Source organism: Pseudomonas sp. CFBP 13727, from assembly GCF_014841915.1.
GTDB classification, from domain to species: domain Bacteria; phylum Pseudomonadota; class Gammaproteobacteria; order Pseudomonadales; family Pseudomonadaceae; genus Aquipseudomonas; species Aquipseudomonas baltica.
Genome location: NZ_JACYUT010000001.1, coordinates 1 through 57,671 on the forward strand (window position 1 = coordinate 1; position 57,671 = coordinate 57,671).

The 57,671-nt window shown below is 62.3% G+C and carries 50 protein-coding genes and 1 pseudogene (1 of these 51 running past the window's edge); 27 read left to right on the forward strand and 24 right to left on the reverse strand.

Going from position 1 to position 57,671, the window contains the following annotated elements; genetic code table 11:
• The first annotated feature begins 409 nt into the window (after positions 1-409).
• Positions 410-694 carry a hypothetical protein gene (locus IFT76_RS00005; protein WP_192055960.1) on the forward strand — a complete coding sequence of 95 codons (285 nt, stop codon included), beginning with the start codon at positions 410-412 and terminating at the stop codon, positions 692-694.
• Between the two features lie 12 nt (positions 695-706).
• Here IFT76_RS00005 and IFT76_RS00010 read toward each other — a convergent pair whose 3' ends face one another.
• Positions 707-2,242: a sensor domain-containing diguanylate cyclase gene (locus IFT76_RS00010; RefSeq protein ID WP_192057034.1), complete on the reverse strand. Its 1,536-nt coding sequence runs from the start codon at positions 2,240-2,242 to the stop codon at positions 707-709.
• Positions 2,243-2,447: 205 nt separating this feature from the next.
• On the opposite strand from IFT76_RS00010, the gene IFT76_RS00015 reads away from it, so the two are divergent.
• Positions 2,448-3,407 (forward strand): 2-hydroxyacid dehydrogenase, encoded by a 960-nt coding sequence (locus IFT76_RS00015; RefSeq protein ID WP_192057035.1) that lies wholly within the window; start codon positions 2,448-2,450, stop codon positions 3,405-3,407.
• A 108-nt stretch (positions 3,408-3,515) separates the two neighbouring features.
• On the opposite strand, the gene IFT76_RS00020 is transcribed toward IFT76_RS00015, so the two are convergent.
• Positions 3,516-3,776 carry an ogr/Delta-like zinc finger family protein gene (locus IFT76_RS00020; RefSeq protein ID WP_122477941.1) on the reverse strand — a complete coding sequence of 87 codons (261 nt, stop codon included), beginning with the start codon at positions 3,774-3,776 and terminating at the stop codon, positions 3,516-3,518.
• A gap of 302 nt (positions 3,777-4,078) precedes the next feature.
• On the opposite strand from IFT76_RS00020, the gene IFT76_RS00025 reads away from it, so the two are divergent.
• Positions 4,079-4,459: a helix-turn-helix domain-containing protein gene (locus IFT76_RS00025; protein ID WP_192057036.1), complete on the forward strand. Its 381-nt coding sequence runs from the start codon at positions 4,079-4,081 to the stop codon at positions 4,457-4,459.
• Positions 4,460-4,464: 5 nt separating this feature from the next.
• Here IFT76_RS00025 and IFT76_RS00030 read toward each other — a convergent pair whose 3' ends face one another.
• The 8 genes from IFT76_RS00030 to IFT76_RS00065 all read right to left on the reverse strand — a co-directional run bounded on the left by IFT76_RS00030 (position 4,465) and on the right by IFT76_RS00065 (position 13,780).
• Positions 4,465-4,815, reverse strand: a complete 351-nt coding sequence (locus tag IFT76_RS00030) for a putative holin (protein ID WP_122477944.1) — start codon at positions 4,813-4,815, stop codon at positions 4,465-4,467.
• A 195-nt stretch (positions 4,816-5,010) separates the two neighbouring features.
• Positions 5,011-6,462, reverse strand: a complete 1,452-nt coding sequence (locus tag IFT76_RS00035) for a SulP family inorganic anion transporter (protein WP_122477946.1) — start codon at positions 6,460-6,462, stop codon at positions 5,011-5,013.
• 117 nt (positions 6,463-6,579) lie between these two features.
• A complete protein-coding gene (locus IFT76_RS00040; protein WP_185793292.1) occupies positions 6,580-7,416 on the reverse strand; it encodes an aldo/keto reductase in 837 nt (278 codons plus the stop codon).
• 77 nt (positions 7,417-7,493) lie between these two features.
• A complete protein-coding gene (locus IFT76_RS00045; protein WP_192057037.1) occupies positions 7,494-8,750 on the reverse strand; it encodes a dihydrolipoamide acetyltransferase family protein in 1,257 nt (418 codons plus the stop codon).
• On the reverse strand, positions 8,751-9,800 hold the full coding sequence (locus IFT76_RS00050) for an alpha-ketoacid dehydrogenase subunit beta (RefSeq protein WP_122478262.1): 1,050 nt from the start codon (positions 9,798-9,800) through the stop codon (positions 8,751-8,753).
• Positions 9,801-9,810: 10 nt separating this feature from the next.
• Positions 9,811-11,043, reverse strand: coding sequence for a 3-methyl-2-oxobutanoate dehydrogenase (2-methylpropanoyl-transferring) subunit alpha (locus IFT76_RS00055; RefSeq protein ID WP_122477952.1), 1,233 nt, complete (start codon positions 11,041-11,043; stop codon positions 9,811-9,813).
• 284 nt (positions 11,044-11,327) lie between these two features.
• Positions 11,328-12,521: an NAD(P)-dependent oxidoreductase gene (locus IFT76_RS00060; protein WP_244647867.1), complete on the reverse strand. Its 1,194-nt coding sequence runs from the start codon at positions 12,519-12,521 to the stop codon at positions 11,328-11,330.
• A 176-nt stretch (positions 12,522-12,697) separates the two neighbouring features.
• Positions 12,698-13,780, reverse strand: a complete 1,083-nt coding sequence (locus IFT76_RS00065; RefSeq protein ID WP_192057038.1) for a glycosyltransferase — start codon at positions 13,778-13,780, stop codon at positions 12,698-12,700.
• An 802-nt stretch (positions 13,781-14,582) separates the two neighbouring features.
• Between IFT76_RS00065 and IFT76_RS00070 the strand changes: the two genes are divergently transcribed.
• From IFT76_RS00070 to IFT76_RS00105, 8 genes are all read left to right on the forward strand, one after another.
• Positions 14,583-16,130, forward strand: coding sequence for an MBOAT family O-acyltransferase (locus tag IFT76_RS00070; protein ID WP_192057039.1), 1,548 nt, complete (start codon positions 14,583-14,585; stop codon positions 16,128-16,130).
• Positions 16,131-16,168: 38 nt separating this feature from the next.
• A complete protein-coding gene (locus tag IFT76_RS00075) occupies positions 16,169-18,091 on the forward strand; it encodes an HAD-IIIC family phosphatase (RefSeq protein ID WP_192057040.1) in 1,923 nt (640 codons plus the stop codon).
• Positions 18,084-18,335 (forward strand): acyl carrier protein, encoded by a 252-nt coding sequence (locus tag IFT76_RS00080; RefSeq protein WP_122477958.1) that lies wholly within the window; start codon positions 18,084-18,086, stop codon positions 18,333-18,335. Before IFT76_RS00075 ends, IFT76_RS00080 begins: the two co-directional genes overlap by 8 nt.
• 3 nt (positions 18,336-18,338) lie before the next feature.
• Positions 18,339-19,352, forward strand: coding sequence for a hypothetical protein (locus tag IFT76_RS00085; protein WP_192057041.1), 1,014 nt, complete (start codon positions 18,339-18,341; stop codon positions 19,350-19,352).
• 132 nt (positions 19,353-19,484) lie between these two features.
• Positions 19,485-21,863, forward strand: coding sequence for an ATP-binding protein (locus IFT76_RS00090; RefSeq protein ID WP_192057042.1), 2,379 nt, complete (start codon positions 19,485-19,487; stop codon positions 21,861-21,863).
• Positions 21,864-21,952: 89 nt separating this feature from the next.
• Positions 21,953-22,357 carry an antitoxin Xre-like helix-turn-helix domain-containing protein gene (locus IFT76_RS00095; RefSeq protein ID WP_122715433.1) on the forward strand — a complete coding sequence of 135 codons (405 nt, stop codon included), beginning with the start codon at positions 21,953-21,955 and terminating at the stop codon, positions 22,355-22,357.
• Positions 22,351-23,043: an RES family NAD+ phosphorylase gene (locus IFT76_RS00100; protein ID WP_192057043.1), complete on the forward strand. Its 693-nt coding sequence runs from the start codon at positions 22,351-22,353 to the stop codon at positions 23,041-23,043. The genes IFT76_RS00095 and IFT76_RS00100 overlap by 7 nt, the downstream gene beginning before the upstream one ends.
• 98 nt (positions 23,044-23,141) lie before the next feature.
• Positions 23,142-24,011 carry an EthD domain-containing protein gene (locus tag IFT76_RS00105; RefSeq protein WP_192057044.1) on the forward strand — a complete coding sequence of 290 codons (870 nt, stop codon included), beginning with the start codon at positions 23,142-23,144 and terminating at the stop codon, positions 24,009-24,011.
• Positions 24,012-24,079: 68 nt separating this feature from the next.
• Here IFT76_RS00105 and ycaC read toward each other — a convergent pair whose 3' ends face one another.
• Both ycaC and IFT76_RS00115 read right to left on the reverse strand, forming a co-directional pair.
• Positions 24,080-24,706 (reverse strand): isochorismate family cysteine hydrolase YcaC, encoded by a 627-nt coding sequence (gene ycaC / locus IFT76_RS00110; protein ID WP_192057045.1) that lies wholly within the window; start codon positions 24,704-24,706, stop codon positions 24,080-24,082.
• A 114-nt stretch (positions 24,707-24,820) separates the two neighbouring features.
• Positions 24,821-27,229, reverse strand: coding sequence for a DUF3772 domain-containing protein (locus IFT76_RS00115; protein ID WP_192057046.1), 2,409 nt, complete (start codon positions 27,227-27,229; stop codon positions 24,821-24,823).
• Positions 27,230-27,466: 237 nt separating this feature from the next.
• Here IFT76_RS00115 and pstS point away from each other — a divergent pair, with 237 nt between their 5' ends.
• The 6 genes from pstS to IFT76_RS00145 all read left to right on the forward strand — a co-directional run bounded on the left by pstS (position 27,467) and on the right by IFT76_RS00145 (position 32,664).
• Entirely contained in the window at positions 27,467-28,498 is a 1,032-nt protein-coding gene (gene pstS / locus IFT76_RS00120; protein ID WP_122477972.1) for a phosphate ABC transporter substrate-binding protein PstS, read from the forward strand.
• A 76-nt stretch (positions 28,499-28,574) separates the two neighbouring features.
• Positions 28,575-29,540 carry a phosphate ABC transporter permease subunit PstC gene (gene pstC / locus IFT76_RS00125; protein WP_122477973.1) on the forward strand — a complete coding sequence of 322 codons (966 nt, stop codon included), beginning with the start codon at positions 28,575-28,577 and terminating at the stop codon, positions 29,538-29,540.
• On the forward strand, positions 29,540-30,433 hold the full coding sequence (gene pstA / locus IFT76_RS00130) for a phosphate ABC transporter permease PstA (protein WP_122477974.1): 894 nt from the start codon (positions 29,540-29,542) through the stop codon (positions 30,431-30,433). The genes pstC and pstA overlap by 1 nt, the downstream gene beginning before the upstream one ends.
• Before the next feature lie 76 nt (positions 30,434-30,509).
• Positions 30,510-31,271, forward strand: coding sequence for a phosphate ABC transporter ATP-binding protein PstB (gene pstB / locus IFT76_RS00135; protein ID WP_010210300.1), 762 nt, complete (start codon positions 30,510-30,512; stop codon positions 31,269-31,271).
• A gap of 44 nt (positions 31,272-31,315) precedes the next feature.
• Positions 31,316-32,017: a hypothetical protein gene (locus IFT76_RS00140; RefSeq protein WP_185793303.1), complete on the forward strand. Its 702-nt coding sequence runs from the start codon at positions 31,316-31,318 to the stop codon at positions 32,015-32,017.
• Between the two features lie 92 nt (positions 32,018-32,109).
• Positions 32,110-32,664 (forward strand): hypothetical protein, encoded by a 555-nt coding sequence (locus IFT76_RS00145; RefSeq protein WP_244647846.1) that lies wholly within the window; start codon positions 32,110-32,112, stop codon positions 32,662-32,664.
• Positions 32,665-32,689: 25 nt separating this feature from the next.
• Here IFT76_RS00145 and IFT76_RS00150 read toward each other — a convergent pair whose 3' ends face one another.
• Entirely contained in the window at positions 32,690-34,633 is a 1,944-nt protein-coding gene (locus IFT76_RS00150; RefSeq protein ID WP_192057047.1) for a sigma 54-interacting transcriptional regulator, read from the reverse strand.
• A gap of 229 nt (positions 34,634-34,862) precedes the next feature.
• Between IFT76_RS00150 and IFT76_RS00155 the strand changes: the two genes are divergently transcribed.
• From IFT76_RS00155 to IFT76_RS00170, 4 genes are all read left to right on the forward strand, one after another.
• Positions 34,863-35,744, forward strand: coding sequence for a DUF1932 domain-containing protein (locus IFT76_RS00155; RefSeq protein WP_192057048.1), 882 nt, complete (start codon positions 34,863-34,865; stop codon positions 35,742-35,744).
• 10 nt (positions 35,745-35,754) lie between these two features.
• Positions 35,755-36,459, forward strand: a complete 705-nt coding sequence (locus IFT76_RS00160; protein ID WP_192057049.1) for an RraA family protein — start codon at positions 35,755-35,757, stop codon at positions 36,457-36,459.
• Positions 36,460-36,543: 84 nt separating this feature from the next.
• On the forward strand, positions 36,544-37,905 hold the full coding sequence (locus IFT76_RS00165; RefSeq protein WP_192057050.1) for a CitMHS family transporter: 1,362 nt from the start codon (positions 36,544-36,546) through the stop codon (positions 37,903-37,905).
• A gap of 214 nt (positions 37,906-38,119) precedes the next feature.
• Entirely contained in the window at positions 38,120-38,512 is a 393-nt protein-coding gene (locus IFT76_RS00170; protein WP_192057051.1) for a VOC family protein, read from the forward strand.
• A gap of 199 nt (positions 38,513-38,711) precedes the next feature.
• On the opposite strand, the gene IFT76_RS00175 is transcribed toward IFT76_RS00170, so the two are convergent.
• The gene (locus tag IFT76_RS00175; RefSeq protein ID WP_192057052.1) at positions 38,712-39,608 is read right to left on the reverse strand and encodes a carbohydrate kinase family protein; all 897 of its coding nucleotides are present in this window, start codon (positions 39,606-39,608) and stop codon (positions 38,712-38,714) included.
• A gap of 23 nt (positions 39,609-39,631) precedes the next feature.
• Positions 39,632-40,528: pseudogene (locus IFT76_RS00180) on the reverse strand (AraC family transcriptional regulator).
• 287 nt (positions 40,529-40,815) lie between these two features.
• Here IFT76_RS00180 and IFT76_RS00185 point away from each other — a divergent pair.
• Both IFT76_RS00185 and IFT76_RS00190 read left to right on the forward strand, forming a co-directional pair.
• Positions 40,816-42,126, forward strand: a complete 1,311-nt coding sequence (locus IFT76_RS00185) for an ABC transporter substrate-binding protein (protein WP_192057053.1) — start codon at positions 40,816-40,818, stop codon at positions 42,124-42,126.
• A 34-nt stretch (positions 42,127-42,160) separates the two neighbouring features.
• Positions 42,161-42,934, forward strand: a complete 774-nt coding sequence (locus tag IFT76_RS00190; RefSeq protein ID WP_192057054.1) for an L-iditol 2-dehydrogenase — start codon at positions 42,161-42,163, stop codon at positions 42,932-42,934.
• A gap of 31 nt (positions 42,935-42,965) precedes the next feature.
• Here the strand turns inward: IFT76_RS00190 and IFT76_RS00195 are convergent, their stop codons facing one another.
• From IFT76_RS00195 to IFT76_RS00205, 3 genes are all read right to left on the reverse strand, one after another.
• On the reverse strand, positions 42,966-45,092 hold the full coding sequence (locus IFT76_RS00195; protein ID WP_192057055.1) for a TonB-dependent siderophore receptor: 2,127 nt from the start codon (positions 45,090-45,092) through the stop codon (positions 42,966-42,968).
• Positions 45,093-45,188: 96 nt separating this feature from the next.
• A complete protein-coding gene (locus IFT76_RS00200; RefSeq protein ID WP_192057056.1) occupies positions 45,189-45,503 on the reverse strand; it encodes a DUF7693 family protein in 315 nt (104 codons plus the stop codon).
• A gap of 421 nt (positions 45,504-45,924) precedes the next feature.
• Positions 45,925-46,887: a DNA replication terminus site-binding protein gene (locus IFT76_RS00205; protein WP_192057057.1), complete on the reverse strand. Its 963-nt coding sequence runs from the start codon at positions 46,885-46,887 to the stop codon at positions 45,925-45,927.
• A gap of 112 nt (positions 46,888-46,999) precedes the next feature.
• Here IFT76_RS00205 and IFT76_RS00210 point away from each other — a divergent pair, with 112 nt between their 5' ends.
• The gene (locus IFT76_RS00210) at positions 47,000-47,146 is read left to right on the forward strand and encodes a DUF2256 domain-containing protein (protein ID WP_192057058.1); all 147 of its coding nucleotides are present in this window, start codon (positions 47,000-47,002) and stop codon (positions 47,144-47,146) included.
• 20 nt (positions 47,147-47,166) lie between these two features.
• Here IFT76_RS00210 and IFT76_RS00215 read toward each other — a convergent pair whose 3' ends face one another.
• Positions 47,167-48,186, reverse strand: coding sequence for a substrate-binding domain-containing protein (locus IFT76_RS00215; RefSeq protein WP_192057059.1), 1,020 nt, complete (start codon positions 48,184-48,186; stop codon positions 47,167-47,169).
• 205 nt (positions 48,187-48,391) lie between these two features.
• Between IFT76_RS00215 and IFT76_RS00220 the strand changes: the two genes are divergently transcribed.
• From IFT76_RS00220 to IFT76_RS00230, 3 genes are read left to right on the forward strand one after another with little or no spacing between them, the layout of a single operon-like run.
• Complete coding sequence (locus IFT76_RS00220) at positions 48,392-49,567, forward strand: Gfo/Idh/MocA family protein (protein WP_244647847.1); 1,176 nt, start codon at positions 48,392-48,394, stop codon at positions 49,565-49,567.
• Positions 49,564-50,640, forward strand: a complete 1,077-nt coding sequence (locus IFT76_RS00225; RefSeq protein ID WP_122478004.1) for a sugar phosphate isomerase/epimerase family protein — start codon at positions 49,564-49,566, stop codon at positions 50,638-50,640. The genes IFT76_RS00220 and IFT76_RS00225 overlap by 4 nt, the downstream gene beginning before the upstream one ends.
• 52 nt (positions 50,641-50,692) lie before the next feature.
• Positions 50,693-51,904 (forward strand): nucleoside permease, encoded by a 1,212-nt coding sequence (locus tag IFT76_RS00230; protein ID WP_122478005.1) that lies wholly within the window; start codon positions 50,693-50,695, stop codon positions 51,902-51,904.
• A gap of 34 nt (positions 51,905-51,938) precedes the next feature.
• Here IFT76_RS00230 and IFT76_RS00235 read toward each other — a convergent pair whose 3' ends face one another.
• The 5 genes in view from IFT76_RS00235 to IFT76_RS00255 are tightly spaced (at most 5 nt apart) and all read right to left on the reverse strand, a layout consistent with a single transcriptional unit that may run on beyond the window.
• On the reverse strand, positions 51,939-53,552 hold the full coding sequence (locus IFT76_RS00235; RefSeq protein ID WP_192057060.1) for an ABC transporter ATP-binding protein: 1,614 nt from the start codon (positions 53,550-53,552) through the stop codon (positions 51,939-51,941).
• Positions 53,545-54,366: an ABC transporter permease gene (locus IFT76_RS00240; RefSeq protein WP_192057061.1), complete on the reverse strand. Its 822-nt coding sequence runs from the start codon at positions 54,364-54,366 to the stop codon at positions 53,545-53,547. The genes IFT76_RS00235 and IFT76_RS00240 overlap by 8 nt, the downstream gene beginning before the upstream one ends.
• Positions 54,367-54,369: 3 nt before the next feature.
• Positions 54,370-55,365 (reverse strand): ABC transporter permease, encoded by a 996-nt coding sequence (locus IFT76_RS00245; RefSeq protein ID WP_192057062.1) that lies wholly within the window; start codon positions 55,363-55,365, stop codon positions 54,370-54,372.
• A 5-nt stretch (positions 55,366-55,370) separates the two neighbouring features.
• Positions 55,371-56,918 (reverse strand): ABC transporter substrate-binding protein, encoded by a 1,548-nt coding sequence (locus IFT76_RS00250; RefSeq protein WP_192057063.1) that lies wholly within the window; start codon positions 56,916-56,918, stop codon positions 55,371-55,373.
• On the reverse strand, positions 56,911-57,671 hold the 3' portion of the coding sequence (locus IFT76_RS00255) for a homocysteine S-methyltransferase family protein (protein WP_192057064.1). 166 nt of this gene lie beyond the right edge of the window; 761 of the gene's 927 nt are visible here — the last part of the coding sequence; its start codon lies off the right edge, out of view; its stop codon occupies positions 56,911-56,913. Before IFT76_RS00255 ends, IFT76_RS00250 begins: the two co-directional genes overlap by 8 nt.

Genomic DNA, 57,671 nt, shown 5'->3' on the forward strand with positions numbered 1-57,671 from the left:
CAGAGGTTGTCCATGGTTGCCAAGGATGTGTTTCCCGTAGGAGCGGTCAGCGGCCGCGAAAAGGCGCCGCCGATGGGCTGATGCACCTCGGCCCCCGGTTCGCGGCCACCGATCGCTCCCACAGGAGGCCTGTCGTGGCCGGTGTGACAGCGTGCCGCAGTGCCACCGCGCACCGCTCTGGGCCGTGCGATTGCGCAGACGAGCGGGCTTGGTTGTCATACATCTGCGCCTCCGTGCGGTTTACAGCGCCCAAGCAGCTGCCTAAAATTCACCCCAAGCGTCGGGGCCTGACCGGTCGACAGCACGCTACCCATAAAAAAAGCCCGTCCAAGACGGGCTTTTTGCGTTTCCAGCGCGCCTTTTTCCAGGCTGCCGCTCACACATCGCCACCCACCGAGGCCTTTTTTCCATGTTGCGCCTGTTTCTGCTGTTGCTGTCCTATTGCTACAAACGCGTCACCACCAGCCTGGCCTCCATGCGCGATCAGCGCATCGAAAACGCCTACTCGACCTATGAAGAAGCCGAGGAGGGTGGCCGTTGGTCGTGGTTGACGCTGCTGACCATCGCCGTGCTGAGCTTCTATATCCTCGGCAGCCTGGGCTTCTACGCCAAGGTGCATATCTGGGACGCGCTGTCCGAAGATCAGAAAAGCATGGTCATCGAGTCCATGGCCGCCAACCAGCAGATGCTCTGAAGCGGCCTTGCGCTAGACCACCAGCGGCTGCAGCGGATAGACCCGGTTGCGGCCCGAGCTCTTGGCCCGGTAAAGCGCCTGATCCGCCGCTTCCACCAGGCTCTGCGCGCGTACGTCCGGGTCGCTGTTGCGCCACACGTGAACACCGGCGCTGATGGTTACGATTCCCAGGTCGCTGCCCGCATGGGCAATCGCCAGCGCGCGCACCGCCAGCAGCACCTTTTCGGCGACCTGCCAGGCACCGGCCTCGTCACTCTCGGGCAGCAGCACCAGAATTTCCTCGCCGCCGTAGCGCACCACCAGGTCCCCCGAACGGCCCACACAGCTCAGCACCGCCTGGCCCACGGCCTTGATGCACTCATCCCCTGCGGGATGTCCATACAGGTCGTTGAAGCGCTTGAAATGGTCGATGTCGAGCATGATCACGCCCAGTGGGCGGGCGTTGCGTCGCGCCCGACCGATCTCGTCGGGCAGCGCCGCGTCCAGCTGGCGGCGGTTGGCCAGGCCAGTCAAGCCGTCCTGCATCGCCAGCTTCTGCAGCGCGGCGTGGGCATTGCGCAGTTCCGCCTCGGTGCGCAGGCCATGGCGAATCTGCCGGATCAGTGTCATCGCGCATAGACCCAGGGCTATCCCGACCACCAGCACGAAGACTGCCGAACGCAGCAGGTTCTCGTACCAGTTGGCCAGCAGTGACGACTTGGATTCGGCGGTTTCCAGCACCAGCGGGTAATTGCGCAGCGCCTGGTAGCTGTACATCCGCTCGACATCGTCCACCAGCGAGCGCTGCATCAGCGTGCCATGGCTGGATTGCGGCAACATCTCGCTGAAGATCCTGCCCTTGGCCATGCTGCTGCCGATCACGTTCTCATCGAACGGGCGGCGCAGCAAAATGGTGCCGTCGTTGAGCAGCAGGGCGATGACCCCGCGCTCGTCCAGGTCGAAGCCGGCGTAGAACTGGTTGAAATATTCCACTTTCAAGGTAGCCAGCACCACGCCGGCAAACTTGCCGTCGGCACTGCTCAGGCGCCTGGAGACAGGAATCACCAAGGCGTTGGTGGAACGACTGCGAATGACCGGCCCGACATGCACCCCGGGGTCGGGATTGTCCTGGTGAAAGCGGAAGTATTCTCGGTCGGCGTTGTTGATGCCTGGCGGATCTGCGAGATTGGAGCTGGCCACCCAGCGCCCTTGGCTGTCATAGATGAACAGCCCCTGCAACTGCTCCATCGAGCGCGTCCAGCCCTGCATCAGGTTGCGCAGACGCTGCACTTCGGCAGGCGCCGTGCCGTCGACCTGGATGCGCTCGATCAGGCCCAGCAGTACCGTGTCCGATTGCTTGATGGTGTCTTCGGCATGCTGGGCCAGCGAGCGGGCCAGGTTGGACGTGGTGATCTCGCTGACATGCATGGCCTGCGCGCGCGCGGTGAGGGTCTGCCATACATCCAGCACGATCAGCGAGACGACTACCAGCGCCACGAAGAGGATAGCCATGCGCTGGGCCGAACTGTCGGACTTCAGGGCGGGTCGATACTGTGCGTCGTCTGGCATCAGGGGCTTCTTGATCGGCAGGTAGGTGCAGTCTAGTGGGTTACGCTCAGCATACAACCGCTGTCTGCGATGCAGGCCTGTGTGGTTGTAATCACCTTGGAGCAGGTTGTACGATGACCTTGGTCGTCCATCATACGGGCTGCGTGGCGTCGTTGCGCCACGCCTGGCTTCCATAACAATTTCAACGATGCAAACAGGAGGTTTCATGACACAGCCATCGACCCGCGACGTTCCCGTCTTGATCATTGGCGCGCTGCTGCCCAGCCTGCAGGAGGCCGTGGAAACCCACTTCGACGCGACCCGCTTTTGGGAACTGCCCGATCAGGACGCCTGGCTGGCGCAGCACGGCGAGCGAATCAAGGCGATCGTCACCTCGGGTGCCCTGGGCGCCAGCAGCGAAGTGATCGCCCGCCTGCCCAAGCTCGAGGCCATCTTCAGCTTCGGTGTCGGCTACGATTCGATCGCCGTCGATGCCGCCCGTGACCGCGGCATCGTGGTCACCAACACCCCGGCGGTGCTGGATGATTGCGTTGCCGATACGGCCATGGCCCTGACCCTGGATGTGATGCGCCGCTACAGCGAGGCCGACCGCTTCGTGCGCGCGGGCAAGTGGACCCAAGGCAAGTTTCCGCTCGCCAGCAAGATCGGCGGCAAGAAGATCGGCATCGTCGGCCTGGGCAACATCGGCGAGTCCATCGCCAGGCGCGCTGCGGCGTTCGACATGCAGGTGCTCTACCACAATCGCAAACTTAAGGCCGGTGTCGCCTACCAGTACTACGCCGACCTGGATGCGATGATCACCGACTGTGACGTGCTGGTGCTGGCGGTGCCCGGTGGCAAGTCCACCGAAGGCCTGATCGATGCCAAGCGCATCGGCCTGTTGGGCAGCAAGGGATTCCTGGTCAATATCGCCCGCGGCAGCGTGGTCGACCAACCGGCGCTGATCGAGGCGCTGCGCGAGGGTCGGATTGCTGGCGCCGGCCTGGATGTCTATGAAGACGAGCCCAATGTGCCCCAGGCGCTCATCGACCTGCACAACGTCGTCCTGCTGCCACACCTGGCCAGCGGCACTCACGAGACACGCCAGGCCATGGGCGACCTGGTGTGGAGCAATATTCAGGGTTATTTTCACGACGAGCGCAAAGTGCTGACGCCGGTAGGCTGATACACATCCGAAAGCTGCCCGCGCAACGCGGGCATGCCGATGGTTGCTTGTTTGCTAGTTTGCACCGGCGCCGGCCGCCCTGATCGGGTGCCCGGCGCAGGCAGACGGTCAGGCGGCGCCAGCCGTCTCGGCCGGTTTGCTCGCCGCGCGACGCAGGGCGATGGGCGCGCTGGGCAAATGAATATCAGGGTTCGCCACCCCGCTGGGCGACAACTCATGGGTCATCTCGAACTCCGCCCGCACCGACCAGCCACAGATCTCGTTCGTACACTGCAGGTACGCCACGCGCAGGAACACATGGGTGCCCTCGCTGGTGCGGATGCGCATTCTGTTCTTGCAGTGAGGGCAAACCATCTTGTAAGTGCTCATTCTTCAAACCTTATGACCCACGCCGTGCTCGTACCACTGAGACACCGGGATCAACTACAAAATTTTAAGTAAGTCTTCCTTGAGTGAACTGCTGGCGCTACCTGCGTCTTGCCTTTGCACAACGGGCGGCTAAATACAGTGAGTCTGAGTAGCCACGCCATGTAGGAAATTTCGTTATGATGTATGTAAGTTGTAGGGCTGCATCTTGGATATCCTTGATTTATGAACTAGGGTTAATATTAATATGCAATTCGAATAAATTAATATACTCAAATTGAGTGGGTCAAGCGGAAGTTCCCAACGTGTGTACCTCTGAAACAACCGAAGTGCTGAATCGGCTCAAGCATCTGTTGGCGGCTTCCAACGACGCAGCGCTGGCCAAGGCCCTGAGCATCAGCCCGCAAACCCTGGCCAGCTGGCGCGCTCGCTGCAGCATTCCGTACGCGTTGTGCATGGACCTGGCGCGCACCGACGGCATTTCCCTCGACTGGTTGCTGTTGGGCCGCGGTGCCATGCTTCTCGAACCACAGACGCTGCTCGCCGACGATGCGGTGGTTGCGGTGCTGGCCACCCTGCAAGGGCTGTGTGCCCAGGACCTGGAGCATGTTCACCAGGTTGCGCTCGAGCGCAAACGGCTGCGTGAGCTGGAACGGGAAGTTGCCAGCCTGCGGCGCTCGAACTGACGGGCTCAGGAACCTCTGAAACGCCGCAGAATGTCCTCGATGTCCAGCCCCCGAACCCAGTCTCGCAACTTCACGCTCAGCGGAATCACCAGCAGTGCGCAGCCGAAAGCGGCAATGCCCCCGGTAAGTTGCGGTACCTGATCGTGCACCATTGGCGCGAACAGCAGACCGACGCCGGCAGATAGCAGTAAGTTGGTCAATTTGCGCGTGCAGCTCGCGCCTTGTTGTCGGCTGATCACCAGGCAGGCGCCCAGTGCCGCGCCCAGCAGGTTATCGAAGGCTGGCCAGGAAGCTGACGCACCCAGTGCCAGGCCCGATGCCGCGGCGGCGCCAGCGACCAGAGTGTCCTGGTTCATGACGCGTCCCCCGGGGCCGGTGACCCGTCGCAATGGCACGATCCGTATTGTTCAAGCACTTGGCACCTCGCCTCGGGTCTGGAGCCGCAACCAGCGGCACTGGACCCATCCTCGCCCGGCGACTCTCAAGGCTCAAGGATCGAGCCTTGTAGGAAAGCCGGACAGAGGTACCTTGCTTGAGCGGTGCAGATGAACTCAGCCGATGGTCACGGCGGCGTGAGCCTTTTCCAGCAGGCGCTGGTTGCGCGAGGACAGCTGGCGCAGCTGGAGCTGCTTGCCGAACTTGCTGTAGCGGGCGGCGAGATTCTCCATGGTGGCGATGGCCGAATGATCCACCAGGTGCAGATGACGACAGTCGATGTAGACCTGGTCCGGGTCGTTCTGCGGATCGAACAGTGCCTGGAAATGCGTGGTCGAGGCGAAGAACAATGTGCCGTGCGGGGTGTAGACGCGTGCCTCGTCGCTGTCGTGGACATCGCTGCGCATGTCGCGCGAGTGCTGCCAGGCGAAGGCCAGCGCCGCGATCAGGATGCCGCACAGCACGGCAGTGGCCAGGTCTGTGAACACGGTGATGATGGTCACCGCAATGATCACCACGGCATCGTTGGCGGGCACCTTGCCCAGCACCCTCACCGAACCCCAGGCAAAGGTCTGCTGCGCGACCACGAACATCACCCCGGCCAGGGCGGCCAGCGGGATGCGCTCGATCAGCGGTGACAGGAACAGAATGAACAGCAGGATCATCACCCCGCTGACGATCCCGGACAGCCGCCCGCGGCCCCCGGAACTCAGGTTGATCACGGTCTGCCCGATCATCGCGCACCCTCCCATGCCGCCGAACAGGCCCGAAGTGATGTTGGCCACGCCCAGCGCCACGCATTCGCGGTTGGGCTGGCCACGGGTCTCGGTGATCTCGTCGGTGAGGTTGAAGGTCAGCAAGGTTTCCAGCAATCCGACCATGGCCATCAGCAGGGCATAGGGGGCAATGATTTTCAGCGTCGCCAGGTCCAGCGGGACGCTGGGCCACTCGAAGCTGGGCAGGCCGCCGGCGATGGTCGCCATGTCGGCCAGGGTGCGCGTGGGCAGGTGCAGCCATTGCACCAGCAGACTGACGCCGATGATCGCCACCAGCGCGCCGGGTACGGCCTTGGTCAGCCGCGGCAGCAGGTAGACCACGGCCATGGTCAGCACCACCAGCCCGGTCATGATGCCCAGCTCACCGAACGGCAGCCATTGGCCGTCGTGGGTCTTGAAGTGTTCGAGCTGCGACATCGCAATGACGATCGCCAGCCCGTTGACGAAGCCCAGCATGACCGGGTGAGGCACCATGCGCACCAGCTTGCCGAGCCGCAACACGCCGAAAATCGCCATGATCAGGCCGCTGAGCACGACGGTGGCCAACAGGTACTGCACGCCGTGCTGTACCACCAGCGCCACGATGACCACGGCCATCGACCCGGCAGCGCCGGAAATCATCGCCGGTCGGCCGCCCAGCAACGCGGTGAGAGTACAAATGATGAAGGCGCCATATAAACCCATCAATGGGTTGACCTGGGCCACCAGGGCAAAGGCGATGCACTCAGGCACCAGCGCGAAAGAGGACGTCAGGCCAGCCAGTACGTTACGGCGTATATCGGTCAAGGACATGCAATACCTATCAGCACAAACACCCCGCGGCTTGGCAGCCGTGGGGTGTGTCTAGCGTTGTTTTGGGAGACGATCAGTTTAACAGGTGTTGCGGGGTGTGTCTGTCGAGCGCCCGAGTCACGCGCCCATGTCGAAGGTGTCGGGGTTGGGGCCAAGCCGCCCGGTCTGCGGGATGTGGGCGATAGCCTGCATGTCCTGCTCGTCGAGCACGAAATCGAACACGTCGAGGTTCTGCGCGATGCGCTCCGGGTTGCTCGAGCGCGGAATGACCACGTGCTGGTTCTGGACATGCCAGCGCAGGATCACCTGGGCGGCGCTCTTGCCATGCTTCTCGGCGATCTGCGACAGAACCGGCTGGGAGAGCAGGGCGCCGCCCTGGCCCAGTGGGCTCCACGACTCGGTCACGATGTTCAGGCCCTTGCAGAATTCGACCAACTCGATCTGGGCGAAATCGGGGTGCAGTTCGATCTGGTTGACCGACGGCGTCACCCCGGTATCGGCAATGATGTGCTGCAGGTGCTCTGGATGAAAGTTGGACACGCCGATAGAGCGCACGCGGCCTTCTTCCTGGAGCCGTACGAAAGCTTTCCAGGTGTCGCGGTAGGCGGCCTTCTTGGGCAGCGCCCAGTGGATGAGGTACAGGTCGAGCTGCTCCAGGCCCAGCTTGGCCATGCTCGCGTCGAACGCGCGCAGGGTGCTGTCGTAGCCCTGGTCGGTGTTCCACAGCTTGGTGGTGATGAAGATTTCGTCGCGTGCCAGTCCGCTTTCGGCCACGGCGCGGCCGACGCCGGCCTCGTTGCCGTAGATCATGGCGGTATCGATGTGGCGGTAGCCGGCCTTGAGGGCGGCCACGCTCGACGCGTAGGCCTGATCGTCATCGAGTTGCCAGACGCCCAGACCCAGTTGTGGAATCTGCACGCCGTCGTTGAGGGTGATCAGTGGTGCATGTGGCATGGGAGGTTGCTCCTGATAGCGGTGAGTCGATGGGGATGTCGACCCGCCGCTACCCGGCATAGTTCACGCCAGCAGCGCTAGACGAAGAGCATCGCCGGCTGCTCCAGCAGGCGTTTGACCGCCTGGATGAAGCGCGCCGCGTCCATGCCGTCGACCACGCGGTGATCGAAGGAGCTGGAGAGGTTCATCATCTGTCGGATCGCGATCTGGCCATTGACGACCATGGGCCGTTCCACCACGCGGTTGACGCCGACGATGGCCACTTCAGGCCGGTTGATCACGGGTGTCGACGCGATGCCGCCCAGGGCGCCCAGGCTGGTCAGGGTGATGGTCGAGCCGGACAGCTCGTTGCGCGCCGCCTTGCCACTGCGCGCGGCATGGGCCAGGCGGTTGATTTCCCCTGCCGTGAACCACAGGTCGGCAGCTTCGGCATGGCGCAGTACCGGCACCATCAAACCGTTGTCGCTTTGCGTGGCGATGCCCATGTGCACGGCACCGTGGCGAGTGATGACCTGCTGTTGATCGTCGTAGTGCGCATTGATCTGCGGGAACTCGCGCAACGCCACGACCAATGCCCGGATCAACAGCGGCAGCAGGGTCAGCTTGCCGCGGCTCTCACCGAACTGCGCGTTGAGGTCGGCGCGCAGCGACAGCAGCGCAGTAACGTCGATCTCCTCGACATAGCTGAAATGCGCCACCTGCCGCGTGGCTTCCTGCATACGCTGGGCGATCTTGCGCCGCAGGCCGATGACGGGGATGCGTTCCTCGTCGATTCGCGGCGTGCCGGTTGTCGCCTGTTGCGCGGTGCGGCTGCCACTCAGGAATGCGTCCAGGTCTGCATGCCGAATGCGCCCGGCAGGGCCGGTGCCGCGCAGCCCGGCCAGGTCGATGCCTTCGTCGCGCGCGCGCTGACGCACGGCCGGCGAGGCCAGAGGCCGCGAGGTCGCTTCGGCGGTGGGCTTGTTGCAAGCGGCCCTGGCCATCGGTACGGGGTTCGTCGGCGCGCTGCCCGGTACAGCCGCAACCGCCACTTCGACGTCGTCGCTTGCGTCCACGGCTACCGGGGTCTGGGCCTCGTGATGATTGCCGGTGCCCTGAACCTCGATGCGGATCAACTCGGCCCCTACCGCCATGACTTCACCCGGCACGCCCCCCAGGGCGACCACGGTGCCGGCCACCGAGCTGGGAATTTCCACGGTCGCCTTGTCGGTCATCACATCGGCCAATACCTGGTCTTCACTGACGGTGTCGCCGACCTTGACGAACCATTCCACCAGCTCGACCTGGGCGATGCCTTCGCCGATGTCCGGCATACGGATTACATGCGTGCCCATTCAGACCTCCATCACACGTTGCAAGGCAGCGCCGACACGCGCAGGGCCTGGGAAATAGGCCCATTCCTGGGCGTGCGGGTACGGCGTGTCCCAGCCGGTGACGCGTTCGATGGGCGCCTCCAGGTGGTGGAAGCAATGTTCCTGCACCAGCGCCACCAGCTCGGCGCCGAAGCCGCAGGTGCGGGTGGCCTCGTGGACCACCACGCAGCGTCCGGTTTTCTGCACCGAAGCGACGATGGTGTCCAGGTCCAGCGGCCACAGGCTGCGCAGGTCGATCACCTCGGCGTCGATCCCGGTCTCCTCGGCGGCGGTGACCGCCACGTAGACGGTGGTGCCGTAGGTCAGCACAGTGACTTCGCTGCCCGGCCGCACGATGGCGGCGCTGTCCAGTGGCACGCTGTAGTAGCCCTCGGGTACCGCGCTGGCGGCGTGCTTGGACCACGGCGTCACGGGCCGGTCGTGATGACCGTCGAAGGGGCCGTTGTAGAGTCGCTTGGGCTCCAGGAAAATCACCGGGTCGTCGTTCTCGATCGCGGCGATCAGCAGCCCTTTGGCGTCGTAGGGGTTGGAGGGCATGACGGTGCGCAGACCGCAGACCTGGGTGAAGATCGCTTCCGGGCTCTGGCTGTGCGTCTGGCCGCCGTAGATGCCGCCGCCGCAGGGCATGCGTACGGTCATCGGCGCGCTGAACTGCCCGGCCGAGCGAAAGCGCAGGCGCGCGGCCTCCGATGCCAGTTGGTCGTAGGCGGGGTAGACGTAGTCGGCGAACTGGATCTCGGCCACCGGGCGCAGGCCATAGGCACCCATGCCGACCGCGATGCCGACGATGCCGCTCTCGGAAATCGGCGTGTCGAACACTCGCGAGCGCCCGTACTTGGCTTGCAGCCCTTCGGTGCAGCGGAACACCCCGCCGAAGTAGCCGATGTCCTGGCCGAAGGCGACCACGTTGGGGTCGCGCTCGAGCATGACGTCCATGGCCGAACGGATGGCCTGGACCATGCTCATGATGGCCGTGCTGTTTGCTTTCTCGACCGGTGTTTCTGTAGGCATATTCATGATGTCAGGCTCCCATCTGCTGACGTTGCCGACGCAGATGCTCGGGCATGTCCTTGTACACGTCTTCGAAAATGGTCGCGGCGCTTGCGACCCGACCACTGACCAGCGTGCCGAATTGTTCGGCCGCCTTCAGCGCTGCAATGACCTGTGCCTCGATCTCGCTTTCCAGGGCGGCGTGGCGCTCTTCGCTCCAGACACCGGTAACGATCAAATGCTGCTTGAGGCGGGCGATCGGATCACCCAGCGGAAAGTGCTGGCCATCGTCGGCAGGGCGGTATTTGGAAGGGTCGTCGGAAGTGGAGTGGGGGCCGGAGCGGTAGGTGACCCATTCGATCAAGGTCGGCCCGTGGTTGCGCCGAGCGCGTTCTGCGGCCCAGCGCGAGGCGGCGAACACCGCGAGGAAATCGTTGCCGTCCACCCGCAGCGAGGCTATGCCACAGCCCACGCCGCGCCCGGCGAAGGTCGTGGCTTCACCGCCAGCGATACCCTGGAACGACGAGATCGCCCACTGGTTGTTGACCACGTTGAGGATGACCGGCGCGCGGTAGACGTGGGCGAACGTCAAGGCGGTATGGAAGTCGGCCTCGGCGGTGGAGCCGTCGCCGATCCACGCCGATGCGATGCGCGTGTCGCCCTGGATGGCCGAGGCCATGGCCCAACCCACCGCCTGGACGAACTGGGTGGCCAGGTTGCCGGATATGCTGAAGAAGCCTTCGTTTTTGTACGAGTACATGACCGGCAACTGGCGACCCTTGAGCGGGTCTTTCTCGTTGGAGAACAGCTGGCAGATCATGTCCACCAGCGGCAGCTTGCGCGCCATCAGGATGCTCTGCTGGCGGTAGGTGGGAAAGCACATGTCGTCGGCGCGCAGTGCCAGCGCATGGGCGCTGCCAATGGCTTCTTCGCCCAGGCTCTGTATATAGAAAGACATTTTCTTCTGGCGCTGGGCGGTCACCATCCGCGTGTCGTAGATGCGCGTGGTGAGCATGGCGCGCAGGCCGTCGTGCAGCACCTGTTCGGGAATGTCTTCGGCCCACGGCCCCTGCGCCTGGCCGTCCTCGTCGAGCACCCGCACCAGGCTTGCGGCCAGGTCGGCGGTGGCTTGCGGGTCGACATCGACGGCGGGCTTGCGCACAGCGCCTGCGGCGCTCAGCTGCAGATAGGAGAAGTCGGTCTTGCAGCCGGGACGGCCGCTGGGTTCAGGCACATGCAGCCTGAGGGGAAGATAGTCGTTCACGTCGTCACTACCCTTGATCTTGTTGTTGTGGGTGCAGCGTTGGGGTTGAGTCTAGTCGGCGTTTGCCGACCGCTCGCAATGCAGACCCCTTGAAACCAATGCTACGGCGCGGCGCAGGCAAAATCATGCCGAAAACGGTAAACGGCGTCAGCGCAATTGCATGAATCATGCGCTTTTGATCCGCTTTCGCAATGATTCATGCCGAGTCAGCAGTGGTGTTTCGGCAGGCCCGGAAACGCAAAAACCCGCCGAGGCGGGTTCTTGTGGTTGCAGCGGGGCGCGTGTCAGCCCAGGACGGCTTCGGCGCCTGTGAACAGCGGCTGTGCAGCGGAGCGCCCAGTCACCAGGGACAGGTCCTCAACCAGGATGCGAGTGCCCCGGCGTTGTTGCAGCACGATGTCCAGCGCGCGGCTGGGCTGCAGCTCGACGTCGTCGAAGGTGATCATCTGGCCCGGCTCGACGGCGCGCTTCATGACCGCGTGGCTCATCAGGCCGATCGGTACGTGGTCCTCGTGACGGTCGATGATCACGCTCTCGCCGCGCAGCTGGAAACCGCCGATGCCGCGGCTGATCAGCTCGCCTGCCGGCATGGCATGCTTGGCGATGGCAGCGACGCCAACGGTGGGGTTGGTCGAGTTGTTCAGCAGAATGCCGCCGCCGTTGAGTACGCGGCGCAGTGTCTTGCCGACCTCCAGCGAACACAGGTGGAAAGGGCGCAGCAGGGCGTAGTAGGGGCCCGCACCCAGCTTGAGGTACTGCAGCGCCTGGCTTTGCACGCGGTCATGGCGACCGACCAGGAACACACCGCCGGCAGCGTAGCCGCTGGGAATCACGTAGTCGACGATCGACTGGCCCAGGCTGTCGGCAAGGGCGCCCAGTATGGCCGAGCTCTCGTCGAGGTTGGTCGAAGGCAGGCCTTCCATGCCCTGACGGGTAATGGTCGCGCCGAAACCGTTGGCCACCAGCGCCTGTTCGATCTGCACCTTGGTGCCATCGGTGAACGAGGTGGTCTGCTCGATGCTGATGCCCTGGCGGGACGACCAGTAGGCCATGTCCTCGTGGCTGGGGTTGTGGTTCAGGTAACCCTTCATGTTGCCGTACACCAGCGGTTCGAAGCCCATCATGATGGCCTCTTCACGCAGGGCTGCCAGCGAGCCGGGCTGATCGCCCTCGGCTTCGGTGATGAAACCCTTGCCGGCCAGGTACGAACCGGTGGTCACCTGCAGCTCGGCGTTGACGGTGATGACCCGCAGGCCGGCACTGAAAGCGCGCTCGATCACCACGGTGCCGTGGCACACATCGCCGCTGCATTCGATGATCAGGTCACTGTGGTCGATCAAGTCGTCGAGCGAGTTGGTGAGTACGCCGTCCAACGGAAAATTCGCCAGCTCACGCACCGGGCGACGGGTCAGGACCCGCGTCACCTGTACGTCCTTGTAATGTTTGGCCAGAAGCAGAACCAGCGCGCGTGCAATCATGCCGGTACCGCTAACACCGATTCTGGTAACAGTCGTTTTGTCCATGGGGCGCACTCTCGAAAAGTTGAACAGCAGGAAACAGCTAGGCACAGCAGGCCGTCCGCGATCCTTGGTCAGGGACGGCGCCTGGGGTGTGCAGGTCCATCAGGGCAAAGCAAAATCCGGGTAAAACGTCATCAGCGCAGCGGGAACGTCGAACTCATGCCCAGCTTCGAGTTCTCGCCGTCGTGAATGGCTCGCTGCAGCAGCGCCAGGCGATCCTGGGCATTGCGGCGACGAGCGAAGTAAGTCAGCAGCGAATTGAAGATCTTGCGGTTCAGGCGGTACATCAACGGTGATGCCAGCCACACGTGCTTGTCGAACCAGGCCTGGTTGCGCGCCGAGTAGTAGGCGCGAAAATCCGAGTTGCCCAGCAGGAACGATTCATAGATGTTGCGAGTGTTGGCCTTGTTGTTCCAGGAATCCTCCAGCTCGTCGATGACCGCATCGGTGAGCAGATAGAGGTGCCCGCCGTTGGCAGTGATACGCCGGGTGTATTCGGTGTCGTCCACGTACAGGACCAACTCGCGGCGCGGCACGCCGATGCTTTCGTACAGGCTGCGATGGCCGAGCATGCCGCCATAAGGCGCGAAGGGCAGGCTGAGCATGGCCGCCGGTTTGCTGCGACGCTTGCCCCAGGGGCGACGGCGCCACAGTTTGTAAGGGATCTGCGCAACGTGGAAACCGAAGTAGCTCGAAGGCCGCTGCGTGGCGAAACGCAGTGGTACGCCCTGGGCGATGTCCTCCTGCTGGCCGGGGCGGAAGCCCAGCACGGCGACCTGGCTGCTGCCGTGCACGCCTTCCAGGCGTTTGAGCTCTGCGTGCAGCAGCTCGACCGCGGCCGGCGTTGGCGTGTTGTCGTCGTCCATCATCCAGATGTACTCGGCGCCATTGGCCAGCGCGGCTTCGATGCCCACTGCGTAACCATTGGCCGAGCCGCTGTTTTCCGCCAGCTGTATGACCCGCACGCGTCCCGGCCAGCGCTCGGCGAGCTGGTCCACCGGGGCGGTTGCAGCGTTGCTGACGATCAGTACTTCGTCGATGTCTGCAAAGCTCAAGGCATCGCCGACCAATTGCTCGAGGTAACCCAGGCGATCGCCGTAGGTCACGGTAACGATGGTCGTCCCCTCTTTGGGGCTCTTTTGCTCACCCGAGAACACTTCCAGGTAGGAGTAGCCATCAATGAGGATTGTCGAGTGTTGTTGCCGAGTATCGACCATGTGGATGCCTTCGCTTGAAAAGAGGAGGGGGTTTGCACCGCCCGTTGGTTAATGCTTTTTTCCGCGTGCTGCAGCGGAGCGCATTGAAACGAGTTTCAAGCGAGGCGAAAACTCTGCATGTTCTGTACTTGTGCTCGACATTTCTGTGCCCCATTCCATTTCGAGTTCAACTCTGTCAATCCGGATCCGTCAATCTGAATCCGTCAATCAGAAGTTAAAGCTACCGCCGGTCCATGCAACGCAGTGGGCGTGGTGTTTCATTTATTTGAATGGCGCTTTCACCGGAACCGGCTAGACGCTCTTCTTGCCTTCGGAAAGTCTCTGGAACGAGGTTTCATGGGCGTTGAAGCGAATTTAAGGTGGTGCTGGCATGTAAGTCAATGCAGCGAATCATGATTTTTGACAAAAATTTTACATTTGCCTTGTTTTTCGCGTAGGTCATTGATTTATATAGCAGTCAATGTTCTGTCGTGGCCATCTGTCAAGAATCCGTGCGCCAAATCAGGCGCGTCAAAAAACTAATTGGCTGTATTTCAACGGCTTTAACAGGGCGGCTTGCGATAAGAACTATCTTCTTGTTGGAAGACTTGCGCAGCGCATAAGTTTGCGACATTCTTCTTTCCGTTCGTCAGGGGCAGTGAACTTTCTTCGTGCCCCGTTAAAGTACCGTTTTCCTACTGCCCCGTTTCATGAATCTGCCACCAGCCGGACATGTGCGCGGGGCGTCTGGCCGTGTGCGCATCTGGACGACCGTTTGTTCCGAAAGACTTTTCAATGTCGCGCCACGTGTGGGGTATTACCGATGTTGTTCAACTCGATGGTCTTCATCGCCGGGTTTCTGCCGGTGGTCTTGCTGGGGTTCTTTCTGCTTGCCGGAACGGGACGCCAGCGCCTGGCTGCCATATGGCTGACCTTGGCGTCGCTGGTGTTCTACGGCTGGTGGAACCCCGCCAACGTCCCTTTGCTGCTGGGCAGCATCGCCTTCAACTATGTACTGGCCGGGCAACTACTGCGTACGCGTTCCAAAGCACTGTTGATCATGGGTGTCAGCGCCAACCTGGCGTTGTTGCTGTATTTCAAATACACCGGTTTTCTGTTCGGCAACATCAATCAAGCGTTTGGTCTGGGCTGGACACTGCAGAACATCACTCTGCCGCTGGCCATCTCCTTCTTCACCTTCCAGCAGATTGCCTACCTGGTCGACACCCATGACGGCGAAGTGGTTGAACATGACTTCGTCAACTACTGCCTGTTCATCACGTTCTTTCCGCATCTGATTGCCGGCCCTATCACTCACCACCGGGAAATGCTCGAGCAGTTTCGCCGTGGCGACAACTTCCGTCCGCAGCTGGTCAACCTGTCCATTGGCGCCAGTATCTTTCTGATGGGCCTGTTCAAGAAAGTCATCATGGCCGACCCCATGGGCGAGAAGGCCGCTCCGGTATTCGCCATGGCGGCAGACGGAACCGTACCCGCCCTGCACGAGGCCTGGATTGGAGCGTTGAGCTACACCCTGCAGATCTACTTCGACTTTTCCGGTTACACCGACATGGCCATCGGCCTGGGGCTGCTGTTCGGCATCAGCCTGCCGGCCAACTTCAACAGCCCGTTCAAGGCACGCAATGTCATCGACTACTGGTCGCGCTGGCACATGACCCTGACCCGCTTTCTTACCAGCTACATCTACAACCCGATCGTGCTGCGCATCGCCCGTCGACGCATGGCGGCAGGATTGCCGATGCCCAAGCGCGGCAAGATGAGCCTGGGTACGTTCTGCATGGTGGTGGCCTATCCGACCGTGCTGACCATGTTCATTTCCGGCGTGTGGCACGGCGCGGGCTGGCAGTTCATGGCGTTTGGCCTGGTGCACGGCTTCTACCTGGTGGTGGCGCACGGCTGGCGCGCCTGGAAGGCTCGCCGGGGCTGGGCCGTGGACAGTGATCGCTGGATGCACCGGATACCGGCCGTGCTGCTGACCTTCACCTGCGTGGTGGTGGCCATGGTGTTCTTCCGCGCGCCGACCCTGACCAGTGCCCTGGCAGTACTGGGCGGTATGCTCGGCTTGAGCGAGCTGCCGGCACAACTGGCGGCCAACCACCTGCGCAGCCTGATCATGATCGCCGCCTTGCTGGCGTTCGTCTGGACGCTGCCGAACATCCAGCAATGGATGGGCCATTTGCGCACCGCCCTCAACGCCAAGCCGGAGCTTCACTGGTTGCAGCGCCGAGTGCCGGCCAGTGCCTGGCAACCCAGCGCCACCGTTGGCGTGGGCATCGGCGTGCTGGGCTTCTTCGCGCTGGCCACGGCGTTCTCGGTTGCCCCCAGCGAATTCCTTTACTTCCAGTTCTGATCAATCGCCCCGTTCTGATCAATCACAAGGTGCCGACCATGGAACAGTTAGCCTGGCTTGCCCAACACCCCGACCTGGGTGCGGCGATTTCCCACGCCAAGTCGCTGAGCGATCCTCTGGCGCGTCTGTATGAAACGGCGAGGCTGGCCGCCTACCGTCGCGATTTCACCCAGACGCTGCGCCTGGATCGCCTTGCGCAGCAGGGCATCGAGCTGCTCGTTGGTGAAGGTGAACAAAGCGTACCGGGCTTCACCGCGTTGCGCATGGCCGTGCTGGCGTCGCATACCGTGGACCATTTGCTGCCGGGTATCCGCGTCGCCGCGCTGCAGCGTCAGGTCGGCGTGTCGGTGTACCTGGCGCCCTATGGCCAGTATCGCCAGGCGTTGCTCGGTGATGATCCCGCGCTGAAGGCTTTTGCCCCGCAGGTCATTCTGCTCGCCCTCGACGCCATGGATTCGCCACCCAGTTGCGCCCTGCATGCCAGTGCCGAAGAGGCCGAAAACGCCGTGCAGGCGCGGGTTGAAGAACTGCGCCTGCTCTGGCGCCAGGCCCGTGCTCGCTACGCTGCACAGGTCATCCAGCAAACCCTGGTGCCCGCGACCCCGGCGCTGTTTGGGCACTTCGACGCGCTGGTGCCAGGCTCGCCGCGCGCCTTGCTCGAACGGCTGAACAACGAGATCCGTCGTGCCGCCCGCGAAGACGGCGTGTTGCTCATGGACCTGGCCTGGAGTGCCGCCGGTGGCCAGTACGGCGACGGCCTGGCCAACCCGGTCCGCTGGCATCAGGCCAAGCAACTGGTAAGTCCGATCTGGGCACCCTTGTATGGCGACCAACTGGCGCGCATCGCTGCCGCGGTGGTGGGTCGCTCGCGCAAGTGCCTGGTGCTGGACCTGGACAACACCCTGTGGGGCGGCGTGGTGGGTGACGACGGGGTCGACGGCCTGTACCTGGGGCAGGGCAGTGCCACCGGTGAAGCCTTCCTCGCTTTCCAGCAGTACGCGGCGCAGCTGGCGCGCCGCGGTGTGATCCTGGCGGTGTGCAGCAAGAACGACATGCAGGTAGCCGAGGCGGCGTTCGATCATCCGGAAATGGCGTTGAAGCGCAGCGACATCGCCGCCTTCGTGGCCAACTGGGAAGACAAGGCGAGCAACCTGCGGCGCATCGCCGAGCAATTGAACATCGGCTTGGACAGCCTGGTGTTCGTCGACGACAACCCTGCCGAACGCGACATCGTGCGCCGCGAATTGCCCCAGGTGGCAGTGCCAGAGCTGCCCGATGACGTCGCCGACTACCCGGCACGGGTGGCTGCCGCGGGTTACTTCGAGGCCATTGCCTTCACTGCCGACGACAGCGCCCGTGTCCAGACCTACCGGGCCAACGGCGAACGCCAGGCGGCGCTGGGTCAGGCCACTGACATGGCCGGTTACCTCAAGGGCCTGGAAATGGTCATGCAGGCGCGGCCCATAGGCACTGCGGAACTGGCGCGGGCGACGCAGCTGATCAACAAGACCAACCAGTTCAACCTCAGCACGCGGCGCTACAGCGAGGTGCAGGTGCAACAGTTGGCAGACACTCCCGGCGCGGTCGCCTTGAGCCTGCGCCTGACCGACAAGTTCGGCGACAACGGCCTGATCAGCGTGGTGCTGGCGCGCCCCGACACCACTTGTGCCGACGACGAGCTGTTCATCGACACCTGGCTGATGAGCTGCCGTGTGCTGGGCCGCCAGGCCGAACAGGCGGCCCTGCAGGTACTTGCCCAATACGCCGCTACCGCCGGCTACAGCGCGTTGATCGGCGAATACCGCCCCAGCGAGCGCAATGCGATGGTCGCCGAACATTATCCGCAGCTGGGCTTCGTCCATGCGCCGAACCCCGATGCCAGTTCGCCGGCCACGCTGTGGCGTTACCCACTGAACGCGTCTTCCACGTTCAACCATCACATCGAGATCCGCCATGACTGAAACCACTACCGTGTTGCACGAACTGACCGACCTGTTCCGTGACCTGTTCGACGACGAAGGCCTGGTGCTGAGCAGCGACACCACGGCCGATCAGGTCGAGGGCTGGGACAGCCAGATGCACGTGATGCTGATCGTCGCCGCCGAGCAGCGCTTCGGCATCAAGTTCCGCACCGCGGAACTGGAGTCGTTGCGCAACGTCGGCCAATTCACTCAGTTGATCGAAAGCAAACTTTCCGGGAGTTGACCGATGCAAACGACCGCACAGCCACACGCATCGCCGCCTGCGGGCGCCGCGATGGGCCCTGCCTACCTGATCTGGATGGGTGTCGGGCTGTTCGGCAGTCTGGCGCTTTTCGCCGGCTTGATTCTGGGGCTGCGCGCCACCGGCAACCTGCCGCCGCCGGCGTTTTCCAACAGCCTGTGTGCGGACGAAAAGCTCTCGTTCATGCGTGAGCACCCGGCGCAGGCGCCGAACCTGCTGGTGGTGGGTTCGTCGGTCGCGTGGCGGCACTTCGACGGCCAGACGGTCGCCGACAAGGCCCCTGGGGTGCGGCCTCTCAATGGTGCGTTCTGCGGACTGCGCGCCAACCAGGCGGTGTACGTCGCCAACTGGCTGCTGGACCGCGAAACCACCGTCGAGCAAGTGCTGATGATCGTCGACCCACTGGACTTCGCGGGTTGCAGCACGGTTGCCGCGGCCGTGTTCGACCGCCGCGACGCCGATGCCTATGTGTACGGACAGGGCTCGGCCTGGCTGCCCTACATGCGCTACTTCACCCCCGGCTCGCTGCTGCGCAACGCACGCACGGTCAAGGCCCAGCGCGCCGGGCAGGTCGAGTTCGACCCGTTGGTGTTCAACCGTTACGGCGACGGCCCGCTGGACACCCGCAATTCTCGCGCGCTGCTGTACGGCCAGCCCGACGCGCTCGACCCGACCTGCTTCGCCGCGCTCGACAGCCTGGCCCAGCGTCTCAAGCGCGAAGGGCGGCCTTTGACCGTGGTGGCGACTCCGCTGCATCCGCAGTGGAAGGCCGAAAACGATGGCGACGGTCGCCTGCTGGCCGCGTTCGACAGTGCCCTGCGCCAGACTCTGGATCGCAGTGGCGCGCAGTTGTGGAACGCCGATACCGAATACCAGGTCAGCGAAACCGCCTTCGTCGATGCCATTCACTTGCGCTGGAGCGCGGCTCAGGCGCTGTCCGTCGACCTTGCGGCGCGCCTGGCGCCGGTTGCCGAGGTGGCGGTGGTGCAACGCCAATAGCCGTCGCCACGGGCTGTTGGGAGGGGAGCTTCGGCGCTGAAAATAACCGTTCACATTCCCCCGAAACGTTAAAAACCTGTCATGTCTCGGCCCTGCTAGTCTGCCCGTACGCACCCCACGGACAGCTGCACCATGAAGGCTTGGGCCGTTCCCCTGATCGCGCTGTGCTACAGCGCTTCGCTCGACGCTCGAACGCTGGCGTTGACCGAGGCCGAGCGCGGCTGGATTCGTGACCACCCGGTGGTGGAGTATGCGGTGGATCCCTACTGGCCCATCGAGTACGTGGAAAATGGCCAGCATCAGGGGCTGACCCGTGACTACATCGATCATATCCAGCGCACCACCGGCCTGCGTCTGGTCCGCGTGCCCAGTCCCGACTGGCAGTCAACGCAGCAGAGCCTGGCCAGCGGCCGACTGATGCTGGCTTCGGCAGTGTCCGAGCGTTTGCTCGACGCACAGCCACGCAGCCAGTTGTTGTTGAGCCAGCCGTATTTCTTTGGCGCGACGGTGGCGATCACCCGCGCCGGCAAGCCCATGCTGTTCACTGCCGGCCGCCTGGCAGGGCAGACCGTGGCGGTGAAAGGCGGTGGTGGCTATGAACACTACCTTCGCCAGCACCATCCCGACGTTCGCCTGCTGTTGCTCGGTGATGCCGAACAGGCCCTGGCCGCGGTGGCCGAACAACGCGCGGACGTGGCAATCGGTCTGGACGCCGTGCTGCAACCGGTGTTGCGCCGCAAGTATGCCGGTCGCCTGCACCTGGCCGGCGTGGTGGCCGACATGCCGGTGGTGCTGGCCATGGGCGTGACACCCAGCGAGCCGCTGTTGCGCGCCATCGTCGACAAGGCGCTGGACAGCCTCACCTCCAAGGCCACCGATGATATCTATGACCGTTGGTTGGCGCAGACCGATTTCGGCGCACCCACCTGGCAGACCCTGGCGCAGTATTACTGGCTGGAAATCGTCGTCGGACTCGGGCTGTTGCTGCTGCTCGCCACCCTGGCCCGCCGCGCTCGCGTGGCGCAACGCCGCGCGCAACGCAGCGAACGGCGCATGGCGCGCTTTTTGGCCATGCTCGGCCACGAGATTCGCACGCCGATGAATGCGGTGCTGTCGGCCATCGAACTGTTGTCCCGCAGCCATCTGGGTGCCCGTGAACAGCAGTGGGTTGGCCTGGCCAACGATTCGGCCGTGAATCTGCTGGAGCTGCTCGACGACATTCTGGAGATCACGCGCCTGGACGCCGGCGCGGTACGTCTGCACCTGCAGCCCACCGACCTGGCCGCGTTGGGCCGCAGCGTCGCCGAGCTGTACCGCCTGGAAGCCGAGCGTAAAGGCCTGCGCCTGGATTACCGCGCGCTGGGGTTCGATCACACGCTGCTCGGAGTCGATCGCCTGCGCGTGCGGCAGATTCTCACCAACCTGCTCTCCAATGCGGTCAAGTTCACCCACCATGGCCAGGTCAGCCTGGCCCTCGAATGCCGCCCCACGGCCACGGCCACGGCCAAGGGCGCAGGCGGATGGCTCGAGATCCGCGTCAGCGACAGTGGTGTCGGCATCGCGCCGGATCGCCACAACGCTGTCTTCGAAGCATTCACCCAGGCCAATGGCAGCACGACCGAGCGCTACGGGGGCAGCGGCTTGGGTCTGGCCATCTGCCGCGAGCTGATCCAGCTCATGGGTGGCAGCATCGCCCTGCACAGCGAAGTGGGCTGCGGCACCGTAATCAGCTGCCGGTTGCCGGTGACGCTGCAAGCGCTGTCGCCGACACTGGCAACGGCGCTGCCTGCCGCTGCGGTGGACACGTTGGTGGCGCTGCGCAAGACGGTACTGGTGGTCGAAGACCATGTGCTTAATCAACGTGTCATCGCCCAGCAACTGGAATTGCTGGGCTATCGCTGCGAAGTGGTCGGGAGTGGTACGCAGGCCCTGGGCACCCTCAGTGCGCATGACGATTTGGGTCTGGTATTGCTTGATTGCCAGCTGCCGGACCTCGATGGCTACGCCCTGGCCCGCAAGATCCGGCAGATACCCGGCGGCTACGGGCACGTTCCCATCGTCGCCATTTCCGCCGCCAGTGATCCCGAGCACGTGCAGCGCTGCTATGCCAGCGGCATGAACGATGTGTTGCTCAAACCTTTGCAGCTGTCGGAGCTGGCACGGGTCTGCGGCCAGTTCCTGAGGGTCGCCGAGCGATCGGTGGCGCCGCTTGCGCCGGCACTCGATGCAGCGACCCGGCGAACGATTGAGCAGCTTCTGGTTACGACCTGTCGAGACGATTTGCGCGAGCTGACCCAGGCCTTGCACGAGCAGCGCCTGCAGGCGGCCATCGGCCTGGCCCATCGCATGGAGGGGGCCGCGCGCATGGCGGGCGCGCTGATGCTGGCCGATGCCGCAGAGCACCTGCAGCAGCGCCTGGAAGCGTGGCCGCTGCCGCGCGAAGCCTGGCAGCACGGGGTGGATGAGGTCTACCGGGCACTGGATGACATCGACAAGCTGCCATCGCCATGAGCTTATATCCGGACATGGAGTGCGAAGATTGATTCTGCAGACCTATAAGTGCTAATGTTTGATCTGTAGATCATAAAAAGGGCCTGACCATGACTGCCTCGCTGCAAACCGCCGAGTTCACCCGCGACCAATGCGTGGCGGGTCTGCGCACCGCCTTGCGCATTCTGGACAAATGGAATGCGTCGGGCGAGCAGGCCTGCAAAATCCTGCGCATCTCGCGCAGCACCTATAGCCGTGGCCGGCAGGGCGATGCCCAATGGTCGGTGAGCCTGGACATGGACCAGATGCATCGCATCAGCTTCGTTCTGAACATTCACGCGGCCTTGCGCACGATCTTCGATAACCCGGAAAACGTCTATGGCTTTGCCAACATGGAGAACGCCAACGCTTTCTTCAACGGCCGCAAACCGCTCGAGGTGATGGCCCAGGGCGATTTCATCTCACTCTACGAAACCTTTCGTCGAGTGGACGCCTTGCGTGGCGCGCAATGGTGACGGCCGCTCGATTGCCTGCCGTGGCCGGTGCTGCCGTGCAGGCTTATCGCCTGGTGAACTCGCGGTTTCCGCCCATCGCGCTGTTCGACGATGTCGCCGATGCCGATGAGTTCGACATGCTCTATCGACTCCAGGCGCTGACCAATCCCAGGCTGCAGAACGAGGTCGGCGCATTGCAGCTGATCCCCCTGGATCAGATTCCGTTCGGCATCGTGGGTTGTTCCTACGCCACGGCGCCGTTCACCCATGTGAATGCCGATGGCTCGCGCTTCAGTGATGGCAGCTATGGGGTGCTGTACCTGGCCGATACGGTGGAGACGGCGATTGCCGAAGTGCACCACCATCAGAACCGCTACTGGGCAAAGGTGGCCGGCTTGAACTACGAGCGTTTCGTCTTCCGCAGCCTGGTCTGCGCTTTCAATGATGCCGCTTGCCGCGATGCCACCGGGCTGTCGTTGCAAGACCCGGTCTACGCCCCGGACGACTACAGCGCCGCCAATGCGCTGGGTGCGCACGTTCGGCAATTGGGCGCCACGGGCTTGCTATACCACTCGGTACGCTCGCCGGGCAGCCATTGCTGGGCATTGATGACGCCCAGGCCTGTTGCCTCGATCATTCAGGCGGGGCACTACGAAATGATCTGGAACGGCGGGATCACCAGCGTCAACCGGATTTCCAATCCCTAGCGGCGTACCGTTCGCCCGTCATTGCACCCAGTCAGGTTGAACCCGTGCGGCGTCACCGGGCTCTGAACAGACACTGTTTTCAATCCCACGGGTGCCCCATGATCCAAATCAACAGCTACACCACCGTCAAACGTCGACCACGGGTACCGCACGACATATTCGCCCACTACTGGCGCGACGTGCATGGTCCGCTGTGCGCACGGCTGCCGGGATTGGGCCTGTACATCCAGCACCATCTTTCCCGCGAGCAGGATGCCCATCTGTGGCCGCTGGCCGAAGGTATCCAGGAAATCAGCGACTACGAGCTCGACGGCGGGGTAGAGATCGGTTTCCTGTCTGCGGCTGACCAGAAGCAGTTCCAGGACGCCAGCTCGCTGTTGTTCAGCGACGAACAGAACATGTTCGAGGAAACCCTGGCCTATGATCTGCCCGAAGGCTCGATCAATCTGGTCAACCGCACCGGCGACGAAGTCATGAATGGCCTGGATCAGGCCGATCGCATTCACCTGCACCTGAGCCCGCGCGGCACCCTGGAAAGCCTGCATCAGTACCTGCGCGACAAGCTGGGCCCGCTGCTGGCAGCCAGCGATGCGGTGCTCAAGGTGCGCCTGCACCTGTGTGCGCCCTTCGAGAACGATGGCATGCACCCACCGGCCCCGGATGTGGCGCATAAGGCGACACCGGTGCGGGCACAGCTGGCCGTGCTGGAGATCGCCTTCGTCAGCCCGCTGGCGCGTCGACGGTTTTACCAGAGTGACGAGTTCCAGCAATCGCAGGCCGAGCAGGCTCGGCATATTGCCCAGCTCAAGGCGTTCGCCGTGTCGGGGGTGTACACGTACGTCCATGACGGCAAGATCACCACGGCAGGCCTGCGGGGCAGCCGTGCCGCAGAATTGATCGATTACCTGGGCGCCACCAACCAGCTTACGTCGGATGTAAGCGCGTTGTTCGTACAGCATCCGAGCTGATAACCCGAACTCCGGATGCACGAAAGCTCCTCTTTAGCCCTATGCCAAGGAGGAGCTTTTTTTTTGCCTTACTTGTTGGCCAGGGCCGAGTAGCTGTTCATCAGGTTGCGGTAGTTGGGTATGCGCTGGGACAGCAGGTTGCCCAGGCCTTCGATATCGTTGCGCCAGTCACGGTGCAGCTCGCACGCCACCGAAAACCAGTTCATCAACTGTGCGCCCGCTGCCGACATCCGTGCCCAGGAAGCCTGCTGCACGGTGTGGTTGAAGGTGCCGGACGCATCGGTGACGACGAACACCTCGAAGCCTTCGGCCAGCGCCGACAGGGTCGGGAATGCGACGCACACATCGGTGACTACGCCTGCGATGATGATCTGCCGGCGGCCGGTGTCCTTGATGGCAGCGACGAAGTCTTCGTTGTCCCAGGCGTTGATCTGGCCGGGACGCGCAATGTAGGGCGCGTCCGGGAACATCTCCTTGAGCTCTGGCACCAGCGGCCCGTTCGGGCCTTGTTCGAAGCTGGTGGTGAGGATGATCGGCAGCTCGAAGAACTTGGCCAGGTCCGCCAGGGCCAGAACGTTGTTCTTGAACTCGTTCGGCGTGAAGTCCTGCACCAACGAAATCAAGCCGGTTTGATGGTCGACGAGCAGAACTACGGCATCGTCTTTGTTCAGGCGGTTGTAGGTCGTGTGGGTCATGGTCGGGTCCTCTCGGTTCGCTGGGGGTGTGTTGAAACTGAGGCTAGACTAGCTTCGACCCTGGGGAGGATAAATCGGGTGGACAGCGTTTCACTGTCCACTACCGGGTGACAATCAGCTGATCGAGCCATTCTCCGGGGCGGGGCTGGCTTCGCCCTTTTCGTTGATCAGCAACATGCTCTGTGGCGCCGACAGCGCTACGCCCATGGTGCGCAGGCGGTCAAGGATGGTGAACAGCAGGTCGCTGCGCGCCGTTCCCACCGAACGCGGGCTGTTGACGAAGCCGCTGACGCTGATCAGCAGGCCAGCGCTGGTCAGGTCCTTGAAGGTGACCGACGGAGCCGGCTCGGCCAGGACCGCTTCGTGCTCGGCATAGGCAGTCATCAACAGCTCGCGGATCTTCAGCACGTCGGTGTCCAGCGGCAGGGTGAGGGTGATGCCCACCACGCCCAGCGCGTTGCCCATGGTCACGTTGCGCACGTTCTGGGTAATGAACTGCGAATTGGGCACGATCACCGTCGAGCGGTCGCCCATTTGGATTTCCGTGGCGCGCACGTTGATGCGGCGGATATCCCCCTCCACGCCAGCCAGGCTGACCCAGTCGCCGACCTTGACCGGCCGCTCGGTGAGCAGGATCAACCCGGAGATGAAGTTCTGCACGATTGCCTGCAGGCCAAAGCCGATACCGACCGACAGCGCGCTGACCACCCAGGTCAGGTTGGTCAGGCTGATGCGCAGCGTCGACAGCACCGCGATACCCAACAGCACGAAGCCGATGTAGCCGACCAGGGTCACCAGCGAGGCGCGCATGCCGGCGTCCATGTTGGTTTCCGGCAGCAGGCGGTCACCCAGCCAGTTCTTCAGGACACGGATGCTGAACAGACCGCCGACCAGCAGCAGCACCGCAATGAGGATATCGCCCGGCACGATGTTGAAGGCGCCGAGGGATTTGCTGCCCACGTCCAGCCGGGCGAAGCTGGCCAGCAGTTCGCTGGGGTTCGATCCCGACGGCATGAAGGCCAGAATCAGCGCAACGCACAGCAGCAAGGTTCGGCCCACGCCGGCCAGCAGGGTACTGGCCTGGGCCTGATGCCGTGGCGACAGCCCGAGCATGGCGCCCAGGGCCTGGCCGCCGGACTGCTTGGGCGAGAGCAGGGTTTCGCAGATGTCGACGAAGAACACCGTCAACAGGTACGCGGTCGAGGTAACCAGGCTGATCCACAGCAACTTGACGGTCAGTACATAGGCCAGCGTCAGGTAACCGCTCAACAGCCCGAGCACGATGATGCCGATCCACACCGAGAGGATGAAAGGAATCAGGCCGACGAAGCCTGCGGTGCGCTCGAGAGTGAAGCGGCGACGCGTTTGGCGCACACGCACCAGGCCGTAGACGAAGATCGACGCCACCAGCAGCGCGGTCAGGCCGTTGACCGCGACCGACAGCGCCAGGCTGCTGGCGATCACGCTGTTGATCCGTTCGAAAGTGCCGGTGAACATCAAGGCCAGGGCGAGCACGGCTGGCAGGTTGCCAATGGCGCTGGCGATCGGGTCGGGAATGTTGGGCAGGCGCCAGGACGGGTTGGGCAGCATCAGCAGGGCGCGGCCCATGCCGACGATGAAGGCGCAGAACAGGATCAGCGTCTGCACCTGTTCGATCAGGTTCAACACATTGGCGCTGGGTTGCGAATGGCTGACGATGCCCCACTGCAGCAGCGAGGTCGCTGCGCTGATGGTCAGCACCGTGGTCAGCCCTGTGGCCATGGCCAGCGTACTGCGGCGCAACCGACCTTCGGGGAACCAGCGAATCATGGCCCGCACCAGCAGTCGCTCGATCAGCCGTCGGGCCACCACCCATATCAGCAGGGCGCCCAGCACGATCGTGATGAACGTGCCGCGCGAGCCGGGTGCCAGGGCGCTGTCGAAGACTTGAGAGACGTCCTGCCACAGGCTGCCCAGCTTTCTGACGTCGTCATCGGTGGGCTGGATCAGGCTGGACCAGAACGCGGAGCTCAAGGGGCTGGCGGACCGGGTGCTGATCTGGGTGTCCAGCAGGTTGCGCCGCAGGTTGAGGATCTGGATCGCCAGGTCACCGGCCGAGGTACTCAACGCCGTGGTATCGGCCTGGTCGGTGGTCAACGCCTTCTTCTGGTTGGCCAGCGTGCGGCGCTGGGCCGTCAGGGTCTGCGGCTCCTCCGGTTGCGCTGCGCCAAGCACGTTGAGCTGGTCATCCAGATGCCCCATGTCCACGCCCTGGCGAGCCAGCAACGCATCGGCCTGACGCTGCACCTGCAGCGCTGCCTGGCGCAGGCTGGCAAGCAGGTCATCGTTGGCGGCAGTCGAGACCTTCTGGCGAATCTGGTCGAGCTGGTCGCTGAGCTGTGCGGGTGTGGCCAGCACTTCGACCGGGGCGCTGGCGGTATTGGCCGGCGGTGCCGGGGCAGGCTCGGCATGGGCGGGCAGGGTGGCCCACAGGCACAGGGCCAGCAAGCCCATGCACCAACGGTTGATCATGGAATGCCGCATGTTCGGATTCTCTTTGAGCGGTTGCCAGCTCCGGCGAGCAACCAGGCGTAAAAATGATGAAGGCCTGAGCCATGGCAACAGGCATCGCCTGCGCTGGCGCCGGGCGAGGTTACAACAACTCGATGAGATTTACGCACGCGTCGTCCGCGAAAGAGTCACTGCCGGTCGTCGGATTCATCAAACCGTAACAAAAGCTGTGCACAGTTCCGTTGCCCTTTATCTCAGTGAGTTCCTTAGATGAAAAGTTTGATGAAGTCTGCCGCGCTCGCCGTTGCCGTTTCGCTCAGCGCCAGCTCCATGGCCTTCGCTGCCGAAAGCGTCCGGCTGACCGGCTCCGGCGCCAGCTTTCCGGCCCCGATCTACCTCACCTGGTTCAAGGACTTCAGCAAGAAAACCGCTGGCGTTACCGTTGACTACCAGTCCAAGGGTAGCGGTGCGGGCGTACAGGACTTTTTGAACAAGACCGTCGATTTCGCTGCCAGCGACTCGGCCATGAAAGATGAAGACATCGCCAAGGTTGCCGAAGGCGCGCAACTGCTGCCGATGACCGCGGGCGAGATCGTCCTGGCCTACAACCTGCCGGGCAGCCCCAAGGGCCTGAAACTGCCGCGTGAAGTCTACTCCAACATCTTCCTGGGCAAGATCACCAAGTGGAACGATCCGCAGATCGTCGCTGCCAACCCGGATCTGAAACTCACCGACATGCCGATCACCGTGGTCGTGCGCGCCGACTCCAGTGGCACCACCGCAGTGTTCACCAAGCACTTGGCAACCATCAACCCGGCGTTCAAGCAGACCCTGGGCGAGGGCAACACCGTCAACTGGCCTGCCAGTGACAAGTTCATCAAGTCGCCCAAGAACGACGGCGTGACCGCCACCGTTCGCCAGACCCCTGGCGCGATCGGCTACATCGAGTATGGCTTCGCCAAACTGGCCAAGGTCGACTTCGCCGAGCTGCAGAACAAGGCCGGCAAGTACGTGGTACCGAATGCCGAAAGCGGCGCCGAAGCCCTCGCTGCGGTGAAGATGCCGGAAAACCTGGTGGCCTGGCTGCCGGATCCAGAAGGTGAGAAGTCCTACCCGATCACCACCTACACCTGGATGATCTTCCGCAAGCAGAACGAAGATCCCGCCAAGGCCAAGGCCATGCGCGACATGATCGAGTACAGCCTGACCGAAGGCCAGAAGATCGCCGATTCGATGGGCTACATCCCGTTGCCGCCGTCGGTCGTCGAGCAGGTTCGCAAAGCCAGCGCCAACATCCAGTGACATGCGCAAGACCTCTCCCTTCCAGGCGTCGCCGCCGGGTCGGGCGGGGTCTACTTCCACACCCCGGAATTAATCAATGAACAGCCCTTTCGTTGTACCGGATAACCCGGACTCAGCCTGCCAGCCGCCTTCGACGAAGGACTTTCTGGTCGATCGCACGTTCCGTGCGCTTGCGCGCGTCGGTGTGGTGCTGATTCTGGCCGTGGTATTTGCCCTGGTATTCGAAGTAGGGCGCAAGGCACTGCCCGGCATGGAAAAACACGGCTTCGACGTGCTGTTCGGCACCGTGTGGGATGTCAACCAAGGCAAGTACGGCATTCTCCCGGCCATCTGGGGCACGCTGTACAGCGCCTTGATCGCCCTGGTCATCGCCGGTTTCTTCGGCATCAGCATGGCGATCTTCCTGACCCAGGATTTCCTGCCTGCCAAGCTGGCGGCGGTATTCCGCACAATCGTCGAACTGCTCGCGGCCATTCCAAGCGTCGTCTACGGCCTGTGGGGCATCTATGTAGTCATCCCGGCGATTCGCCCGCTGACCACCTGGCTGCACACCGAACTGAGCTGGATTCCCTTTTTCGGCACATCACTGAGCGGGCCCGGGCTGCTGCCAGCTGCGCTGGTGCTGGCCATCATGATTCTGCCGACCATCGCTGCGGTGTCCCAGGACGCCCTGACCGCCGTGCCGATGAAAACCAAGCAAGCCGCCTACGGCATGGGTACTACCCACTGGGAAGCGATCCTGAAGGTCATGGTGCCCTCGGCGGCAACCGGTATCTTCGGTTCGCTGGTACTGGGCCTGGGTCGAGCCCTGGGTGAAACCATGGCCCTGGCCATGCTGGTGGGCAACGCCAACAACATCTCGCTGTCGCTGTTCGCTCCGGCCAACACCCTGGCAGCGCTGTTGGCACTGAACTTCCCGGAGGCCGGGCCCAGCGAGATCGAAGTGCTGATGTACGCGGCACTGGTGTTGATGCTGATCACCCTTATCGTCAACCTCATCGGCTCCATGCTCATGGTCTACGCGCAACGGGGTAGCAAATAATGACAAGCCTGAGTACGCCTACCGCCGCGTTGCCCAGCCTGCAGCGCAAGTTCGAAGGCCGCGCCCTGCGCAGCCTGGTATTGACCACACTGGTCTGGAGCGGCGCGCTGATCGCCAGCGTGCCCCTGCTGTCGGTGCTGTACATGTTGATCACCCGTGGCGGCGCGCGCCTGAGCCTGGAAGTGTTCACCGAGCTGCCACCGACCGGTTTCGAAACCGGCGGCGGCTTCGGCAACGCCATGGCCGGCACCTTCGTGATGGTCGGTATCGCGGCGGCGATCGCGGTACCTGTCGGCATCATGGCAGCGGTGTTCCTCGCCGAGCTGGGGCCCGACAGCAAACTGGCCAACGCCGCGCGATTCGCGGCGAAGATGCTCACCGGCCTGCCGTCGATTCTGGCCGGGGTGTTCGCCTATGCGCTGGTGGTGATGACTACCGGTACCTATTCCGCGCCTGCGGGCGGGGTGGCCCTGGCCGTGCTGATGCTGCCGATCGTGGTGCTGACCGCCGAGGAGTCCATGAAGATGGTGCCCAAGGTGATGAAGGACGCCGCCTATGGCATGGGTTGTACGCGCTCGCAGGTGATCTGGAAGATCATCCTGCCCACCGGCATGCCGGCGATCCTCACCGGGGTCATGCTCGCCGTGGCACGGGCTGCGGGCGAAACCGCTCCGCTGTTGTTCACCGCGCTGTTCAGCAACTACTGGATCTACCACGAAGGCAACCTGGCGGTGATGAACCCCACCGCGTCGCTGGCCGTGCTGATCTACAACTTTTCCGGCATGCCCTTCGACAACCAGTTGGAGCTCGCCTGGGCGGCCTCCCTCGTGTTGGTGATGATCGTGCTGTTTGTGAACATTGTCAGTCGTGTTTTCGGCAAGCCCAAGTTCTGAGAATGGGAGCACCTATATTGTGAGTGTACTATCCGTGCAAAAAGCCGTCCCGTTCGCGACCCAGGCACCTGTGGTCATGGACTGCAAGCTCGACAAGATTTTCTACGGCAACTTCATGGCCGTGCGCGACAGCCACGTACCGATCGAGAAGAACAAGATCACCGGCTTCATCGGTCCCTCGGGTTGTGGCAAGAGCACCGTGCTGCGCAGCCTGAACCGCATGAACGACCTGGTGAAGGGCTTCCGTTTCGAAGGCCACGTGCATTTCCTCGGCCAGGACGTGTATGGCAAGGGCGTGGATCCGGTGGTGGTGCGCCGTTACATCGGCATGGTCTTCCAGCAGCCCAACCCGTTTTCCATGAGCATTTTCGACAACGTCGCCTTCGGTCTGCGTCTGAACCGCTACAAGGGCGACCTGGGTGATCGGGTCAAGCATGCGCTGCAGGGCGCGGCGCTGTGGGACGAGGTCAAGGACAAGCTCAAGGTCAGCGGCCTGTCGCTGTCCGGCGGCCAGCAGCAACGCCTGTGCATCGCCCGCGCGATTGCCACGGAGCCTGAAGTGCTGCTGCTCGACGAACCCTGCTCGGCCCTCGATCCGATCGCCACGCGCCGCGTCGAAGAGCTGATGGTGGAGCTCAAGAAGGACTACACCATCGCGCTGGTAACCCATAACATGCAGCAGGCAATACGCGTCGCCGACACCACCGCGTTCTTTTCGGTGGACATTTCCCAGGGGACCCGCACCGGTTACCTGGTGGAGATGGGCCCGACCGCGCAGATCTTCGAGAACCCGCGCGAACAGATGACTGGCGACTACATCAGCGGCAAGTTCAGCTAGACAACGGCAGGATGCCGTTTCACCCATCGAGTCCAGGAACATTCATGTCTGCAACGCGTCGTCTTGATCTGCCCGCCATCGAAGTAGCCCTGCGCGAAGTGCAGGGCCGCTTTGCCGAGCTCAGCGAGCACTTCACCGAGCAGCGTGATCCGTTGACGGACGAAGTGGTGGAGAACGTCCTGGCCGGCTATGCCCTGGTCGACGAATACGTGGCAGCAGGGGTTGACCTGTTCGACCTGCAACAGGTGAACCTGATGCTGGAAATCAATGCCACCGTGCTGTGCGGGCGTGATCCGGCGCGGCGTGTGGAGTTTGCCCAGCATCTGGCCGCCACCGAAGAGCATTTCTTCAACAACACCGAAGGTGGCATCAAGGATCTGTACAACTGGTACTGCACGTACCGCAGCGAGTCGGTGTGGAAGCGCGCCGCCGGCGTCTACGTGCGCATCCTCAGCAAGCCGCAGCTGTTCATCGAAGGCAACAATCGCACCGGTTCGCTGATCGTCAGCTATCTGCTGATCCGCGCCGGGCTTCCGCCTTTCGTGCTGTCGTTGGATAATGCGCAGGGTTATTTCAACCCTTCGTCGGTGATCCGCAACTCCGCCAAGCATGGCGTCAAGGCGCTCTACGAATTGCCCAAGATCAAGAAGAAATACGCCGCCTTCCTCGAAGAGCAGGCACCGGACCCGAAGAAGTTCTTCCTCAGCCACAAGCAGCTGGCCATGCACGAGGGCAGGGGCCGATGAATCAGACACACCGCGCTGACGGATGCGACCGCAGCGCTTCAACCCAAACGTCGCCCAATCCGATGTGGCAAGCGATCACAGGTCTCAATCCGATGAATCCGTTCAACCGTCCGCGCGTGCGTATCTCGTTCGACATCGACGACACCCTGGCCTGCCTGCCCCATCACAGCGAAGCCGAACAGACCTGGCTGCCGGCCTTCGTGCACCGCTGGCTGGGCGAGCCGCTGCGCATCGGTACCCGCTCGCTGACGCGGGAACTGCGTCGTCAGGGCTGCAGCATCTGGGTGTATACCTCTTCCGGGCGCACACCGGCCTATATCAAGCGCTGGCTGTTGCTGCACGGTATCCGCGTGGACGGCGTGGTCAACAGCGAAGTCCACAGCCGCGCCCTGGCCAGCCATGGCATGAGCCTCTCGCCTTCGAAGTTTCCGCCGGCCTTCGACATCGACCTGCACGTCGACGACTCCGAGGGCGTGCAGAGCGAAGGCCACGAGCATGGTTTTCGCGTGGTCGTGGTGCGCCCGGATGACCAGAGCTGGACGCACCGCGTGCTCGAGGCGGTAGCCACGGTCCAGGCGCAGCTGGCGCGACAGCAGACGCTGCGCCACAAACAGCCGGTGGGGCAGATTTCCCAAGCCTACTCCTGAGCTATTCCAGCGCCGCAACCTGGCGCTAGGCAGATGCATCCTGGGACCCGCACAGACGGGTCACCGCGAATGCATCCGGGTCCAGGTCCTGGTACTTCTTCATGCGCCGCCACAGCGTGGTGGTACTGATCTGCAACAAGCGGGCGGCCTGTTCGCGGTTGCCCCGCACGCTGTGCAACGCCTCGAGCAGGACCTGCCGTTCGCTGCGGTTCAGCGTCGGCGGTGCTTGAGGTAGGGGCTGGGCGGGCGAAGGCAGGTCTACCAGCGCTTCTTCCACCCACGCCCCGTTCATTTCGCGGCCCTGGCCCATGACCGCCAGGCGCTCGACGATGTTGCCCAGCTGGCGAATGTTGCCTGGCCACTCATGCTCGCTAAGGCGCGCCAGCAGGGCTGCTCCAGGAACGGCGGCTGGCATGCCGAAGCTGACCAGCAAGTGGGCCACCAGTTCGGGAATGTCCTGGCGCCGTTCGCGCAGGGCAGGCAGCTGCAGCTTGAGTACGCAGATGCGGTAGAAGAAATCCTCGCGGAACAGCCCCTGCGCCACCAACTGCGGCAAGCGCTTGTTGCTGGCCGTAATGATGCGAATGTCCACGGGCGTGACCTTGTCGTCGCCGATACGCACTACCTTGCGCTCCTGCAGCGTGCGCAACAGCTTGAGCTGGATTTCCGCCGAGGTTTCGCTGATCTCGTCGAGAAAGATCGTCCCGGTGTGGGCCAGCTCGAATACCCCGGCCTTGCCCTCGGTCAAGGCGCCGGTGAACGCCCCCTTCACGTAGCCGAACAGCTCGCTCTCCAGCACGCCGGGGGCGAAGGCGGCGCAGTTGATCGCCACGAACGGGCCATGGCGCCGCTTCGAGGCGTTGTGGATACTCTGGGCGAACAACTCCTTGCCGGTACCGGTTTCGCCTTCGATCATTACCGTACTGTCCACCGCAGCGAAGGTCTGCGCCAGGCGCTTGGCCTTGGCCAGTGCCGGGCTGCTGCCGATGATCGATGCGAAGGTATTCTCGGCCACGTGCTGGCGCGCCAGCTGACGGCGCATCTTCTGCTCGATGGCCTTGATTTCGGTCTGCTTCTGCAGGGTCGCGACGGCGCCGATCACCTGGTCGCCCAAGGTGATCGGCGCGATGCTCAGGGTCAGTGACAGGCGCCCCAGGTTGATCAAGGCACCGCGCACCGCTTCGGCCTTGCCCAGCACACGGCCGAAGTAGTCCTGCGCCAGCAGGCCGGCCACATTGTCGCCACAACGCACGCTGCCCAGGTAGTGGGTGGCAACGCTGTTCATGTTGGTAATCACGCCGTGGCTGTCGATGCTGAAGATGCCTTCGGAGACACAGTCGAGGATGGACCGGATCATCTCGTAGCGTCCCTGCAGCTCCAGACGCTTGTGCAGTCGTTCCTGCTCGATGCGCAGCAGGTGCAGGGCTTCGTCGATGGCATCGAAGGCGGCGTCGGCATCGGCGTCGGACATGATGTAGTGCAGGCCGCGAGCTTTGACGGCCTGCTCCAGGGACAAGCCGCCGATAGCCACCTCGATACCCTGTTCCTGCAAGCGGTCCAGTTGCGCGTCGGTGCTTTGCGCGCTGCCGAAAGGGTCGATCGGGCAGATGGTCACCGCTGGCATGAACGGGCTTGCCTTCGCAAGGATCGCAGCATAGCCGTCGGAGGTGGCCAGGAAGGCGATGCGGTCCGACACCACCAAGGCTTTATGGTAGGCATTGATGCAGTCGAAGAACGTATGGCGCACCTCCACGATCGGTACCTGAAAGTGCTCGCGCAGCACGCTGGCGGTCTTGCCACGGCTGATCAGGACGCTGGCACCTTCGTCGATCACCCGTTGCGCCATCAGTACCGCCTGATGTTGCGCGGCTTCCACCACGGCCACGTGCAGTCCACGTTTCTCCAGCACCTGATTCATCACCGCGGTAAGGGTCGTGGACGGAGAGATGACAGCCAGTTTGCCGAGCATGGAATCGCTCCTGGTGGATGGGCAGTTGTTGGAGCGTAGTCATTGCACGCTAAAGGCTGATGAAAGGTTTTGCAATGAAATGCAATGCTGCTGCAATGCAATCGTTAAACCGTTCTGGTGCTTTGTTGCTGCAAGTCATTGATTGAAAAGTGTAAAAGAGTTCTCTTCGGAAATTGGCACAGGCCTTGCTCAAACCTAATCAATAACAATACAAACAAGGAACACGCTGATGGAACTGCTTTTCATCGGGTTTGGCGAAGCGGCCTACCACCTTGCCACCGGTTTGCGCACTCAGGGCGATCTGCAGATTGGCGCCTTCGACGCCCAGGCAGATGACCCCCAGCGCGGCGCGACGATCCGCCAGCGCGCCGAGCACGCTCGCGTAACACTCTTCGATTCGCTGGAAAGCGCCTGCCAGGGCGCACGTTTCGTGGCCTGCCTGACCAGTGCCAGCAGCGCACTGGCCGTGGCCGAGCGCGTGTTGCCGCTGCTGTTGGCCGGGCAGACCTATGTCGACATGAACTCGGCCGCGCCCACCGTCAAGCAAGCCATCGCCGCGCTGCCCAAGGCCCCCGGCGTGACCTTCTGCGACGCTGCAGTGATGGGCACGGTGCCTGGCAACAACCATCGCGTACCCATGCTGCTGGCCGGCGAGGGTGCACGTGCGTTCGCCGACGCGTTCACTCCCTATGGCATGCAACTGACCGTGCTGGACGCCGAGGCCGGCGCCGCGTCGGCGCTCAAGATGCTCAAAAGCGTGGTGATGAAAGGCCTGCCGCAACTGCTGCTCGAAGCCTTCCAGGCAGGGGAGAAGTTCGGAGTGCTCGACACGCTGGTCGATTCCCTCGGCGAATCGCTCAACGGCAAGACCGTCGAGCAACTGGCCAACACCTTCACTGCGCGCACGCTGATCCACGCCAAACGGCGCAGCGCCGAGATGGACGACGTGGTCACCACCCTCGAAGACGCCGGGGTCGACGCCACCATGTCCAGGGCCAGCCACCAGCAGCTGGAAAAGCTCGCCGCCACCGACTGGCAAACCCTGCTGGGCGCCGATGGCAGCGATCTCGGTTACCGCGACGCCATTCGCCAGATGGTCAAACACTCCTGAGGAAGACGCCATGAATACCGAACACTACCTGCCCCTGCCCGAGCTGATTCCCCAGGACCTGCTCGACCGATTCCGCAAGCTCAGCCCCGCACAGCTGTGCGATGGCATGGCCAAGCTCGGCATTGCCCGCAACGGCGCCATGGACGCCGATCTGATGCCGCTGGACGACCGCAAGGTCATGCTCGGCACCGCCTACACCGTGGACACCGAAGATGGCGACAACTTTCCGATCCACGTGGCGGTGTACCAGGGGCAGCCTGGCTATGTTCTGGTGGTCGCTGGCAAGGGTTATCCCGGGCGTGCGTACATCGGTGATCTGATGGCGGGGGCGGCGCAGGCCGTTGGCCTTGCCGGGCTGGTCATCGATGGTTGCGTGCGTGACAAGCTGCCGCTGGCCGAGCTCGACATTCCTGTGTATGCCAAGGGTTTCATGCAGCGCAGCCCCGGCAAGCAGGGGCCAGGCAAGATCAACACCACTGTTACCTGCGCCGGTGTGGAGGTGGCCGCCGGTGACCTGGTGTTCGGTGACTACGACGGTGTCACCGTGGTACCGCGCGCGCGGCTGCTGGAAGTGCTGGAAGCGTCGGAAAAGAAAAGCATCTATGAAGAACAGCGTCGCGAGGTGATCGACCAGTACGTCCGCTGCCGCGACAACGGCGAGCCACTGCCGGAGCTGGCCCCTGACTGGGTCACCCGGTTGCTGCAGGGCCAGTAGGGCCCCGCAGGCTCGGTGGCCAAGACCGAGCCTGCGCAACAGACGCTGCCTCTCTCGATAAAAATAATATGTGGAGACGTTCGGATGCTGACCATTCTGGGCTATACGTTGATCACCTCGTTCCTGCTGCTGGTGATCAAGCAAAAACTTTCGCCCTTTACCGGCCTGATCGTGGTTTCGCTGGCGGTCGGCGTGCTGGTGTGCCTGCTCAGCGGCGTGCCGCTGGACATGATCATCAAGTGGATCAAGGAAGGCCTGTTCTATTCCCAGGGAGCGGACGGCAAGATCTCCCTGGGAACGGTGAACCCCACGGTGATGATTCTTTTCGCGGTGCTGTACTTCAGCCTGATGATGAACGTGGGGCTGTTCGATCCGTTGTGTACCTACCTGATCCGCAAGGCCAACGGCGACCCGCTGAAGATCATTCTGGTGACCGCTTTCACCTCGTCGGTAGTGACCCTGGATGGCGACGGCACCACCACCATCCTGATCATCACCACCGCCTTTCTGCCCTTGTACAAACAGATGGGCATGAAGCTGTCCAACCTGGCCATGCTGATCATCCTGCCTTGCGGGCTGGGCAATTGCCTGCCGTGGGGTGGGCCGCTGGCGCGCGCAGCCGCAGTGCTCAACCTTGAGGTGAACACGCTGTTCGTGGCGATCCTGCCGATTCTCGGGGTGTCGTTCATCTATGTGTTCGGCATGGCGTACCTGATGGGCATCAAGGAGCGCAAGCGCCTGGGCTTCGTCGCCGGCGAGAAAGTCATCGTTACCCCGCAACAGATTGCCGAGATGGTCACGGTCATCGAAGACCACGACAAAGAGCTCAAGCGGCCCAAGCTGTTTCTCTTCAACCTGGCGTTGACGGTGGGCATGCTGGTGATCCTGATCGCCGGCTGGGCCAGTGGCGCGGTGGTGTTCATGCTGGGCACGGCGCTGGCGCTGACCGTCAACTACACCGCGGTGGAACAGCGTGAGCGGATCACTGCCAATGGCGGCGATGCGGTGGCAGTGGCTTCGATCATTCTGGCGGCAGGGTGTTTTCTTGGGATCTTCAATGGCAGCGGCATGGCGGGTGCGGTGGCCGAGCACATGGCCAGCCTGATTCCCGAGTCGATGGGCAGCCATACGGCGTTGATCTTTGCGTTCCTCGGCGCCCTGGCCTGCTATGCGTTGCCGGTGGACGCCTATTACTTCGGTATCCTGCCGGTGGTCGCGCCCATTGCCTACAGCTTCGGCATCACGCCCACTGAAATCGGCGTCGCCTCGTTCATGGGCCAGGCGCTGCGCTACGCCAGCCCTACGGTGGCCTGGCTGTTCCTGCTGATGAACCGCACCGAAATGACCTTCGGCGAATACCAGAAGGAGTTCTTCAAGTGGTCGTTGCCGATGTTCGGGATCTTCCTGGTCACGGCCATCGTCACCGGTCAATTGCCAATCGGTTGAGGCTGCCCATGGACGTTCACCGCGCCGACGGTGAACGTCGATTAAACGGCTGTGGCGGGCGATGGTCTATTGGTAGACATCAAGTGCAGGGGTGTAACCTGCGCACTGACTTTGCACGGGTTCAACGCGTTCGGCATGATTGACCAATCGCGGGCCAGCGTAGCGCGATGCGCTGGATCGTTGAGTCAGGTACCGTAAATGAAAAGGGCCCTAGATGATCGATCACCTTGACCACATCGTCCTCACTACCATCGATCTGGAGGCCTGCAAGGGTTTCTACATCGACGTGCTGGGCATGCGACTGGAAACCTTTGGGGAAGGGCGCGTGGCGTTTCGCTTCGGCCATCAGAAAATCAATGTGCATGTGCGGGGGCATGAGTTCGAGCCCAAGGCGCACTTGCCTGTGCCCGGTGCACTGGACCTGTGTTTCATCGCCAGTTGCAGCCTGAAGCAGGTGATCGAACGGCTTGAGGGTCATCCGTGGCCCATCCTCGAAGGGCCGGTCAAGCGCACTGGTGCCGCCGGCCCCATTCGCTCGGTGTACGTCCGCGATCCAGACCTGAACCTCGTCGAGATATCCGAATACCTTCAAGCGCCTTCAGCCTGATACACCGCGCCGGCCTTTTCGCGGCCACAGACCGCTCCTACATGCACACCGTGCATGTGCCCCGTGGGTGTGCCTCCCTGTAGGAGCGGTCATGGACCGCGAAGGGCGCACGCCAATTTCCCTGACACACCACGCTGCCCTCCTGTAGGAGCGGCCCGTGGCCGCGAAGCGCGCACCCCGGTCTACCTGACACACCGCTTCAACGCGACAGCAGCTGCTCAACTTCTGCGCGGCTGGGCGCATAGGCCCCGGCATTGGCGCAGGACACCGAGGCACAAGCCGCAGCAAACGCCAGCCGTGCCTGGGGGGCTTCGATACCCAGCAGGCTCGACGCCAGCCAGCCGGCCATGCTCGCGTCGCCGGCGCCAACGGTGTCGGCTACTTCGACGGCGATTGCCGCCTGTTCGACCTTGCTGTCGAGCGTAAACAGCACCATGCCCTCGGCGCCGCGGGTAAACAGAACCTGTGCCCCTTCATTCATCTCGCGCAACTGCTGCAGGGCCTGCTCTTCGCTCAAGCCAGGATAGATCTGCCGCAGATCCTCATCGGACAGCTTGATGATGTCCGCCAGCGCGACCATGGCGGGGAACGTCACCTCGCGGTATCGAGCATCCATCAGGTTGCGCCAGTTGGGGTCATAGCTGATCAGCTTGCCGTGCTGCTTCACCTGCCGAGCGACCTCGACCAGCCTGTCACCCAGCGGTTGTCGGGCCAGGCTGATGCAGCTGAAATGACACAATTGCGCAGCCGCCAGCCACCCCGAGGGCAACAGCAGCACATCGAAATGCAGATCGGCCTCACCGGCGAAAAAATAGCGGGGAGGGTGGCTGGAAGGCACGATCGCCACCAGTGGATCGGCCTCGGCGCGCTGCAGGTAACGCAGGTCCAGCCCGGCAGCTTCGGACTGTCGGTACAGCTCATCGCCCAGCGAATCGGTACTGATCGACCCCGCGAACGCCGTCGATACCCCCAATCGGCTCATCGCCCGCGCCACGTTCCACGGCGCGCCGCCTGGATAGCCTTGCCAGCGACCGGGCGTGGTCTGGACCAGATCGGTGAGTGCTTCACCGAACACCACCACTGAAGGTAACTGCATGTCGATTCTTGCTCCTGTATGGGTCAGACGGCTGTAAGACGTCGATACTCGCTGGGCGTCTGCTGCATCTCGTGGCGAAAGTGCCGGTTGAAGTTGGACAAGTTCTCGTAGCCGACTTCGAAGCAGATATCGGCCACCGATCGCTGGGTCTGGGCGAGCAGCCTGCAGGCTCGCTGGACCCGCAGCTTGCGCACAAGGTAGATGAAACCATGGCCGGTCATGCGTTTGAAAAAACGCTAGAAACCCGCCTCGCTCATGCCCAGCTGCGCGGCGATCACCGACATGCGTACCTCGGCAGTCAGTTGCCGGGTGAGGTAGTCGAACGCCTGATTGATACGCTGTGTGCTGTATTCGTCGAGGGACGGGGAATAACAGGCGCTGGCCAGAACGCGGAATTCACTGGCCGGCGCGTTTGCCAAGGTATCGATGAGCTGCAGGAACAGCGTCAGGCGCCTGAGGCCATTCGCTTGCCCTATACGTTCCAGCAGGACCGCTGCCTCGACCGCTGTCGCCGCGTGAAACTCGATTCCGCGCTGAGCTCGGTCGAACAGGCCTTTGAGCTCCGCCAGTTCGGGCCACACACTACGACACTCCAGCAGCGTGGTGCCGTCGAACTGCAGTACGACGTCGCGAGCGACCAACCGTTCACCCGTTGCCAGATCGCCCATCCAGTCGTGGGGCAAACCGGGGCCGATCAGTGCGACGTGACCGGGTCCGAAGGGGCCGATGTAATCACCTGCCACCAGCTTGCCGCTGCCTTGCCGGATCAAATGAATTTCGAACTCGGGATGATGGTTCCAGCGTGCCAGGGAATAGGGGTAGTCATGCTCGTACCAGCGAAAGGTCTGGTCTGGTCGTGCCAGGATCACTTCCAGATCTGGCTGACGGTACTCGAACACAGTGGCGCGGTCATCAGGCATCGAGTGCCCCTTTTATCGTTGTTTTTTTCATGATTCTGCAGGTCGACGGGTTCAACCATACTCTGAAATCCCGCTCCATCGGTAGCCCGTCAATGACAGCGTTCCGATACTTTTTTGCCTCGAAACCCAACGGTGCGAAAAATCAAAAAAGTACCGATCGCCCATTCGCCGTTCGTTTGAGTACAGATCGGGCAGCTGCTTTACTCGACCTGTCGCTGATCCAACGGCTCGGCGCACCAGAACAATAACAACAGCTCCGGTCGAACCGGCTGGACGCGGAGAACTTCATGAAGATTACCAATGCGTTGATCCTGTCCGCGAGTGTTTCATTCGCCGTCGCCGGACAGGCCGCTGAGACGTTGACCATTGCCACCGTCAACAACGGTGACATGATCCGCATGCAGCGGCTGTCCAAGTTCTTCGAACAACAGCACCCCGACATCACGCTTAACTGGGTCGTGCTCGAGGAAAACGTGTTGCGGCAACGCTTGACGACCGATATCGCGACGCAGGGTGGCCAGTTCGACGTGCTCACGATCGGTACTTACGAGACGCCACTGTGGGGCGCAAAAAACTGGTTGGAACCGATGAAGGATCTGCCAGCCGACTACGACGTAGACGACATCTTTCCCGCCGTCCGCCAAGGCCTCTCGGTGAACGGCACGCTGTACGCGTTGCCGTTCTACGGCGAAAGTACGGTCACCTACTACCGGACCGACCTGTTCAAGGCGGCCGGGCTGACCATGCCGCCAGCGCCAACCTGGTCACAGCTAGGCGGTTTCGCGGCCAGGTTGACCGATGCATCCAAGGGCCAATACGGTATGTGCCTGCGCGGCAAGGCTGGCTGGGGCGAGAATATGGCCTTGCTCAGTACCTTGGCCAATGCCTTCGGTGCGCGTTGGTTCAACGAGCAATGGCAGCCTCAACTCGACAGTCCCGAGTGGAAGGCGGCTGCTACGTTCTATGTCGAAACGCTGAAGAAGTACGGGCCGCCCGGCGCTTCGAGCAATGGGTTCAACGAGACGTTGGCGTTGTTCAACAGCGGCAAGTGCGCGATCTGGGTCGACGCCAGCGTGGCCGGTTCCTTCACCACCGACAAAGCGCAGAGCAGGGTAGTGGACAGTGTTGGTTTCGCTGCGGCGCCCACTGAGGTGACCGACAAGGGCTCATCGTGGTTGTACGCTTGGTCGTTGGCGATTCCCGCCACCTCTCGGCACAAGGACGCGGCGAAGGCGTTCGTCACCTGGGCGACGTCCAAACAGTACATCCAGCTGGTCACCGACAAGGACGGTATCACCAACGTTCCGCCGGGCACTCGCATGTCGACCTACAGCGACGCCTACCTGGCAGCGGCGCCGTTTGCTCAGGTCACCTTGCAGATGATGCAGCATGCCGATCCTTCGCAGCCTTCCGCCCAGCCTGTTCCATACGTGGGCATTCAGTATGTGGTAATTCCCGAGTTCCAGTCGATCGGTACATCGGTCGGCAAGCTGTTCTCCGCCGCGCTCACCGGACAGATGTCCGTGGATCAGGCCTTGGCGTCCGCTCAGTCAACGACCGAGCGCGACATGAAGCGAGCCGGTTATCCCAAGCCCTGAAGCCCTTGTTTCCACGAACTCGAAGGTTGACTCGATGAACCGACTAAACGGTAAAAGTGCACTGATCACTGGCTCTGCGCGAGGCATTGGTCGCTCGTTCGCGCAAGCGTACATACGTGAAGGTGCCATTGTCGCGATCGCCGACATTGATCTGGACCGAGCCCAGGCAACGGCTATCGAACTCGGCCCCCAGGCTTACGCGGTGGAAATGGACGTCACCCAACAAGCTTCCATCGACCGAGCGATCGCCAGTGTGGTGACACACGCGGGCAAGCTGGACATTCTCGTCAACAACGCGGCGCTATTCGACCTGGCGCCCATCACCGAAATCACCCGGGCGAGCTACGACAGGCTGTTTGCGATCAACGTCGGGGGAACGCTGTTTACCCTGCAGGCGGCCGCGAGGCAGATGATCGGCCAGGGGCACGGGGGCAAGATCATCAACATGGCCAGTCAGGCAGGACGGCGAGGTGAGGCTCTTGTAGGTGTGTACTGTGCGACCAAGGCGGCTGTGATCAGCCTGACCCAGTCCGCCGGCCTCAATCTCATCAAGGAGCGGATCAACGTCAATGCCATCGCCCCGGGGGTGGTCGAGGGTGAACACTGGGATGGCGTCGACGCGTTGTTCGCCAAGTACGAAAGTCGCCCACTGGGCGAGAAAAAGCGTCTGGTCAGCCAGGAAGTCCCCTTCGGTCGCATGGGCACGGCCGAGGACCTGGTGGGCATGGCGCTCTTTCTGGCAAGCGACGAAAGCGACTACGTCGTGGCCCAGACCTATAATGTCGATGGCGGCAATTGGATGAGCTGAAAATCTCGCCCTGGGCAGTCATCGCTCTTGGTCAGAACGTATACGCCACGCCCGCCTGAACCGTACGCGGTGCGCCAGGATACGCGTACGTGTTGAACGCGCCTTCGTCGTAGCCCTTGTTGAACACATTCTGCAGTTCCAAATTCAGGCGAACGTGATCGTTCACCTGATAGAAACTCAGCAGATCGACCACGCTGTAGCGCTCCATGGTGTAGGTCTGGGCTGCGGTCTGTCCGGCGCGGTCATCGATGTATTTCAAACCTACGCCCAGGCCCAGGCCTTTGGCTGCGCCGTCCTGGAACTCGTAGGTGTTGAGCAGGCTGAAGCTGTTGCGCGGAATGTTGGCAAGGCGGGTGCCGTTGGGCAGGTTGTTGTCGTCGGTCACCCTCGCATCGACGTAGGCGTAGCCGCCGATCATCCGCCATTGTGGCGTGAGGTTGCCGGCGATGGTGATGTCCAGGCCACGGCTGGTGACTTCGCCGGCCGCGACGCTGTAGGTCGGGTCGACCGGATCACGGGTGAGCACGTTTTCCTTGACGATGTGGTAGACGGCGCCGTCGATGCTCAGCTGCTGATCGAGGGCTTCCCACTTCATGCCCAACTCGTAAGACTTGCCTTGTTCCGGATCGAAGCCGCCGCCATCGCGGCTTGCACCGCTATTGGGTTTGAACGACCGCGCGGTGTTGGCATACAGCGCCAGCGTATCGGTCAGGTCGTAGATCAAGCCCAGCCGTGGTGTTGCCGAGGTCTGCGAGGCCTTCCAGTCCACAGAGCCTGGCAAGCGGTTGTCGTAGTCCTGTTCGAAGCGCTCCAGACGCACGCCTGCGAGCACTTTGAAGCGCTCGGTCAATGCGACCTGATCTTGAATGAACGCGGCCCAGGTTTTCAGGTTTTCCGTGTCGTGGGTGGTGGTGCGGGTGAGGGCCGGGCGTGGCTGACCGAGCACCGGGTTGTAGAGGTCGATGGGGTAGGTGCCCGCTGCGGCCGACGAGCGCTGGATGATCGAGCGGTAGTCGTAGGCTTCATACTCTACGCCGGCCAGCAAGGTGTGGGAAAACCCTGCGGTATCAAAATGGCCGGTAAGGTTCAGCTGATAGTCGCGGTCGGTCCATTCCAGCTTGCGGTAGTTGAAGTTGCGCTGCAGGGTACGGCCATCCAGCGGGGCTGCGTTGGCTTCGACCGCATTGCCCGCAAGGCTGCCGTCAAGCCACTGCATCCCGCCGGCCAGGGTCCAGTCGTCATCGAGGCGGTGCTCGAACCTGAGTTGGGCCATGTCGTTGTCGTTGTGGAGCAGGTTGTCACGGCCTTGCTCCCAGACATTGGTATCGCGCGAAGCGCTGCCCCGCTGGGTAGCGTAGCGCGTCAAGCCGCGATCGAGCGGGTGGTTGTTGCGCATGAAATCGCCTTCGAAAACGATTTTGGTGGTGTCGCTGGCTTGCCAGCTGAGCACAGGCGCGATGTCGTAGCGTTCGGTTTCCACATGGTCACGAAAGCTCTCGCCGCCTTCGCCCAACACGTTCAGCCGATAGGCCAGGCGCCCATCCTCGCTGAGCGGCCCGCCGGCATCCAGCGTGGCGCGGTGCATGCCCTGATCGTTCAGCTGGCTGCCAATCGTCACCTTGCGCTCGGCCAGCGGTTGCTTGCTGACGACGTTGAAAGTGCCGCCCGGATCACCGCGGCCATACAGGCTCGTCGCCGGGCCGCGGATCACTTCCAGGCGTTCCACGGTATTGGCGTCCGGCGCATTGGGGTAGCCGCGATTGATTGGAAAACCGTTGCGGTAGAACTCGCCCGTGGTGAAGCCGCGTACGGTGAAAGTGGTCAGGCCCTGACCACCGAAGTTGTTGGCGCGGCCGACGCCCCCTGCGTAATCCAGCGCGTCCTGCAAGCGAGTGGAGGCGGTGTCTTCCAATACGTCACGGGGCACTACGCTGATCGACTGAGGCGTCTCGTGCAGGGCCGTGTCGGTGCGCGTCGCACTCATCGAACGGGTGGCTTTGTAACCCGTGACCGGACCGTCCGCGCGCTCATAGTCACTGTTGGCCTCGATGTTCACCGCTTCGAGCTGGAGGTTTCCGCTGGCTTCGACGGGTTCAGAGGCCCAGGCAGACACCGGGGCAGCTTGCAGCAGGCACAGCGAAAGTAACGTGCGACGCATGGGTTCATCGTTCCAGGCAGGGGAGGCTAGCGAAATGGCAGCGGATTCTATCCGCAAACGATTCGCATTGACAGTTGCTGGCTTCGAAGCCTTGCTTTAGACAGTCGTCAGTATTTCCGCCAGCCTGGTGTGCTCCCAGGTACTTAGAAGCTCGATAGGGTCGGTGCCGTAGTGGTGGGATGAATCGAAGAGGTAGGTGCGGCCGTCCGGGCTTTCACAACGCTCGCAATGAAAGCGCCCGTTTTCATGGTTGTGAAAGGTGATGATCCAGCCGTCGGCGCCGACGGTCATCGCTGTGCCGTAGGGATCGGCCCAATCCGTTTCGTCGAGGCGGTGCAAGGTGCGAATACCTAGCGCAACGTCACGAAGCAGTTGGCAAGTTTCTCGTGCGGAGAGGGCGTCGGCGGACACTTGAAGAGCCTGATCAAAGTGAAGAGCAGTTTTATAGGCGATGCAGAAGGGGCCGGCAACCTCGTTGAATTAACCGTAAAACCATAGATAACATCATGACGCGCCGTCGCACATGGTTTCCTCCGTGAATCTTCCGCAAAGGTGATCAGCTAGGAGCACCAAGCTGCTTTGCTGCGTTCACCAGGATGCCTTCAGCCATAATTAATAACATCATGACGAGGCCCCGCTACGAGTTGCTTTCATTTCCGTATTACCAAGCTAGTGATCACCAAGTGGGGCAGGGTGCCAGGCGCAGGTTTTAATTCAATGTGGTCAGGTCGAGAGGGGAGTGGTTAAGTGAACATCTTTACCACATCATGATGTTATTAATAGACAGCACGGCGTCAGCCTTCCTTGCTAGCTGGCTTTAACCGTCAACTCCCTAGCCCTCTTCAGCTGACTTTTTTTGCAGAGGCCCATAAACCCGATGCTTATCCTTGTAACGATAGAGATTCATTGCCTCCACATAAGGCTCTTCCTCCAGCAACGCCAGACGGGTGTTCTTGCGGATCACAACTTTAGGTTCGTAACTTGAGAGCGGCTTTATCTTGGGCGGTGCGATACCCGTTTCATACACGAAGGGCACTGGCGCGATGATGGGTTTGACCTTCGAGTCGCCGTTCCTGACCCGTGCACGAATATGAGGCTGCACCAAGCGGCGAATGGCAACCTGTTCTTGCGGGTCCAGCTTGCCCAGCATGTCGATGCCGTAGACGAGAGCATTCTCGGCAGCCGCTTCCGAGGAGTGGTGCACCGTTGCCTGTTTGTCATGATATTGATCGAGCAGCTCGTGCCACTCTTGCAGCAGATCACCGGCCATCTTGCGGGCGCCGGACGAGCCGGTGTCATCCCAGTAAAAGTTGATGTCCGATGGCGCAGTGAGCACGTTGGTCAGACGCAGGGCTTGCTTGGGCACGATGCCATTTCCGCTGCCTTTGAAGCGGTTCCACACGTTGCGGCGGTCGTTGGTTTTGTCGATGGCACCGATCAACTTGCCCAGTTCGACACGCGTCGCATTGGTCTGCAGGATCTTGTCGATGGCAGTGCGGGGCAGGGCGATGGCACCAGGCACGCGCAATGTTTCCCGCGGGTGCTGACCCACTTTGACCCAGATACTGGTCAACGCCTCGAACGCCGCCTGTACCGCCTCGTCACCTTCCAGTACACGTACTTCTATCGGTTCGTTACGCACCGCGTCCTCAGGCCTGAAATCCAGACCAAACATGGCATCGACACGTACGTGGTCTGCTGCAGTTCGCAATACTTCGCCCAAATCGGTCAGTTCGGCCTGAAGCCTGTTGACCATGGCGATAGCTGCGCTGGTCTGGCTGAGATGAAGATCCATGCGTATGTCCGGATAATGGGCAGGTGCGCTATTCTAGCTGAGCACTGTATCTTTATACAGCTCTGTCGGTTGGCTACCCAGTTAGTCCGTGAACGTTGCCATGGAGAGGGTCTTGAAGAAAAGTGAGTTACCGGTAAAGCACTGCGTCACCTGTGGGCTTGCGTTCACCTGGCGCAAGAAATGGGCGCGCTGTTGGGACGAGGTCCGCTATTGTTCGGAACGTTGCAGGCGGCAGAAGAAGCCGGTTCCCGGTGGTTGATGTTTCAAAGCCCGTGTCTGTCACCCGCTAGCGATATCACCATTGGGCACGCCAGCGGTGCTCTGCCGAACGACCAGGCTGTGGGGCAGCGTTACGTGCCGCACTTCAAGAGGGCGTTTCTCGATCAAACTGATCAGCATGTCCACCGCGTGCTGGCCGAAGCACTCGGCTGGCTGAGCGATGGTCGTCAGCGGTGGGTCGCAATAGGCAGCCAGTTCGATGTCGTCGAAGCCGGCCAGGGAAACATCCTGGGGAACTCGCAGGCCCATTTCCTTGATGCGCTTCAATGCGCCAATGGCCATCTCATCGCTTTCACAGAACAATGCAGTAGGGCGCTCGGGCATGCCGAGCAACTGCAGTGCTCCGTTATAGCCTGCTTTCAGGCTGAAATCCCCTGGGCAAATCAACTTGGCATCGGGTGTGATGCCCGCTGCACGCATGGCTGCCTCGTAGCCCGCACGCCGATCACGGGTCAACGGGCTGGTGGCAGGCCCGTTGATCAAACCCACACGTCGGTGGCCCAGGGCAAGCAGGTGTTCTGTGACCGCTCGCGCAGCGCCATGGTTATCCAGGCTGACGGTGGGATGACGGCCCCCCTCGAGTATTTCGCAGGCGTTGACGATAGGGGGCAGGTCGGCTACGTGGGTAGTCGACGCGAATGGATCGTAGGCGCGCAGCTGCAGGACGCCGTCGGCTTGATGGGCGTGCACCAGGTCGGCATATTCGCGCTCGGTCGCTTCGCAGCCCAACGTGTCGCACAGCAATACGCGATAGCCCGCCGACTGGGCAGCTTTCTGCGCGCCGCTGATGACACGAGCAAAAAAACTGTTAGCAATATGCGGCACGAGGATGACCAGGTTGAACGTGCGTCGCGAACGGAACTGCACGGCCATCAGGTTTGGCCGGTAACCGGCCTGTTCCACTGCAGCATTGACCCGCTCGCGCGTTGCGAGCAGTACCCGTTCGGGCGACTTCAGCGCCCGCGATACCGTAGCCACCGAAACGCCGGCCAGCCGCGCCACTTCACGAATATTCGACACGCCTACCTCGTCCCCGGTAATCCCGACGCAAAGCTTACCTCAGTTTGCCGCTGCCTCCGGTACCGCGATGATCCGCCCGATGGTGTTTGACAGGGGACGCGCTGGCGCCTAGATTCCTTGAATGAATGTAACCGGTTACATCGCCAGGTCATTGATTGCTGATCTGACCAGTGCTGAGCCGATAAGAATCTAGAGGCTGGATGTCATGCAAAAAACCAGAATGGGTTTCGTCGGTGGCGGGGAAGGGTCGTTCATTGCCCTGGCACATCGGCAGGCGGCGGCGCTGGATGGGCGATTCGATCTGGTGTGCGGTGCTTTCAGCCGCGATTCGCTGAACAATCAGCGTACTGGAAACGCGTTGGGGCTCGCGCCACAGCGCGTCTATGGCGACTGGCGGGAGATGATCGACGCCGAAGCGCGCCTCCCCGAAGACCAGCGCATGCAGTTGCTGGTCAACGTCACGCCCAATCATCTGCATGCGCCCGTTGCACAGCGCGCGATCCAGTCAGGCTTCCATGTGTTCAGCGAAAAACCCGCCGCTTTGAACTTGGCCGAGCTGCAGGCACTGGACCAAACCCTGGCCGGCAGTGACCGGCTCTATGGCCTTGCCCACGTATACCTCGGTTACCCCATGGCCTGGGAAGCCCGCGAGCTGGTGCGCAATGGCCTCATCGGTGCCGTGCGTAAAGTCATCGTCGAATACCCGCAAGGCTGGCTCAGCCAGGACATCGCCAGCCAGGGCAACAAGCAGGCCGACTGGCGCGACGACCCGGAACAATCCGGCATTGGCGGCTGCATCGGCGACATCGGTACGCATGCGTTTAGTTTGGCTGAATTCGTTGCCGACCAGCAGGTGTACTGCCTCAGCGCCATGCTCGGCTCCCATGTCGAAGGTCGCCAACTGGACGACGACGTCAGTGTGCTGATCAAGATGAGCGGCGGGGCCAGCGGAGTTCTGATCGCCAGCCAGGTCTGCGCCGGCGAAGAGAATCCGTTGAAGATTCGCGTCTATGGCGAGTTAGGCGGGCTGGAATGGCGGCAGGAAGAACCGTCCAGCCTGATCCACCGTTCGCTGGACCAACCCATGCGCATCCTGCGCTCAGGTCTTGGGCAACCCTGGCTCAGTGCCGCCGCCACACGCCGGATGCGTTTGCCCGCAGGGCATCCCGAAGGCTACCTGGAGGCGATGGCCAATCTGTACGTGGATCTTGCCGACGCCATCCAGGCGGGTGTGGCCGGCAACCAGGTGCCGGGCGTACCCGGCATGGACATCGGCCTGCGTGGGATGGCCTTCATCGAAGCCGCACTCATCAACCACCGCGGCGACGCCAAGTGGACCGAACTGATCTGTCCCTCTTCCTCACGGAGTACCGCACAATGAACCTTCCTGCCGAGACGGGGCTGCGTGGCCCAGGTATATTCCTGGCGCAGTTCATGTCGCCCGAAGCGCCCTTCGACAACCTGGCCAACATCGCTGGCTGGGCTGCGTCACAAGGTTACAAGTCGATCCAACTGCCCACGCTAGGCACGCGCTACATCGACCTGGAGCGTGCAGCGCAAAGCCAGGCGTACTGCGACGAGCTCAATGCCGTCTGCGCCAAAGCCGGCGTGCAGATCAGCGAGCTGTCGACCCACCTGCAGGGTCAACTGGTCGCCGTGCATCCTGCCTTCGACGCGGTGTTCGACGAGTTCGCCCCGGTGCATTTGCGTAATGCTCCACAAGCCCGCACCGAGTGGGCCATCGAGCAGCTCAAGCTTGCCGCACAAGCCAGCCAACGCCTGGGCCTGACCGCCCACGCGACCTTTTCCGGCGCCTTGCTCTGGCCCTATGTCTACCCGTGGCCGCAGCGGCCCAATGGTCTGGTCGAGCAGGGTTTTGCCGAGCTGGCCAGGCGCTGGTTGCCGATTCTCGATTGTTTCGAAGAGGCCGGTGTCGACCTGTGCTACGAGATTCACCCCGGTGAGGATCTGCACGACGGTGCCTCGTTCGAGCGCTTCCTGCAGGCAGTCGACCACCATCCGCGTGCCGGCATCCTGTATGACCCCAGCCACCTGCTGCTGCAGCAGATGGACTACCTGGGTTTCATCGATCGTTACCACGCGCGCATCCGCATGTTCCACGTCAAGGACGCCGAGTTCCGTCCCGATGCCCGCTCCGGCGTGTATGGCGGCTACCAGGACTGGGTCGATCGGCCGGGCCGCTTCCGCTCGCTGGGTGACGGCCAGGTGGACTTCAAATCGATCTTCAGCAAGTTGACCCAGTACGGCTTCAACGGTTGGGCCGTGCTCGAGTGGGAATGCTGCCTGAAGGATTCGGCGCAAGGCGCAGGTGAGGGTGCTGCCTTCATCGAGCGACACATGATCAAGCGCACGCAACGCGCTTTCGATGATTTCGCCGGCGTGTCCGCCGACGTGCAATCCAACCGAAGATTACTGGGTTTGCCCGAAGACTGAACCGCCCAAGCTTTCGACCGACACCTGCCATAACAATAAAACGGTGAGCGCAATGAAAACGATGAACGCCCGACTGAGCGTGATGATGTTCCTGCAGTTCTTCATCTGGGGTGGCTGGTTCGTCACCCTGGGAACATTCCTGGCGACGGGCCTGGGCGCCAGCGGCAGCCAGATCGGGCTGGCATTCTCGACGCAATCCTGGGGAGCGATCATTGCGCCCTTCGTCATCGGTCTGATCGCCGACCGCTGGTTCAACGCCGAACGTATCCTTGCCGTGCTGCACTTGCTGGGCGCGGTGCTGTTGTATCAACTCTATCGTGCAGCGGATTTCGCCGCGTTCTATCCCTATGTCCTGGCTTACATGGTGGCCTACATGCCGACCCTGGCCCTGGTGAACTCGGTTGCCTTCCGCCAGATGAAAGAACCGGCTCGCGAGTTTTCCCGCATCCGGGTATGGGGCACCATCGGCTGGATCGTCGCCGGCGTGGTGATCAGTATGGTTTTCGCCTGGGATTCTGCTCAAGGTATCGCCGGTGGCGCACTGCGTAATACTTTCCTGATGTCGGCCGTCGCTTCGCTGCTCCTGGGGCTGTACAGCTTCACCCTGCCCAGCACGGCACCTTTGCAGGCCACCAGCGAACGCAAGGGACTGAGTCAAGTGCTGGGCCTGGATGCTTTGGGGCTTCTGAAGGACCGCAGCTACCTGATCTTCTTCCTGGCCTCGATCCTGATCTGCATACCACTGGCTTTCTACTACCAGAACGCCAACCCGTTCCTGGCCGAGATCGGCATCGCCAATCCCACCGCGAAGATGGCCATCGGGCAAGTGTCCGAAGTGCTGTTCATGCTCCTGCTGCCGCTGTTCATTGCCCGCTTCGGCATCAAGATCGCGCTGCTGGTCGGCATGTTCGCCTGGGTGCTGCGCTACTTGCTGTTCGCCTATGGCAGCGGCGGGGAAGAAGTCGCCATGCTGCTGATCGGCATCGCGTTGCATGGTGTCTGCTACGACTTCTTTTTCGTCTGCGGGCAGATCTACACCGACGCCAAGACGCCTGAACGCTTCCGCAGCTCGGCACAGGGCCTGATCACCCTGGCCACCTATGGGTTGGGCATGTTGATTGGCTTCTGGGTAGCGGGGCAGGTGACCGATCACTATGCAACGGGCATGCAACATGACTGGAAAAGTATCTGGCTGTTCCCGGCGGGCTTCGCCGGGGTGGTGTTGCTGGGCTTTGCGTTGACGTTCAAAGCCAGGCCCAGCTGAACACCTGGCGCACTCTGGGAAAAACGACGCGCTATCAACCGGTCATCTGCGCCAGCCAGTCTTGCCGCATTTGCGGTACCGATTCGACAAGGCTCTGCGTGTAGTCATCGAACGGTGCGCTGAGTGCTTCAGCAGTGGGTCCTCGGTGAACGATACGGCCGTTGCGCAACACCGCCACCTCATGGGCAATCTGCTTGGCGACGTGCAGGTCGTGGGTGATGAACAGGTACGACACGCCCGTTTCGGCTTGCAGATGCCGCAGCAATGCCAGAATCTCCTGGGCAACCAGCGGATCCAGCGCCGAAGTGGGTTCATCACAAATGATCAGTGCAGGCTCGGCAGCCAGCGCGCGTGCAATGCATACGCGCTGTTTCTGCCCCCCGGAAAGCGTGTGCGGCAGTCGCTTTGCGATGTCTGCAGGCAGGCCCACCTGGCCCAGCAATGCGATCACCCGCTGTTGCCGCAGCTGTCGGCTTGACCCGGTAAATTTCTGCACGGCGCGATCGAGCTGATCGCCGATCGACATTCTGGGATTGAGCGCACTATCGGGAATCTGATGGACCAGCTGGACCTGCTGCAGGTGCTGGTGGGCACGCTGGCCGAGCGTCAACGGCAGCGCCTTGCCGTTCAGCGTCATCGACCCGGCAACGTCCGTGAGCAATCCGCAAATGGCTCTACCCAAGGTCGACTTACCCGATCCTGATTCGCCGATGAGCGCCAGCGTGCAGCCTCGCCAAAGACGCAGTGAAACGTCGTCCAATACCGGCCGATGGTGATACCTGGCGGTCAGTGAGCGGATGGTCAGCAGTTCTTTCTGCGCCAATGGAGCAACGCCTGGACCGCGAGAAGTGCATCCGGCATCGAGCAGATCCCGGGTGTAGCGCTGCGTCGGCCTTTGCAGAATCTGCTGCGTCGTCCCGTGCTCCACGCATTGGCCATGACGCAACACCATGATGCGGTCGGCCAGTTGTGCAACCACGGCCAGGTCGTGGCTGATGTAGATGGCGGCTACACCTGCCCGGCGGATGACCTGCGCAATAGCCTGAAGAATGCCCAGTTGCGTGACGACATCCAGTGCGGTTGTCGGCTCGTCGAAGACGATCAGCTCGGGCGAACTGCACAGCGCCATGGCAATCATCGCGCGCTGCAGCTGCCCGCCCGACACCTGATGCGGGTAACGTGTGTAGAACGTTTCAGGCTCCGGCAGACTGAACTCGGTGAACAGCTGCAGTGCCCGCGCCTTGGCCGTGGCCGCATCCATGGGCCCGTGCAACTGCGCAGCTTCGATCACCTGGGCACCGATGGTCAGGGCCGGGTTGAAGGCCGATCCAGCCGATTGTGCGACGTACGCAATGCGCCTGCCGCGAATCCGTCGCAAGCCAGGTTCGGCAAGGCGCAGCAGGTCCTGCCCATGGAACAGGACACCTCCGCCTGCCAGCGTCATACCTTCACGCAGGTGACCCAGGGTCGCCTGGCCGACAGTGGATTTTCCCGCACCGGACTCGCCGATCAGACCCAGCACTTCTCCGGCATTGAGCGTGAAGGACAGGTTATCGACCAGCATCTGCCCAGGCTCGCCTCTGGCGGCAATTCGTAACTGGTCGACGCACAACAGTGGAGGTGCAGAGGCGTGGGTCGAATCAGTCATGGTTGCGCGCTCCCCACTGGCGTGTGTTGCCGTTCAGCAGCCAATCAGCCAGCGCATTGATGCACAGCGCCAACACGGCAATCGCTGCACCCGGTATCAATGCGGCCCACACACCGAACAACACACCGTCCTTGTTATCCCGGGCCAATCCGCCCCAGTCTGCCGTAGGGGGCTGAATGCCCAGCCCGAGGAAAGACAACGCGGACAGAAACAGCAGAATGAAAACGAAGCGCAGGGCGAATTCCGCGATCAGGATGGGCAGGGCATTGGGCAGAATTTCCCGCAGCAGAATCCAGGCCATGCTTTCTCCGCGCATGCGCGCCACGTCGATGAACTCCATGGCGGCAATATCCGCCGCCAAGGCACGCGCCACGCGCAGAATGCGAGTGGCCTCCAGCAGCCCGAGCACCAGAATGATCACAGCCAGGGTCTTGGGCAGCGTTGCCAGAATCACCAGCGCCAGTATCAACGTCGGTATCGCCATCAGCACGTCGTTGATACGCGAGATCAGTTGGTCGATCCAGCCCCCGGCAGCTCCAGCGATGAAGCCCAGCGTCGTTCCCCCGACGAACGCCACCAGAGCTGCGGCGGCAGTCACCGACAGCGACGTGCGCGTGCCCCAGATCAGCCGCGACAGCAGGTCGCGGCCCAGATTGTCGGTGCCCAGAGGCGCCAGCGTCGACGGGACATCCCAGGCTGTGCCAATCACCTGGTCGGGAGCATGGGGCGCCAGCCAAGGCGCGAACAAGGCGACGGCCACGAACAGAACCAGACCGACGATGCCGGGCAGGTGAACGATTTTCGGTGCGGGCATGGATTATTTTCCGTGGCGTAGACGGGGGTTGGTCAACAAAGCGATCACGTCGGCGAACAGATTCAGCAGGATGTAGATGGCTGCCAGCACCAGCGCGCACCCCTGGACCACAGGCACGTCCCGTTTGCCGATGCTGTCGACCAGGTATTGGCCCAGGCCGGGATAGACAAAAACGTTTTCCACGATCACCACGCCCACCATCAGGTAGGCCATGTTCAAGACGATGACGTTGATGATCGGGCCCCAGGCATTGGGCAAGACGTGCCGCCACAAAACCCGCATGGGTGAAAGCCCCTTGAGCACGGCGGTATCGACGTAGCTGCTGCGCTGGGCATTGAGCAGCGCCGCTCGGGTCATGTTGCTCATGTGGCCCAGCACGGCGAGTACCAGCGTGGCCATGGGAAGTGCGATGGCTGTCAATCGGTCCGAGAACGGCATCCCTGCCTGCACGCTGCTGTTGCTGGGCAACCACGCGAGGGTCATCGAAAAGATGAAGATCAGCAGGTAGCCGGAAAAAAATTCGGGCAAGGCCACTGTGGTGCGACTTGCCAGGCTCAACAGGCCATCGACCCAGCCGCCATGGAAACGTACCGAAACGAACCCCATGATCAGCGCCAGCGGTACCGCGACCAACGCGGTGATGCCTGCCAGGAACAGGGTGTTTTGCAGCCGTTCCAAGAGGGCCGTAGAGATGGTTTCCCGAGAGCTCAGGCTGACGCCGAACTCACCTTGCAGCACCCCACCCAGCCACTGCACATAACGCCAGCCGGCCGGTTGGTCCAGGCCCAGTTGCAGCTTCAGGGCCTGGATCGCCGCAGGGGTTGCGGACTGACCCAGAATTGCGGTTGCCGTATCGCCCGGTAGCAGGTTCAGGCCGATGAAAATCAACAGCGAAGTCGCCAGCAGCATGACCATGCCGACCGCCAGGCGCCGCGCAATCATGCTTGCCAGCGCGCCTTGCCCCCCTGCGCGAGCGATAACCGAAAGTGTCACCGACATCGACTTTATCCTTCCAGCCAGACTTTCTCGGCGGCTCGGTTGCCACTGAGCGGCACCCCAGGCACCGACGTGAAACCCTTGACGTTCTTGCGCGTGGCTGCCAGCGCATCGGCGTACAGCGGGATGATTTCACTGCTCTGCTCGACCAGCATCACCTGGATGTCGTGGTAGATCTGCCGGCGTTTGTCTTCATCGGTTTCGCCACGCGCCCCTTTCACCAACTGATCGAAAGCCGGGACTCGCCAAGCGGATTCATTCCAGGGCGCCTGGCTGGTGAACACCATGGACAGCAATGCATCTGCAGTGGGGCGTGCCCCCCAATTGGAGGTGCAGAACGGCTTTTTCAGCCAGGTATCGGTCCAGAATGCGTCGTTTGGCACCCGTTCGATGCCCAGGGGAATGCCAGCCTTTTGCGCCGACTGTTGATACAGCTGAGCCGCATCCACCGCCCCTGGAAAGCCCGCGTCTGCCGCGAAGAGCGTGAGCGGGCCTGCGAACCCTGCTTTTTGCCAGTGGAAGCGCGCCAGATCAGGGTCGTAAGGTCGCTGGGGAATATCCTGCGCGAAGTACCGGTTCGATGGGAAGACTGGATTGTCGTTGCCCAGCGAGCCATACCCGCCCAGGACCGTGTCGATCAACTGTTGCCGGTCTATCGCGTATTTCAGTGCCAGACGCCCATCGAGGGAATCGAACGGCGCCACGTGGGCCAGGCCGGGCAGGGTGAATATCTGGCTGTCCTTGTCCCGCACCAGCTGAATCGAGGGCAGCTTCTCGATGCGCCCGACTATCCGCGGATTGACCCGATTGATGATCTGCACGGAACCGCTGACCAGCGCCGCGACCCGGGCGGTCGAGTCATTCATGGCCAGGGTTTCGACGGAGTCGACATGGCCGCGTGAAGGGTTCCAGTGGTTGGGGTTGCGCTTGACCAGCATGCGCACGCCCGGCTGGAAGCTTTCCAGAATGAAGGCGCCGGTGCCGATGGCTTTTTCGAACGCCTCGTTTTCGGCTGTGATCACGAAATGCACCGCTGACAACAAGGCGATGAACTCGACGTTCGGCTCCGCCAGCGTGACAGTGACCTCGTGATCCGCAGTGGCTCTCAAGCTCGTGACCGGGTCCAGATAGACCTTGACCGGGGAGGACGACTTCTCGTTGCGGTGGTGGTTGAGCGACCAGACCACGTCCTTTGCACTCAAGGCGCGTCCATCATGAAAATGCACGCCTTTGCGGATGTTCAGGACCCACTTGCGGCCACCGTCATCGCTGGACCAGGATTCGGCGAGTGAAGGCACGATTGCTCCGCTATCGTCGACTTCAACCAAAGCATTGAACAGCTGACTGCCGGTGAAATACATCCAGCTTTCGAACCAGAAGGCCGGATCCAGGCGGTCTGTGGTCGACGCGTTGTCCAGGCCGATTGTCAGGTGGCCGCCTTTTCTGGGGCCCTGTGGCTCCTGCGCGAAGGCATTGGCCAACGGCCAGGCGGAGGTCATGGCCGCTGTCATCGCGGCCGCTCCGGTACCCTTGATGAACGAGCGACGATCAAACATGCAGGGCATCCTGGGCAACGGGTACGAAGTCGGAGCCGGCGAGGGCGGTCGACAGTGCGCGAATGTGTTCCGGACCGATGCCACAGCAACCGCCGACGATACTGGCACCCTGATCGACCCACTCACGCGCCCAGCGCAGGTAATCCTCCGGCTGGGTGTCGCGGCGCAGTGCGCTGATGCCAACGTTGGCACCCTGTTTATGGTCCGACGGTTCGAAGGCATTGGCATAGATGCCGAGCGGTAAACTGCTGTGTGCGCCAGCCTCGAGCAAGGCAGCGCTCATGACTTCCGGCGGGCTGCAGTTGAACAGCACCGAAGCCGCGCCCAGTTCGACCGCCGCCAACACGGCGTCGGTGATGCTTTCGCCAGATCGCAGTCGAGCCTTGCCCTGGGCGTCCAGCGCGTCATCCAGCGTGAAGGAAAACCAGCGTGGTCGCGGGTCGTGTTTCAATAACTCGGCCACTAGCCTGACCTCGACAATGGAGCTCTGCGTCTCTGCCAGCCATAGATCGACATGCTCGCTCAGCGCGTCGATCAGCACCCGCAGGACCTTGCCAGCCTGCACCGGCTCGAACAGATCCGGGCGGTACGAGCCAAGCGGGGGAGGCAGCGACCCGGCGACGCGAACGGCGTGAGGACTGGCATCGGCAGCGACACGGGCGAGGGTGCCCGCCCGCTGCGCCAAAGCGGTGCCGTCGTTCTCGAACCGCGCCTCGCCGATATGGAAGGGCACCACGGCATAGCTGTTGGTGG

Coding starts and splice junctions, on each gene's coding strand:
- IFT76_RS00230 (WP_122478005.1), top strand. CDS start 50,693: ATGAAAACGATGAACGCCCGACTGAGCGTGATGATGTTCCTGCAGTTC.
- IFT76_RS00065 (WP_192057038.1), bottom strand. CDS start 13,780: ATGGTCGATACTCGGCAACAACACTCGACAATCCTCATTGATGGCTAC.
- pstB (WP_010210300.1), top strand. CDS start 30,510: ATGGACTGCAAGCTCGACAAGATTTTCTACGGCAACTTCATGGCCGTG.
- IFT76_RS00115 (WP_192057046.1), bottom strand. CDS start 27,229: ATGCGGCATTCCATGATCAACCGTTGGTGCATGGGCTTGCTGGCCCTG.
- IFT76_RS00035 (WP_122477946.1), bottom strand. CDS start 6,462: ATGTCCTTGACCGATATACGCCGTAACGTACTGGCTGGCCTGACGTCC.
- IFT76_RS00090 (WP_192057042.1), top strand. CDS start 19,485: ATGAAGGCTTGGGCCGTTCCCCTGATCGCGCTGTGCTACAGCGCTTCG.
- IFT76_RS00175 (WP_192057052.1), bottom strand. CDS start 39,608: ATGCAGTTACCTTCAGTGGTGGTGTTCGGTGAAGCACTCACCGATCTG.
- IFT76_RS00150 (WP_192057047.1), bottom strand. CDS start 34,633: ATGCTCGGCAAACTGGCTGTCATCTCTCCGTCCACGACCCTTACCGCG.
- IFT76_RS00170 (WP_192057051.1), top strand. CDS start 38,120: ATGATCGATCACCTTGACCACATCGTCCTCACTACCATCGATCTGGAG.
- IFT76_RS00245 (WP_192057062.1), bottom strand. CDS start 55,365: ATGTCGGTGACACTTTCGGTTATCGCTCGCGCAGGGGGGCAAGGCGCG.
- IFT76_RS00140 (WP_185793303.1), top strand. CDS start 31,316: ATGTCTGCAACGCGTCGTCTTGATCTGCCCGCCATCGAAGTAGCCCTG.
- IFT76_RS00030 (WP_122477944.1), bottom strand. CDS start 4,815: ATGAACCAGGACACTCTGGTCGCTGGCGCCGCCGCGGCATCGGGCCTG.
- IFT76_RS00190 (WP_192057054.1), top strand. CDS start 42,161: ATGAACCGACTAAACGGTAAAAGTGCACTGATCACTGGCTCTGCGCGA.
- IFT76_RS00010 (WP_192057034.1), bottom strand. CDS start 2,242: ATGCCAGACGACGCACAGTATCGACCCGCCCTGAAGTCCGACAGTTCG.
- IFT76_RS00070 (WP_192057039.1), top strand. CDS start 14,583: ATGTTGTTCAACTCGATGGTCTTCATCGCCGGGTTTCTGCCGGTGGTC.
- IFT76_RS00145 (WP_244647846.1), top strand. CDS start 32,110: ATGAATCCGTTCAACCGTCCGCGCGTGCGTATCTCGTTCGACATCGAC.
- IFT76_RS00060 (WP_244647867.1), bottom strand. CDS start 12,521: ATGATTGCACGCGCGCTGGTTCTGCTTCTGGCCAAACATTACAAGGAC.
- IFT76_RS00220 (WP_244647847.1), top strand. CDS start 48,392: ATGCAAAAAACCAGAATGGGTTTCGTCGGTGGCGGGGAAGGGTCGTTC.
- IFT76_RS00240 (WP_192057061.1), bottom strand. CDS start 54,366: ATGCCCGCACCGAAAATCGTTCACCTGCCCGGCATCGTCGGTCTGGTT.
- IFT76_RS00185 (WP_192057053.1), top strand. CDS start 40,816: ATGAAGATTACCAATGCGTTGATCCTGTCCGCGAGTGTTTCATTCGCC.
- IFT76_RS00020 (WP_122477941.1), bottom strand. CDS start 3,776: ATGAGCACTTACAAGATGGTTTGCCCTCACTGCAAGAACAGAATGCGC.
- IFT76_RS00085 (WP_192057041.1), top strand. CDS start 18,339: ATGCAAACGACCGCACAGCCACACGCATCGCCGCCTGCGGGCGCCGCG.
- ycaC (WP_192057045.1), bottom strand. CDS start 24,706: ATGACCCACACGACCTACAACCGCCTGAACAAAGACGATGCCGTAGTT.
- IFT76_RS00005 (WP_192055960.1), top strand. CDS start 410: ATGTTGCGCCTGTTTCTGCTGTTGCTGTCCTATTGCTACAAACGCGTC.
- IFT76_RS00205 (WP_192057057.1), bottom strand. CDS start 46,887: ATGGATCTTCATCTCAGCCAGACCAGCGCAGCTATCGCCATGGTCAAC.
- IFT76_RS00235 (WP_192057060.1), bottom strand. CDS start 53,552: ATGACTGATTCGACCCACGCCTCTGCACCTCCACTGTTGTGCGTCGAC.
- IFT76_RS00165 (WP_192057050.1), top strand. CDS start 36,544: ATGCTGACCATTCTGGGCTATACGTTGATCACCTCGTTCCTGCTGCTG.
- IFT76_RS00080 (WP_122477958.1), top strand. CDS start 18,084: ATGACTGAAACCACTACCGTGTTGCACGAACTGACCGACCTGTTCCGT.
- IFT76_RS00195 (WP_192057055.1), bottom strand. CDS start 45,092: ATGCGTCGCACGTTACTTTCGCTGTGCCTGCTGCAAGCTGCCCCGGTG.
- pstA (WP_122477974.1), top strand. CDS start 29,540: ATGACAAGCCTGAGTACGCCTACCGCCGCGTTGCCCAGCCTGCAGCGC.
- IFT76_RS00160 (WP_192057049.1), top strand. CDS start 35,755: ATGAATACCGAACACTACCTGCCCCTGCCCGAGCTGATTCCCCAGGAC.
- IFT76_RS00250 (WP_192057063.1), bottom strand. CDS start 56,918: ATGTTTGATCGTCGCTCGTTCATCAAGGGTACCGGAGCGGCCGCGATG.
- pstS (WP_122477972.1), top strand. CDS start 27,467: ATGAAAAGTTTGATGAAGTCTGCCGCGCTCGCCGTTGCCGTTTCGCTC.
- IFT76_RS00155 (WP_192057048.1), top strand. CDS start 34,863: ATGGAACTGCTTTTCATCGGGTTTGGCGAAGCGGCCTACCACCTTGCC.
- pstC (WP_122477973.1), top strand. CDS start 28,575: ATGAACAGCCCTTTCGTTGTACCGGATAACCCGGACTCAGCCTGCCAG.
- IFT76_RS00105 (WP_192057044.1), top strand. CDS start 23,142: ATGATCCAAATCAACAGCTACACCACCGTCAAACGTCGACCACGGGTA.
- IFT76_RS00075 (WP_192057040.1), top strand. CDS start 16,169: ATGGAACAGTTAGCCTGGCTTGCCCAACACCCCGACCTGGGTGCGGCG.
- IFT76_RS00040 (WP_185793292.1), bottom strand. CDS start 7,416: ATGCCACATGCACCACTGATCACCCTCAACGACGGCGTGCAGATTCCA.
- IFT76_RS00095 (WP_122715433.1), top strand. CDS start 21,953: ATGACTGCCTCGCTGCAAACCGCCGAGTTCACCCGCGACCAATGCGTG.
- IFT76_RS00225 (WP_122478004.1), top strand. CDS start 49,564: ATGAACCTTCCTGCCGAGACGGGGCTGCGTGGCCCAGGTATATTCCTG.
- IFT76_RS00045 (WP_192057037.1), bottom strand. CDS start 8,750: ATGGGCACGCATGTAATCCGTATGCCGGACATCGGCGAAGGCATCGCC.
- IFT76_RS00100 (WP_192057043.1), top strand. CDS start 22,351: ATGGTGACGGCCGCTCGATTGCCTGCCGTGGCCGGTGCTGCCGTGCAG.
- IFT76_RS00015 (WP_192057035.1), top strand. CDS start 2,448: ATGACACAGCCATCGACCCGCGACGTTCCCGTCTTGATCATTGGCGCG.
- IFT76_RS00050 (WP_122478262.1), bottom strand. CDS start 9,800: ATGCCTACAGAAACACCGGTCGAGAAAGCAAACAGCACGGCCATCATG.